Genomic DNA, 57,671 nt, shown 5'->3' with positions numbered 1-57,671 from the left:
GCCAAAGCAATTATGCGTTTGTTTCAGCACAAGGCGGGTTGGCGATGCTTGTTTCCTCTAATATTGGCATGATTCGTGCTTTGATTTTCTTCATGAGATTGATTGCATCGTCACTTGTTTCTTTCTTACTAGCCCGATCGGTCTATTGGATAACTTCATCGCTTAGTGTAGCCTACCAACCATCGAGCTTCATCATTCCATTTTTTCCGGAGCTCGGTATTTTTAGTGTAAAAATATCCAAAAATTATTCTGTATTTCAGTTGCAATAGAATTACCGTATAGATGAGCTATATGGATGAGTTTGACGCAGGAATATTTGGAATACAAACTTAATAGGAGTAAGAACTATGATAAATTCTTCTTTGAAGCGGGCTGTTGCCGTGGCAATACTGGCGGGCGCCAGCGTCGGAGCTAACGCTGCGACCGATCTTGGCACATTGCCCGCCACCCCGCCCACGGGGTTTGCCGGCACCGTATTAGGAGGCGGGACGAGCTTTAGCGAGATCTTCACGTTTACCCTTTCGGAACCTAACATCGGTTCGAGTTACTTAGTGCAAAATGTCCCAACGACTGTCTCTCCAGCAGTAACCTTCGACGGCATTCTTTCCGCGATATCCCTTTTCTCGGCTGGGGCTAACGGAGTTGTTGGGGGGGGCGATGATACGCTTCTGGCATCAAGCGTGAATCCGGGGGGTGACTCTCTCAGCCTCGACTATGGCCAATCTCTATCCGGCGCGTCATATATCACCGTCAGCGGGATATCGAATGGTTCAGCGGGTGCCATCTTTGCCGGCCAAGTCGCCACAGTAGTTCCAGAACCCGAAACTTATGCCATGTTGCTGGCTGGTTTGGGGCTGATGGGTGCGGTTGTTCGGCGCCGGGGTACAAGCAAAACTTCCTAGTGGATCCAAGGGTGTTCTGCCCTGTTCAGGATTCATCATCACGGCCTCCGCTGGAGGCCGTTTCTTATTGAATCCGGGGTCCCGCGAAGCGGGAATCGGCTAGCGGGATGCTCGGGATGATGTCACATCCCTATGTAACTCCACATCCCGCTGCTGGGGTCAGGCCTTTCTGCGAACAAGGGTGCTTCACCCCATGGTCGCACTGTCCTGCTTCATCGCGCCTTGCCCTGTCCTCACGAAACCGCACCGCATCCTGCCTACGGCTGCAGTTTATTTTGCTTGAACTGGACACGCGCCTTCGCGATATTGGATTCCTTGCATACAGACGTGCCACCACTCCTTTGTTTGCTTACATTTTGTAACTTAACCCTAGGTACTTTCACGCTGATGCTGGGGTTTTGATGTCCTACGGGCAGGCAATGAGTAGAAGTCGGTTATTTCCGCTTTCGGGCAAACACGCATTTCCGCACCGTCGAACCGGTCCGAGAAGGTATGCAAGAATACGAGAATCTCAGAGAAGAGCTTTCGGAGGTGGATTCTTGATGTTTAACAGGAAATTTACTTACGATTCCCTGGTAGGCGCGATTGGACTCGAACCAACGACCCCCACCATGTCAAGGTGGTGCTCTAACCAGCTGAGCTACGCGCCTGGGAGGAACAGATTTTATCTGAAACAAGACAAGGGTTCAAACTATAATGCCAAGTTCTGGCAATGATGCGTATACAAGGCCATAAAGTGTTATACGAGCTTATGGAAAAAGTCAGGTTATCCAAACTCATGTCCCAACAAGGACTCTGCTCGCGCCGAGAAGCGGATAGCTACATCGAACGCGGATGGGTATTTGTGGACGGCGAGCGTGTCACTGAACTGGGCACGAAGATTTATCCCGTTCAGAAAATAAAGCTTAACCATGCAGCGCAAGCGCAACAATTGGGTCAAGTTACCATATTGCTGAATAAGCCTATCGGTTACGTTTCGGGGCAGCCGGAGCCGGGTTACCAGCCTGCCGTTAGTCTGATAAGCCGGGGATCCCGTTTTCACGGCGATCAAGCACCGCAACATTTCAGTCCAATGCATTTGAAAGGCTTGGCTCCGGCGGGCCGGCTGGATATTGATTCGTCGGGATTGCTGGTATTTACGCAGGACGGCCGCATTGCCAGGCAATTGATTGGCGAGGAATCAGGCGTTGACAAGGAATACCTGGTACGCGTGCAAGGAATGCTTTCGAAACATGCATTGAATCTGTTAAATCATGGCCTGAGCCTGGATGGCGAAGAATTAAAACATGCCGAGGTGAGCTGGCAGAATCAAGATCAATTACGCTTTATTTTACGCGAAGGCAAGAAACGCCAAATCCGTCGAATGTGCGAACTGGTAGGATTAAAAGTAACCGGGTTGAAGCGTATCCGCATTGGTAAGATAAGATTGGGTGATCTGCCGGTTGGAGCGTGGCGCTATTTGAAGCATGGCGAAGTATTTTAACTCGAGCAGGTCGTGGTATTTTTACCTCATGAGAGAATACTTAGGTACCATCTCTTACTGTGGGCTGTGTACGGTAGAATTAACGTAGTTCACTCCGTTCAGTATACGGATTACGGGAATAGAGGGTCCTAAATCCGGTAGCGGCTTTACCTGGAAAGGGACCGTCAATTAATAATAATATTGTTATAAATCAATATACTGAGCTATTAAATGAACGGTCAAACACGGATTTAGGATGATACTAGTCACGGGTGGCGCCGGATTCATCGGCACAAATTTTGTACTGGATTGGCTAGAGCAGTCTGACGAACCGATCATCAATCTCGATATACTGAACTATGCGGGTAATCTGGAGAATCTAGGCATACTGGCGGCGGATGAGCGACATACCTTTGTGCGGGGTGATATCGGGGATTCCGTATTGCTTAACAGCATACTGGAGCGCCATCAACCCCGTGCCATCATCAATTTCGCGGCGGAGAGCCATGTGGACCGCTCTATTCATGGTCCGGAGGACTTTATCCAGACCAATATCGTGGGCACCTTCCGGTTGCTGGAGGCTGGCAGAGCCTACTGGAACGGACTGAACGAAAAAGCAAAACAGGATTTTCGTTTTCTCCATGTTTCGACTGATGAAGTTTACGGCTCCTTGGCCAAAGACGAGCCGGCGTTTAATGAAACCCATCGTTACGAGCCCAATAGTCCCTATTCTGCAAGCAAGGCTGCCAGCGATCATCTGGTGCGCGCCTACCATCATACTTACGGCTTGCCTGTGTTGACCAGTAATTGTTCCAACAATTATGGACCGTATCAATTTCCGGAGAAACTCATTCCATTGATAATCGTCAACGCTCTCGCGGGCAAGCCATTGCCTGTGTATGGCGATGGCCAGCAGATCCGCGACTGGCTTTATGTGAAAGACCATTGCAGTGCGCTACGCCGCATGCTGGAAGCAGGCATTCCTGGTGAGACATACAACATAGGTGGCTGGAACGAGAAACCCAATATCGACATCGTGCATACCGTTTGCGCATTGCTGGATGCATTAAGACCCCTAACTATTGGGCCTTACCGCAGTTTAATCGCCTTTGTTACCGATCGCCCCGGCCATGATCGGCGCTACGCAATCGACGCAGGCAAGATTGAGCGTGAACTGGGCTGGAAACCTGTTGAAACTTTTGAAACCGGTATTCGTAAGACCGTCCAGTGGTACCTGGATAACCCGGCCTGGATCGGAAATGTGCAATCCGGCAGCTACCGGACATGGATTGACAAGAATTACGAGCGACGCGCTTGATGAAAATCCTGTTGTTCGGCAAAGATGGCCAGGTCGGCTGGGAGCTGCAGCGCAGCTTGGCCCCTTTGGGTGAATTGGTGGCGCTGGATTTTAATAGTCGGGAATTGTGCGGCGATTTCACGCAGCTTGATGGCATTGCCGAAACGGTTCGAACAATCGCTCCGAATGTAATCGTGAATGCCGCTGCGCATACTGCCGTGGACAAGGCCGAGAGCGAGCCGGAGCGAGTCCGCATCATCAATGCCTTGGCTCCCGCCACGCTCGCCTGTGAGGGCCATAAGTTGGGCGCGTGGCTGATCCATTACTCTACCGATTACGTTTTTGATGGCAGCGGAAGTAAGCCTTGGGTGGAGACCGATTCTACGGGACCCTTAAATGTCTATGGTTCCACCAAGCTGGAAGGCGAGGCGGCCATACTGGCCTCTGGCTGCAATCATCTGATCTTTCGTACCAGTTGGGTGTTTGCCGCACGGGGCGGCAACTTCGCGAAAACCATGTTGCACCTTGCCCGGGAACGTGAGCGCCTCACCGTTATCGATGATCAGATTGGTGCACCCACGGGTGGAGATCTACTCGCGGATGTCACTGCTCACGCTATCCGTAAAGCATTGCGCGAACAAAGCGTGTCCGGTCTCTATCATCTGGTTGCGGCGGGAGAGACCTCGTGGTACGGTTATGCCCGTTTCGTATTGAACCTGGCTCATCAAGCGGGAGTCAAACTCAAAGTTGCGCCAGAAAGTATTCAACCCATACCCGCCAGCGCATTTCCCTCGCCCGCCCCGAGACCCGCAAACTCACGGTTGGATACCAGAAAATTGCAGAGTACGTTCGATTTGAGTTTGCCTTTGTGGCAAACCGGCGTGGCACGTATGCTTACGGAAATTCTTGAGAATCAATCATGACCCAGCGTAAAGGCATTATTCTCGCCGGTGGCTCCGGCACACGGCTGTATCCGGTGACGAAGGCGGTTTCCAAGCAGCTGTTGCCCATCTACGATAAGCCGATGATCTATTATCCCCTGAGCACGCTCATGCTGGCGGGTATTTGCGACATCCTGATCATCTCCACTCCGCAAGATACGCCACGTTTTGAACAACTCCTGGGAGACGGGAGCGATTGGGGATTGAACTTGCACTATGCCGTGCAACCCAGCCCGGACGGATTGGCTCATGCCTTCACCATTGGCAGAAATTTTGTTGGGAATAGTCCCAGCGCGCTAGTTCTGGGCGATAACATTTTCTATGGCCACGATTTGCATGTGCAACTCAAACGCGCCATCTCAAGACCGGAAGGCGCAACCATATTTGCCTACCATGTACAAGACCCCGAGCGTTATGGCGTAGTCGCTTTTGATAGTCATCATCGAGTGACGTCGCTGGAAGAGAAGCCTTCTCAACCCCAAAGCAATTATGCCGTTACCGGACTGTATTTTTATGATAATCAGGTTACCGATATTGTAGCTAACCTCAGGCCTTCCGCGCGTGGTGAACTGGAAATAACCGATGTTAACCGTATCTATCTGGAGCGCGGCCAACTCAACGTTGAAATTATGGGCCGGGGTTATGCATGGCTGGATACGGGTACCCATGAAAGCCTGATAGAAGCAAGCAATTTCATTGAAACCATCGAACACAGGCAAGGTCTTAAGGTGGCCTGCCCGGAAGAGATCGCCTACCGTCAAGGTTTCATCAGCGCCGCGCAGCTTGAGAAACTTGCGCGACCACTGGCCAAAAATGGCTACGGTCAATATTTATTACGCTTATTGAAGGAGCGGGTAGTGGTATGAAAGCGGTTTCCACCTCCATTCCTGACGTCCTGATTATTGAGCCGAAAGTCTTTGGCGATAGCCGGGGTTTTTTCTTTGAAAGCTTCAATCTGAAGACTTTCAGTCAGGCCACCGGACTTGACGTGAATTTTGTGCAAGACAATCACAGCCGCTCGGTCAGGGGTGCGCTGCGTGGTTTGCACTACCAGATCCGGCAACCTCAGGGAAAGCTGGTGCGGGTAGTGCGCGGTGCGGTATTTGATGTCGCGGTAGATATCCGCAAATCTTCGCCAAGCTTTGGGCAATGGGTCGGAGTAGAATTAACCGAAGATAATTATCGTCAGGTATGGGTGCCGCCGGGATTTGCCCATGGTTTTTATGTACTTAGCGATAGCGCGGATTTCTTGTACAAAACGACGGACTACTATGTTCCTGATTTTGAGCGCAGCCTTGCATGGGACGACCCCGAGCTCGCCATCGCTTGGCCAATCGATAATGAGCACCTGGTCATTTCGGCCAAAGATAAGCAGGGAGCAAGTCTCGCCGATGCCGACCTATTTGCATAGGTTGCGCCCATTGGTTTCACCAAGCTTGTCACGATGAATCGGGCGCGGACGGATGTGGGTTATGTATCGTTTGAATCGGTGCTGGTAAACTAAATGGCAATAAATCAGATATTAGCCGCGCATAAGCTTGATGCAATCCACCATGAGCGATCCGAAATGAGGGCCTGGGTATGATAGAAACAACAAATGGCCGGGAATTCCCATTGCGGGAGGCACATGAGCTTGTCCGCGATTTGATGACGCCCAATCCCTGGATTTACTGGGGGGATTTTCTCTTTCATATCTCTCTGGGCTGGATTTCCTTTATAGCCGCCGTGTCGATGCCGCCGTTTTCCACCTGGCAGATCGTCGTTGCGATTATCGCCACATTTGCTTTTTATCGCGCGGCTATTTTTGTTCACGAACTGGCCCATTTGAAGAAGGGCACATTCGGCTTGTTTCGCTTGGTATGGAATACCATTTGCGGCATACCGTTGCTGGTCCCCTCTTTTACCTATGACGGTGTTCATAACGATCATCATAAGCGCGACGTCTACGGAACCAGTAAGGATGGTGAGTATATTCCCTTCGCTACCCAGAAGCCCGTGGCAATGGTCGGCTATGTCATGTTGTCGTTTATTTTGCCTTTTTTCTTCATTGTCCGTTTTCTCATCCTTACGCCTTTGTCTTATGTGATTCCCCCGCTGCGTAAGTTTATTTGGGAGCGGGCTTCCTCGCTTACCATCGATATGAGCTATAAACGTGCACAAAATGCCATCCGTAACGATACGCATTGGCGGCTGCAGGAGTTTGCCGCTTTTGTATTTGTAACAACGGCCTTTATCTGCATTGCGTTGGGTGTGCTGACCTATAAGGCTCTGGTTCTCTGGTACGTAATCGCAATGTTTATTTTCTTTGTGAATGCATTACGCACGCTTAGTGCCCATGCCTATCGTAACCCGGGTGATCATCAGATGGAATTTACCGAGCAATTTCTCGACTCCATCAATGTTCCGGGCAATTTATTCATTACCGCCTTATGGGCTCCTGTCGGCTTGCGCTATCATGCTACGCATCATCTTTTCATGAGCCTGCCCTATCATAATCTTGGCAAGGCGCAGAGGCGGCTGGTAAATGGTTTGAGTGACAATACCCTATACCTGAAGACCATGCGTACAGGCATGTGGGATGCGCTGCGGCGTATCTGGGGCGAAGCTTCGGCAGCAACCTCAGGGCGCGAGGTATCGTCTATATCCGGCGCTACATTGAACGATACCGTCGGTAGACGATAAAATGCGTGATAAAACGCATCCGTGAAAATCCGGAATCCAAGCCATTTTAACGGCCCGGGCTAAGGCTAAACCAGTCATGGAACGCTTATCTTATTGGGCCTTGTATACCCCTGACACGCGAAGCGATACGGGAGATCGAGGCTCAACTTTCTCCACGGTTGATTTTTACTACCCGCCTGCTATATCTGCTTCAGCAACGTTTTTACCTCTTCGATATGACGAAAGCTTTTCCCGGTAGCGAGCAATTGTTCAAGCTCCCTGCGGGCTTTAGCTTTGTCGCCGGCTTTAACCAATCCGAGCGCAAAGTGATAACGGATTTCAACGATATCCGGTGCCAGGGAAGTTGCTTTCTGCAAGAGCGGCAGCCCCCGCGTAACATTGCCTTGCTCCACTAATATCCATCCCAGGGTATCCAGGACTGCTGGGCTATCCGGAGCCAGCTTATAGGCCTTTTCGGCATATTCCAGGGACAGCGGATCTTTTTCCTGCTGGTAAGCTGTCGCAAGGTTGTTCAATGCCGGCACATAGTCGGGATTTTTCCGTAGGATGATTTGATATTGCTCTATGGCGGGTTTCATCTGCCCGTCCGCGAGGTAGACCCCGGCAAGATACATACGGGCCGATCCATCATCAGGCCGCTCCTTCATCCATTGGTGCAGTCGGACGTTTGCTTCCTTGCTTTTTCCGGCTTGGCTAAGCGATGCATGCAATTTGATCATTAATGATGGGTCTTTATTGAGCGCCAATGCGTGCTCATAAGCCTTCGCAGCGGCTGAGGGGTTTTTCTGTTGCATCTGCAGATCCCCTTCCGCGATGTAACCTCCCGGTGATTTTGCGTGCTGTTTTTGAATCTCCCGGGAAATTGCGATGGCCCTTTCATTATTTCCTTTGCGCGACTCGATCATGACCTGCGCCAGTCGTGCATCCAGATAATCCGGCTTTAGCGCCAGCGCTTTTCTGAGGGCGTCGGATGCGGCAGACCAGTTTTCTGCCGCGATGTGAAGGGAAGCGATACGGAACTGCGCGAGAGGAGATTCCGGCGTCATGGCAGCAAGTTTATTATAGCTTTCCAGGGCGGCTGCTTTATCGTCGTTGGCAAATTGAGCCTGTGCCAGTAAATCCAGCACCTCCGCGTTGCCCGTGTGCGTAGCTTGCAGTTTCTTCAGAAGATTCAGGGCTTTCTGTTTTTCTCCGATGCGTAGATAGTGAGTTGCCAGAACCATGGCGGGCTGGAGCGCGTTCGGATTTTCCTGGCTCGCTCGTTCCAGCCATGTGGTCGCTTCCTTATTCTGTCCCTGATTGAGAGCAAGGCCGGATAGCGCCGTCATGGCCTGAATGTTCTTTTTGTCTTTTTGGAGAATGGCCTCGAAGCGCTTTTTGGCGGCATCCGGTTTTTTGTCCTGTAGATCAAGCTGGGCGAGATTTGCCACCGCGGGAAAGTAGGTCGGCTGGATGGAAAGGGCCTTTTCAAAACTTGCCCGTGCGTTAGGCGTATCTTTTTTGCTGAGGTAGATACCTCCTTTCAGATTTTGAATAAAGGGATTGTCTGGGTGTTCCTTTTCAAGGGTTCTCGCCACAGCCAGCGCCTTGTCGAACTCTTTGAGGCGAAGATGAGTCATGACCAACAAAATGCCTGCGTGAGCGGACTTGGGGTCCAGTTTTGTCGCCTTCTCCAACTCGGCTACGGCGCGGGAGCTATCCCCCTCTCCCAGCCGGCTCATGCTTAGTGCGGTATGGAGCATCGCGCTTTCCGGCGCGATACGACTGGCCTTTTCATAATATTCCGTTGCCTTGGCAAAATCCTTGGCCTGCATATAGGACTCGCCCGCGAGGGCAAATAATTGAGGATCTTCCTGCACATTTTTGAGTGCGGGAGCCAGCAAGGCGATCGCGCGCTGTGGCTGGCGGTTTTTCAGTAAAACTGAAACCATTAATTTGCGTGCATAGAGATTCCCCGGATCTCTGTCCAAATAGAATTTCAAATGTTGCTCTGCCTGTGGCAACGATCCCAGTTCAAGCTGAACAGCTCCTGCAAGCAGGACGCTAGGCAAGTGTTCCGGCGATTTGCTGAGTACCTGTTGCAAGGATTCCAACGCGGCTGTGTGTTTTTTCTGAGTAAAATCCAGCAGCGCTTGCGTATAAAAGACAATCAGGTTGCCGGGCGTCACCTTGCGTGCCGCGTCGATATCCGCCTTGGCTGCTTCAAATTTTCCGGTATTAATCTCTATGAAGGCTTTATTGATTAATGCAGAGGAATTATTGGGCCTTAACTTCACAACCCGATCATAGGCCGCAAGAGCTGGATCATTTTTTCCTTGGACGCGTAACAGGTCGCCCCTGAAAAGCCATGCCTCGGCATCGTCCGGATTCCGGGTTACGGCTTGTTCGGCAAAGCGCATTGCCGCCTCCATATCCTTTTCCGAGATCGAATATCTCGCCATTCCGATTAACGCATCCGGAAAGTCCGGCTTGTTCTCAAGCGCCTGCTCGAATAGCTCCTTGGCTTCCTTTGTTTTACCTAATGCCAGGAAAGCGTTTCCTCGCAATGTCGAAATTTCAGCAGAATTCTTGTTGTCGGAAAGTTGGTTCGTTTCATCCAGAACCTTTTGGAATTGGCCCAGATTTAGCAACGTTTTACCCAGATCGGGTAATACCTTTGTGGGGCTCATTCCCAGGGCCAGAGCTCTGCGGAGTTCCTTTTCGGCTGATTGCAATTCACCGGTTTTGTTGTAAATCGCGCCCAGGAGATAACGGGCTTCGGCATCATCCGGATTTTTCTGCAATACATTTTTAAGCTGGATAATGGCAGCCTTGTCATCCCCCTTTTGCTGATACTGTTTCGCATCGGACATTAGCTTCTGGGCATCCTCGGTTTTGCCACAGCCAACAATGCCTGCCCCAATCAGTGCAATCGAGGTCACAAGCGTCAATAAGTTTTTGGTTGCGGTCGCGACGCTTAGGTTACGCATAAATCTTCCCTTTTCCGTTAGCGATTGTAACTATATTAAACCCAGATAATCCATCAGGCCCTGCAAATCTGCGCGAATGCGGGAGTCAGCTTGCGGCCATTTTACTCCCTGCCCGGCGCCCACAGACCAAGCGATGGATTTCTTCCATCGGCAAAACTGTCTCGCAGCCTGCCTGCCATTATCTTGCGTTCTAATGAATTGTCCAGGTTGAACGCGGATTCAAGAACCGGATGCCTATCTCGGAAGTGTAGTGGCCGGCTGTCGAAAATCATGCGTGTATGCCTTGATCATTCATGGATGAAGTGATGAGAAGATTTCATCTACGGTAAAAATCGTGGTGATGCCCGCCTGTGTTATTTATAGCATGTGAACAGCTGCCGCGCAGCAGCTTTGTCTTTTGATTGGCGTTATCAGGGAAAATGCGCGTTTATCTGTCATCTTATCACCATCGTTACCCGGTATGATATGCTCGTGCATGCAGAATTGAATTGGCCTTTAGTACAGGTTACTTTATGAGAGTTCAGGGCGATAATGTATGACGTAGCGATTATTATGTTGCCATGAACAATAATGGAGGGGAGATACAATTATGAGTGTAGTAGCTGTGGTGGGATTGGGTTATGTGGGATTGCCCCTGGCGGTTGAATTCGGCAAGAAGCGGCGGACGATTGGTTACGATCTCTCCACCAGCAAAGTCGAGAGTTACAAACGTTGCATAGACCCCACCGGCGAAGTCGCGGTTGATGACTTTCAGGCCGCAAGTCAACTTTCTGTCACCACGGACCCTTCAGAGCTGGCGCAGGCCGATTATATCGTGGTGGCGGTGCCGACCCCTGTGGATCTTGCCCATCAGCCCGATTTTGCGTCGCTCGCCGGCGCCAGTCAGACCGTAGGCAAATATATGAAGCGGGGAGCGATCGTTATCTATGAGTCCACGGTTTATCCCGGGGCGACGGAGGAGGTTTGTATTCCGGTGCTGGAGAAACATTCCGGCATGAAATGGAAAAATGATTTTCACGTCGGCTTTTCTCCGGAACGCATCAATCCCGGTGACAAACAGCATACGCTGACCACTATCTTGAAGGTCGTGTCTGGAGATGACGACGACACGCTGGGGAAAATTGCTGCGCTTTATGAAAGCGTGATTTCCGCCGGCGTCTACCGCGCATCCAGCATCAAGGTCGCGGAAGCGGCGAAGGTGATCGAGAACACGCAACGTGACCTGAATATCGCATTGATGAATGAGCTTGCCATCATTTTCGATAAGCTGGATATTGACACGCTGGAAGTTCTCCAGGCTGCCGGCACCAAATGGAATTTTCTCCCATTTCGTCCCGGCTTGGTAGGTGGGCATTGCATTGGCGTAGACCCTTATTATCTTACCCACAAGGCGGAGATGATCGGCTATATACCCCAGGTTATCCTGGCTGGGCGCCGTATTAATGACAGCATGGCAAAATTCGTCGCGGAACAAACCATAAAACAGATCATCAAGGCTGACATCAACGTCCGGGGTGCGCGAGTGAATGTTCTCGGACTATCTTTCAAGGAAAACTGCCCCGACCTGAGGAACTCCAAAGTTGCCGATTTGATTCATGAGCTTAAATCCTACGGAGTTGAGATCCACGTTCATGATCCCGTTGCGGATCCTGAAGAAGCTCGTCATGAATATGGTTTGGAACTTGAATCATGGGAAAGTCTTCCCTGCGCGGATGCGATAATCGTGGCGGTTTCGCATCGGGAATTTACCGGCAGGCCCTTGACCGATTTTCAATCCAAAATTACCGATAAAGGGTGCTTTATTGACGTTAAGTCCCAGCTCGATCAAACAGCGCTACACGCGGCCGGTTTTAACGTCTGGCGTCTTTGAAAAAGCCGGCCGGCAGAATATGACAAGCTATCAAAATGTCCTGCGGCATCTGGAAGATCATCAATATCGTTGGCTGGTTACGGGCGTTGCGGGCTTTATCGGCTCTAATCTGCTGGAAACCTTGCTTAAGTTGAACCAGAAAGTGGTGGGGTTGGATAATTTCTCGACTGGCTATCCGCATAACCTTGAGCAAATAAAAGCGCTGATTGGAGAAGAGTCCTGGCGGAATTTCAGTTTGATTGAGGGGGATATTCGCCAGCTGGAAGTTTGCAGGGACGCATGCAAGGGTGTGGATTACGTATTGCATGAAGCAGCTCTTGGATCCGTGCCGCGTTCCATTCAGGACCCTATCCGTACAAACGAAAGCAATATTTCGGGTTTCCTGAATTTGCTGGTGGCGTCGCGCGACGCCTCTGTAAAGTGTTTTGTCTACGCAGCATCCAGTTCCACCTACGGCGATCACCCTGATTTGCCTAAAATTGAATCGGTGATTGGCCGGCCGCTCTCTCCTTACGCTGTGACCAAGTATGTTAACGAACTTTATGCCGAGGTATTTGCGCGTTGTTATGGCATGAAATCCATCGGGTTACGTTATTTTAATGTCTTTGGTCCAAGACAGGACCCGAATGGTGCTTACGCGGCAGTGATTCCTCAATGGATCGCTGCACTCATCAGAAACAAGACGCTATATATCAATGGGGACGGTGAAACCAGCCGGGATTTCTGTTTTATCGAAAATGTTATTCAAGCCAATCTTCTGGCGGCACTGACCGAGAATCCCGAGGCGGTCAATCAAATCTACAACGTGGCAATTAATGAACGTACCAGCCTCAATCAACTTTATGAAATGATGCGCGTGTTGCTTCTGGAAAAATTCCCCCACCTCCAGCATCATAAGCCGGAATACGTGGATTTTCGCAAGGGAGATGTACGGCATTCACAGGCCGATATTTCCAAGGCTGCCAGGCTGCTGGGTTTTGCGCCGACCCATCGGATCGATGAAGGGCTCAAGCAAGCGCTGGATTGGTATATCGCTCATCTTGCATCCGAGAAGAACGGCGATGCAAATAAGTAACATTAGGGGGGCTGCGGTCCTGGCGAAGCAGGGCATGCTAGCTCAGACTAATCCTCCCATTTCCCCGCTTCCATCAACTTGTTTTTAAGGCCGGGCAGAGGAAAGCCAAGTTCGTAGGCTTTCTTTGCATAAGTTCTTGCCTGCCCATAATCTTTTTTCTGTGCGTAGAGCAGACCGAGATTGTAGTTAATGGTCGGGTCTTCCGGTTGAAGGTTAACGGCTACATTGAGTTGATCGATGGCTTTATCCGGTTGCCCAAGTTTCAGCAGATAATTGCTGTATACCGCTCGAACTGCGGTGTCGTTGGGCTTGAAGCGGATAGCGCGGTCAAAATAGCACTCAACGGAATACTTTGCTCCCACCGGTTTTACGGTCTTGTCTCTGAGGGCGAGTTTTACAAGCGCTGCCAATGCCCGATGATGGTTGGGAAAAGCCCTGAGCGTATAGTCCAGTTCCCCCCCGACATGCCCGGAATTTCCCCTCACCAGATTCTCGATGTTAGGGGTAAAGTGGTATTGTTCAACGATGGCCAGGTTCTTCTGCCGGTCATTGGAATCAGTGTAATCATAAGGTCCATAAGCGTTTTCCAATTCTCCGCAATGAGGCGCCGCCTGCAGATTTAGGGAAATTGCGGAGATCATTAATGCCGTTAGGCAGGATACTAGTTTCATAAAAGGCTCCTTCCAGGTAAATAGTCCGATCCGGATAATTGGCAACGATTCACGGTCAGGCGCGCTGAGCCACGTCATCAAGAAGGGCGCTCAATTCCTTTGTTCTTGATCTGCGCGAAGCTGCTAGTGCATTTTCCATCGATGCGATGGGGGCCTTATTTCCTTTGATCAATGCCAGAAAACGTGGCAGTTCCCGCATGATATCATTCTTGGAATCCAGGGGCGCTATCGTGTCGATTCCCACGCTGATTAATGCCGCGGCGGTATTCCCGGCTGGGTCCGTCAAGGCCAGAATGGGTCGGCGGGCACGCAGATACTCATACAGTTTTGCGGGGATCTGATTATTACAATTGGATGCCTGAAGAATCAGCAGACCGTCCGCAGCCAGCATTTCGGATAAGGCCTCCCGATAGGAAATGGGGGGCGCAAGCGAGACAATATCGCCAATCTTGTATCGATCTATCAGTTGAAGAAGGTAGCTATCGTGAGCGGTGGCTCGCAGGATGACGTGAAGATCCGTGTGAGAAATCAATCCTTGCCCGGCGAGGACCGCCAAGGCTTCGAAGAATTGTGTAGGGTCACGTTCAGAAGGATAAATAATCCCGCTATGTAACAGTACCAGCCGGGTATTTTTTTTTTGTTCCTTTATCAGATTTGCCTCAGCCGCGGTAAAATTTTCCTCATCGTATCCATTCTCGATGAGATGGAAGCGCGAAGCGGGCGTTTGTGGAAATCTTTTTTTATAATCGTCAACCGCACCGGGCGTAGTGAGAATCGCTTTGGTGCAGTAATTGACCGATTCTCTCTCGATCCACTGAAACGTCTGGCGAGTGAGTCGATCGGGTGGATAGTCTATATCGGTCATTGGATCCCTGAAATCCGCAACCCAGGGCAGCCCGGTCAATCGAGACAGACTGAGACCGATCAAATGCGCGGTCGCGATTGGGTAAGTTGACCAGATGACATCGGGCCGATATTTCCGGATCAGATACAAGCCCATGGGCACGGCTCCAAGCGACCAGGAGATCCAGCGGTCCGGCAAAGCCAGCAGAGCCGGGTACCGCCCCATGAACGACAAGTGCCTGGACGTATCCAGACCAAATGCCCGATATACCGCTACCCGCTCCCCGACTTCACCGGCCTGATCGTCGCCGATGCTGGAATAGGTCCGGGGATGGGCAGTCAGTACGATGGGTTCCCAGTCAAATTCGGGTAGATACCTGGAGAATTTCAGGGTTCGCAGGATGCCGCTACTTCCGCGCATCGGAGGAAAATGGAATGCGATCATCAGGACTCTTTTCACCACGATTGAATCCATTCCCTTGTCCAGGCCGCGACCTGATCACGCCATTCGCGCCGCGAGAAGGTATGGGTGGCCTCAGGTAAATCCACCCGGGACACGCGTGGGGAAGCCAGCAATTTTTGCCACGAGGGTGAATCGTTGACCATGCCCAGAAACTCCTGAGCAGTGAGGTCATTGCCGCTGGTTATCAGAAGTAGTTTTCCTTCGAAACGGCTGAGTCCGGTGAACATCCGCTCCGGCAGGGGAGCGCGATCGCAAGATTTGATCCCTTCGGTGTTCGTGATTGCCACAGCGCTTTTTTTTCTTTTCAAGACTGTGCCGGCCGTTTTCAGGAACGATTGACCCGCCTCCGAATAATTGAAGCGTCCCTGCAATATCTTGCTCCATAAGCGCGGCTCAAATAGCCGGGCGATATAATAATGTTTCAGATAGGCCTTGGCAGCCCCCTCGTCTGTTCGTGCCCACGGGTTGAGCAGTACCAGTCCTGTTACGCGTTTATCCTGAGGAGCGTAGAAAAGCGCGGCCGACGCGGCATCACATAATCCCCAGATCACCAGTTCGTTAAGAGATGGAACTTCCTTGAGAAAACTATCGATCGCGCAACGCAGATCATCGTCCAGGTCTTCGAACGTCCGCACATCCCCTTCGCTATCGCCCATTCCCCGATAATCAAAACGCAAGACGGGCACACCTTGAGCGGCAAGGTGGCGGGCAAGCAAGGTGAATTGGCGGTGGCTTCCAACCCGATATTGTGGTCCGCCCACCACGATCAGCACACCTCTGGAAACTGAGGACTCGGGCAAGCTCAAAATGCCGTATAACCAATTGCCGTTACACGGAAAAGTAAGCGTACGTTCCTCGAAGTTCATGGAGCGCCATCAGCAAAAACGTTTGTCGTAGCCGATACCAGTTCAGCGCATTCCGAAATTTCCTGAGTAGCCCAGAATGGCGGGCACGGCACAAGGTGCACATGCAAATCGACCCCATCCTCTTTCCAAGCACTTACCACTTTGGCTCCGGCGGGCGCCATGGGACGCTCCGGCTCGGCCACGATCTCGAACCAGTGAATGGGATTTCGCGTTACAATGAGTTCAGCTGCTTTCAGCGAATCAATAGCGGCGGCCAAATCCGGTGCAAGCTCATAACCAGCCACCTCAAGAATTTCCCCCTTCTCAAGGGTAGCGCGCATCGCATGCGTTCCGGATGCTTTCTGGCTACCTTCGCTGCCTGAGAGCATTTCGTTGGCCAGCCGCAGACGCAGAAACTGGGTAAGAAACAATTCTCCGCTAATTACCGGTTGCCACAGAATGATCTTGTCAACCGCGTTTTCAGGATTCCTGGCAAAGTCCAATGCCAGTAGCGCACCCAAACGCAGACCCCAAAGGCTGACCGGGCCAGTCGCCTTACTTTCCAACCAGTTTCTTGCAGCAACCAAATCCTGTTTCCAAATATTCCAGCGAGCCTCCACGAATTCGCCGCTGCTATCGCCGCAGCCAAAAAGATCGATCTGCAATACGCCAAATCCGATCGCGGCAAAGGCCCTTGCCTGCATCGCCGCCATGCGGCGGGATTTGTTCATCTCTTCGCCAAAAGGATGAACATAGATTAATACGCCGCGGCATTCCCTGTCGGGATGAGGGCCGTGGTAAAGACAGAACCGTTCTCCGGCACCGGTTTTCAGAAAGAAAGACTCGGCGGGGAGAGTGTCGGGTAATCCATTCATTCAGCCAGTTTCTGCTCGACGAAGCGGGTCAGGCTGCCAAGGGTCTCGAAAGTGCTCGCGCTGATCTCATCATCGTCCACGGTAATGCCAAAGTGCTCTTCCAAAGCTGTGATCACATTCACAACCGCCATTGAATCCAATTCGGGGAGATTTCCCAGCAAGATTGAATCCTCATTGAGGGAGTCTTTTCGCTCACCGAGACTCAATACATCGGACAGAATGTTTTTTACTTCTTCAAGGTACTGCATTGCTTACTCCATAGTTGGTTTGTCGTGTTCGGTGGATAGGGTTCTTCCGAGCCCCTGTGTATTCAAGCAGAATTGCGGAAAGGATTCTGGATTTAAAGACAGATGAAAATAAGGGGGTATGGAGGCGAAGGTAACCTGCCACCGGCCTGCACAAAAAAAAATGGCATTACCCAGCGATACCGTTCCAAGGCGCGCATGGGCGCCGAGGGAGCCGGCGTTGAAGGCAGAAATGCGGCTGCATGACCATAGAATATCATTCCCGGTCAGAAAGCGGTTTGCCTCATCCCACAGGCGCGGAAAAGTCAGTCCCAAACGGAAGTCCGGCACCACATACACATCGAAATCCCACGCAGCTTGATTTAGGGGCAGCGGGGTAAAGCGAGCCCGCACTTCATCCTCCTGGTAGCTTCCCAGTAATAGCCACAGGAAGCCGATAAATTGACCGTCCTTAAATGCCACCAGGCATTTCGCGCCCTGCTCGAATCTTGCTTGAATCGCTGCTGCGGGCCTGGGGAATTGCCGGGTAATTTCATCATGTGGCTGAATCAATCGAATTTCTATCTTTCTGCCCCTCCCGGGCGGAAGCAGGCTTACTTTTGCCACGGGCTGCGCGATCAAATTATATTTGTATAGTCGCAGACTTCCCTTTGAGATAATGGCCAGAAGTCTGTTAAGCACGAAAAGGCCGGTATTGAACCAGCCCCATTGCTCCAACATTTGGTTGAATGCGTTCTTTCGTGCCGTTATTGATGCCATTACACTCGCAACGATTGATTAGCCCGAATATCCATCATAGGTGGCCATTGAGCTCAGTGATTTTAATTTGCCATGTCTGGCTGTTGAACAGGTTGTAAGCTGGGTGCGAGGGTCAGGCAAGGACACTTTCAACCCAGATAATTCATTAGGGCGCAACCTGACAATCAGCACTCGCGTAGGCTCGCAGAGTCGACTAATGGATTATCTGGGTTCAATTGACTTTGGAACTTTTCCCATGTCCCGGTAAATTCTGCCATTGTGGTATGGGAACAACGGTATTTTTTCCGGAAACACCTGCAATTATTCTGCTGGAAATTGGATTTTGCTCTGTTCCGATTTTGGTGCACGCGGTATATTAGCAAAGCTTATTAATAGAATAGTACTATAAGACATATGAAGTATTAAGTAAAAGTGAAAGTAGCCTCATTTTACAGCGCTTTTTCTTGTATGCTTCCGTCTGGGCGCTTCCACTTTCAGGGATGAAGACATGTATAAATTGGGTATATCAAGTGAATATGAAATCCTGGTGTCCAGTTATCCCAAGAGTATGATTCAGCCGGTAAGTCGAACATTTGGCAAGCTCCTCGTCGTCAGCGCATTCTCCATATTTGTGGCGCAAGCCCATGCCGCCACCAGCTTCGAGCGTTTGTCGTCATTGCTTGCGGCGACCCCAGAGGGCGGTTGGGTCAAGGCAAGTACCAACTTTTTTTCGGATGCGTGGCCGACAGGTGCCGACGCCGTCCAGGCGAACAGCAATAAATTTCCTGGGGCAGTTGTAAGGGCATGGAGTTCCTTTGCCTGGGATTCGGCTGAAGGAAACTTGATGCTCTGGGGTGGCGGCCATGCGAACTACGTAGGCAACGAAATGTATGTATGGGATGGGGCGACAGGAGGTTGGGGACGAGGTTCCCTGCCAAGCAAGATTGATTCGAATGGATTTATCATCGGGGGCACTGCGCCGCAATCTGCGCATACCTATGACAACAATATTTATCTCCCCGTCAACGACATGTTCCTTACATTCGGAGGAGCCGCGGCACCCGGCGGCGGGAATTTCCAGAAGACGGACGGTACGAACGTGAGCCGTGCCGGGCCTTATTTGTGGGACCCGAGTAAGGCTGATCCGAACAAAGTCGGGGGCACTACCGGTTCTGGCTGGAACACTGATAATATCGCGCAAGGCGGCGACATGTGGATCGACCGGCACGGGCGTTGGACTGGTACCGAAGCCCCGGCCTATATTCATGGAACTACCGCCTACCGCACCGAAAATGGCAAGGACGTTGTTTATCTCACCGCTGACGCGAATGCATCAGGGTTTCCGTTTCTTTACCGTTATACCGTGGGGGATGTCAGAAACGGTGGCGAGGATTCGTGGGAGAGAATCCGCGCTTCGCGTAACACGGGCGGGTACCAAAGTGCCGGAACGATTGATACCGAACATAACCTTTATATCAAAACAGCTTTTGTCACGGGAAGCTATACATCCGAATTGACGATATGGGATCTGGACAACCCAGATCCGGCCGACCCTCAAGGAAAACTCGACATCGGAGTCAATCTCGTCAATCAGGATGGCAGCGACTTTGTAATGACGGGAAATTATGGTATTGATTATGATTCGGCCAATAATACGATTGTCCTGTGGGATGGCGGAGATGGCGGGGGAACGGTCTGGGTGGCAAATGTCCTCACCGATGCAGCCGGAAATATCGGCGAAAATACTACCTGGACTGTCACCAGAATAGAAAGCTCAACCGTGGATCATCCTCATGGAAACTTTGGTTCCGGCGTGCTGGGCAAGTGGCACTATGATGAAACGCTAGGTGCATTTATCGCTTTGGACGAACTTTCCTCTCAAGGAGGAGGGGCTTGGGATGCGGCGGTATGGCTGTATAAGCCAATGGTTGCCGCGGTTCCGGAACCGCAAACATATGCAATGTGGCTGGCAGGGCTCGGTCTTCTCGGCTGGGCTGCTCGTGGACGTAGTTTGCGTGGCCGCGTGCGGAGAAGATAAGACATTATCTGCGGCACGAGTCTGAACGGGGTAGATATTTACCCGCAAAATGGGTTCCAATCCGCCCGCATTTGCTATGCCTCATCCCGGCCTTTCTCTCCGTCATCGACAATTTTTCTACGTATCGATTAGTTGCATGGCCCCTCCGGCCGAGAGGATAACATCAGCCAATGGTCGAGTTCCCCATTTCCCAGGCCGCCTCGCTTATTCGCGGCATCAGCGCTCAATTTGCGCGCGAATATCCCGGGGTCATGGAAAGCCTTTTTTCCGAGCGTCTCACCGCTGAGCTTGTTGCAACCTGCACTTATGGCGGATACAGCGATCTTCCAGGGGCCTTTCGCGCCGCATGCGCTGAGATAGAGCGGAAGTCCGGTTTGGCCGGAATGGCGCTTTACCATAAGCTGGTACTCGCCACATTGATTGCCGATTTTGGCTGGCGTGCGCAAAAAGGGCTTCCGCTCTCCGTGGCATCGCAATATGAAGTGGAATTTCGACGTATTCTTGAACAATTCGACACGAATCCGCATGAATTCTATACCCAGGAAAATGATCTATTCAACAAGGATCTTGCGATTTGCCGTGGTAAGTTGATTCCCTGCGGAGCAGAACTTGTGGACGAATTTTCGGGAGTTCCTCGCAGCACCGCGTTTCGCGACGGCATCAATCAACTACTCGGAGTACTGTGGTTTTTTACTGCGCGCAGCGGGGGTTTCCGCCCATTTTATGAAATGCACATGGATCCCCGCTCCCGCCGGCAATTTACTCCCGAAGGCTGGGATCGTTGCTACCTGAGAGTTGCCGACCTGCTGGAGATGAATCCCCAAATCAAAGGTTTATTTGGTAGCAGCTGGTGGTATGACCCCCGAGTGGAGGAGATTACTCCCAATCTCGGTTTTCTTCGTCACCGGCCTCTGCAAAACGGAGCTTGTATTTTTCGTATGGGAAGCGACGGGGCGGCTATCGGCAACGCCACCGGTCATTCGCGCCGGCGCAGGGAACAGTATGAAAAAGGGGAATATATGCCGACAAACTACCTGATGGTCTGGGCTCGCGAGGATTTGCTTCGCTGGGCGAAACAAGCGCGCGCAGAAGGTCTTCAAGCCTGAATATATGTCACTTCGCCAAACGGTACTGACCGTCGTCAAAGCGCTGGGTGGTTTCGGCCTGGCGCGGATATTGACCGCGCGAGGGTTGCGCATCATTTGTTATCACGGCATATCGCTTCATGACGAGCATAGTTTTCACCCGAAGTTGTTCATGCATGAAGATACCTTTCTCCAACGCATGGCATATCTAAAGCGGCATAACTATCCGGTTCTTTCGCTTAGTGAAGCCTTGACGCTGATGGATCAGCAAAGCCTTCCCCCTCACGCGCTGGTCATCACATTCGACGACGGCTGGCTTGGGATCGGCACGAAGGCAGTACCTGCCCTGCGGAAGCAGGGATTTCCGTCAACCGTATATGTAACCACGAGCGATGTGGTGACTGGGATGCCTGTATTCAACGTGGCTCTCCGTTATTTAATCTGGAAAGGGCGAGGAAAAGCCCTGGACATGCAGGATTTCGGGCTGGATGCGGAAACCATCCCCTTGAACTCGCCAGAAGAGAGGGAGCGTGCGGCACGCAGCATCGGCGAGGCGAGCGAGGGGAGAACCGGCCCGGAGAGGCAAGCTTTGCTGACGAAGCTTGCGAAGACACTCGAAGTGGATTGGAACCCGGATGGGGAGAATCCCCTTTTTCGCCTGATGACCATGGAACAGCTGGCACAGCTTCCCTCGCAGGGCATGGGCCTGCAACTCCACACGCACCGCCACCGTCTGCCAATCGGTGATCCTGAAGGTGTCGAAAGAGAGATCGTAGATAATCGTGCGGTGCTTGAACGCATCGCCCGTGGGCCACTCCAGCATTTTTGCTATCCGAGTGGCGAATTCCATCCCTCACAATTTCCCTGGCTGAGAGCGCTGGGAATTGAAAGCGCTACCACCTGTCTTTCCGGATTCAATTACCCGGATACGGAACGTCTCGAGTTACGGCGTTTTCTGGATGGCGAAAATATCGCCCAGGTGGAATTCGAGGCGGAGGTTTCCGGTTTCCTCGAGCTTATGCGGAAGTTTCGTTGGGCTATGGGACGCAGGTAAGGCATGCTAACGACTGGACTGCGGCGTTATGTTATATTGATGAAGTAACCCTTGTTTATGATGTTATTCCGCCGATCGGAAGACTGCAATCAGCAGTATTATCGATTTGTGCCACATTTGATCAGTTGAGCCGGTTTTTCGATGTTACCCAAGTCCAGGCGTAAGGGCTGGTGAATCTTTACCAAGGCCACGCAAGGCCATACAATCGTCCGGGTTCAAATCCCCGCCGGGAATTTTGGGATACTTTGGGGACCCGCTCTATATCAATCACCCTTAACTGCCGCGTTCTGATCTTAATCCACAACCTGATAAATTGACTCTTATGGCGCAGATCCCATGGCGAATCTGAAAGTAGTGATGATTTTGCCGACGTATAACGAGCGAGATAACATCGGTAGCATCATCGATGCGTTACAAGCGCAGTTTCAACATATGCCGCATGACATGCACATTCTTGTGGTGGATGACAGTTCTCCGGATGGCACCGCGGATGTCGTGCGACAGAAAAAGGCGGGTGGTTCAAATGCCAATGTGCATTTGCTGATGGGACAGAAAGCAGGGCTTGGCGCCGCCTACATCCGTGGCATGATCCACGCCATGGATGAGCTTCATGCCGATGCTGTGTTCGAGATGGATGCTGACTTCTCGCACAAACCGGAAGATGTCCCACGCTTGATGGCCGCTCTTGACGAGGGAGCCGATTTTGTAATCGGCAGCCGCTATGTGAAAGGTGGATCGATCCCTAAGGAATGGGGATTGCTGCGTCGCATGAATTCCCTCGGAGGAAATATCGTCGGGCGTTACGTGGCGGGCATCTACAAAATTCGTGATTGCACGGCGGGGTTCCGGGCCATCAAAACATCCTTGTTAAGGAAAATCATATTCGAGGATCTCCGTGTCCAGGGTTACGCCTTTCAGGTAGCGTTGCTCCACAAGGCTGTGTCCCTGGGTGCGATCGTCAAAGAAATTCCGGTGGATTTCATTGACCGAACCGAAGGGGAGTCCAAGCTTGGAATCTCGGACATTATCGAGTTTATCCTGAATGCTTGGTGGATCCGGTTGCATAGCTCAAAAACATTCATCAAGTTCGCCATCGTGGGATTGTCCGGCGTCATTGTGAATCTTGGGGTATTCACGCTGCTCCTTCAGATGAACGTTAATAAGTATCTTGCTTCACCCATCTCGATCGAGGCCTCAATCATTACGAATTTCCTGTTGAATAATTACTGGACCTTTCGCTGGCGGCAATCCCAAGACCGCATACGTATAAAGGGTCTGAAATTCAATATGGTATCTCTCGTATCGCTGGTGGTGAGCTATTCCACGTTCGTGTTGCTATCGATGCTGTTTCCGGCGACACCCCCAGAGATTCACCAGCTTGTGGGCATTGCCCCTGCGATGTTCATCAATTATTTCCTGAATTCCTATTGGACATTCAAGCATGCCCCGGACCCCAAAGATTAGCCATACGCAGGGGCGTGGGGTGACGGCGGCTTCTTCGTTCCGGATACTCGACTCGCATTATTTCATACCGGTTTGCTTTCTGCTTTTCGTTGCATTGCGTGCAGCACCGATTTTTTTCCTGCCCGTGGAAATGGATTCGGATTCGAGCTGGTTTCTTGGCCGGGGCCTGGGTATCGCAAGAGGCGAGGGCTACTCGGAAGATGGCTACCCCACCGCATATTGGCCCGTCGGTTACCCCGGATTTCTGGGTGTTCTTTTTTATCTCTTCGGTCAAGATCAGTTCGTTGGACAGATGGCCAATTTACTGATGGCGGCGGGTACTTTTTTTTTACAACTGGAGCTGACCCGTCGAATTTTCCGTAGCGAAGCCGCTGCACGCCTGGGCGTCCTCCTGCTCACAATATATCCGAACAATATCGCCTATACTTCCTTCTTGTTAACGGAGATTTACTTTACGTTTTTGCTGCTGCTTGCCGTATACCTCTATATTGCCCGGCGTGGATGGGTCTGGGTTCTCATTTCGGGCCTGACCTTTGGGCTGGCCGCGTTGACCAAGCCGCAAATTGTATTTCTGCCCGGCCTTTTAGTGCTCTTCCGCCTCCTTGGGCCCAAAAGTGAAACTCATCTGCATGAGGATATTGTGAAGGGCCTTGTCATTTACCTGATCATGGCTGCGGTACTCGTGCCCTGGGCGATACGAAATACCCAGGTCTTTGGTGAAGTCGTACTTATCTCGACCAATGGCGGGGCAACGCTTCTGACTGGAAATAATCCCAGCGCGGACGGGAGTTATGTGGAGAATGATCCGCTGGTGGTTCAGCGCAATTTTTCCGTGCAGGATCAGGTAGGTGCGGACCGACGGGCAAAAGAGTTGGCACTTGCATGGATCAGGGAGAACCCCGGCAGGTTTGCCGAACTTGTTCCATTGAAGATATGGCATCTCTGGGCTAAAAACGGGGAAGCCGAATGGGCCTACCAGGCGGGCTATCAGCACTACCAGCAGTATCAGCCAATTTTTCGTTCAGTCAGATGGATAAATCAGATTTTTTACGGGTTGTTGCTTGCTGGTTCTGTCGCCGCGCTGGTATTTCTTGCAAAAAAAGGCCATAGCGTAGCCTGGCCCTGGGTACTCTTCGGATATTGCATGATGATTTATCTGACGCTGATATCGGTGGTTTTTTCCGGCCAGGCGAGATTCCATTTTCCCGCCATGCCATGGGTCATCATGTATGCAGCCTGGGCGGCCGTGATGTTGAGAGAATCCCTTTCCAGAGGGTTGTCAGGTCAATTTGAATCACAGAATCGCCATGCATAGAACGGTGGTAAATGGTCTTGACTGATCAAACCGGCGGCCGCTGGCGAACTGACTAATAATGCGAATTCTTCATATACTCGATCATTCCCTTCCGTTGCATAGCGGCTATACTTTTCGCACCTTGTCGATTCTCAAGGAGCAGGGTGCGCTGGGATGGGAAACCTTTCACCTGACAGGGCCGAAACAGGGAAATGGTGACGCACTTGAAGAAGACGTCGATGGATGGCATTTTTATCGCACCCCGCCCGCGATGGGTCTGACGTCCAGGCTGCCGGTTTTGAACCAGACCGCCGTCATTGATCGTCTGACTCAGCGGTTGAGTGAAGTCGCCGAAATCGTCAAACCGGATATTCTGCACGCCCATTCTCCTGTCCTTAATGCCATACCCGCGTTGCGAGTGGGCCGGCGCATGGGCATTCCGGTCGTTTATGAAATCAGGGCATTCTGGGAAGACGCCGCAGTGGACCATGGCACCAGCAGCGAATGGGGCATTCGATACCGCCTTACCAGGGGATTGGAGAGTTACGCATTGCGACATGTCGATGCGGTCACCACTATCTGCGAAGGGCTGCGGAGCGACATCCTCGGGCGGGGTATCGCGCCGGAAAAAGTCACTGTCATACCGAATGCCGTGAATATCGAAAATTTTGGAGTCAACGCGTCGTCCGATCCGCAACTCGCTAAAGACCTCGGTCTCGAGGGTAAGCTGCTGCTGGGTTTTATTGGTTCCTTCTATGCTTATGAAGGCTTGGGCGTCCTGCTGCGAGCACTTCCTGAGATGCTTTCCAATAATCCGGACATTCGCGTGCTGCTGGTTGGCGGCGGTCCCCAGGAACAGGAATTAAAGACGCTCACCATGCAACTGGGCCTGGAAGACAAGGTAGTGTTTACCGGCCGCGTTCCTCATGATCAGGTGCAGCGTTATTACAATCTGATCAATATACTTGTCTACCCGCGGCTTCGGATGCGGCTCACCGATCTTGTCACACCGCTCAAGCCGCTCGAAGCCATGGCGCAAGGCCGTCTTGTTGTGGCCTCGGATGTCGGTGGCCACCTGGAGCTTATCGAGGACGGTAAAACCGGTGTCCTTTTCGAGGCGGGTGCTCCTCATGCCTTGGCGGCCAAGGTCTTGAATCTTCTTGCCAGACCGGATCTCTGGCCCGAGCTTCGGACAGCGGCTCGCAATTTTGTGGAAACCCAGCGGACCTGGCGGGGCAGCGTTGGCCGCTATCAAAACGTTTACGGTCCGCTTATTCGCAAGGGCATTCCAGAGTGATGGCATCGGGTATGCGTATCGGACTGATTGGACCCTTGCCCCCGCCTTCCGGAGGAATGGCAAATCAAACGCTGCAATTGGCCAGGTTATTGCGTGCCGAGGGTGCTACCGTGGAACTGATTCAGGTTAACCGTCCTTATCGTCCACATTGGATTGGCGGCCTCAAGGGGATCAGGGCCGCGTTCCGGCTTGTACCCTACCTGGCTCATCTTTGGCAATCCGCAGCCAATGTGCGGATATTTCATGTAATGGCAAACTCAGGGTGGTCATGGCACCTCTTTGCCGCTCCCGCAATCTGGGTAGCCAGGATCAGGGGGATACCGGTTATTGTTAATTACCGAGGAGGTGAAGCGGATGCTTTCTTTGATAAATCCTTTGCTTGGATCAGACCCAGCCTGCGCCGGACGGATGCAATTATTGTCCCTTCAGGTTTTCTCGAAAGGGTATTTGGAAAGCGCGGTTTCCCCACCCGCATCGTACCCAACATTATCGACCTCAGCCGTTTTTCGGCTGAGACCGGGGTGGCGGCTCCGTTGAGGACAAGTATGCCGCATATCATCGTTACCCGAAATCTGGAGCCAATCTACGACAACGCCACGGTGCTGCGTGCCTTCAGTATTGTCAGACAAGCATTTCCCGCGGCGACACTCACCATTGCGGGCACCGGGCCGGAGCGGCAGGCACTTCAGAAACTCGCGGCCGGACTCGGCATGGCGGATGCGGTTACTTTTACGGGCCGGGTGGACAATGAAGGCATGGCTGATCTTTACCGTAGCGCCGATATCATGGTCAATCCCAGCCTTGCCGATAATATGCCTATTTCAGTATTGGAAGCATTGGCCAGCGGTGTCCCGGTTGTCAGCACGGATGTGGGAGGCGTGCCTTATCTGGTGGAGCATGGAAAAACCGCTTTGCTGGTGCCTGTAAAGGATCCGGCGGCCATGGCCGATGCCATTCTTGCGCTACTCAACGAACCAGCCAGAGCCAGGCAAATCAGCGAGGCGGGTAGGGCGTCGGTACAGCAGTATACGTGGCCGAAAGTACGTGACCGATTGCTGGCGGTTTACGAACAGGTACTGGCAGAAACCGGCAAGCCGTTAGCGGATGGTAAAGGCTGATTGACTCCCATGGACCTATACACATCACTGATCTCGGGACTGCTTTTCCCCCTCCAAGAGCATTTCAAGAAACATGGCAGCGTAGCAGCGCGCCAACAGATGGAAGTCTCCCAGTGGTGGGAAGACGAACGCCTGAAAGCGCTGCAGCTTTCCAGGCTGCGCCGGCTGCTTACGCACGTCGAAGCACACGTACCTTACTATCGCGAGCGCTTCGCGGAGATGGGCTTCAAAGCGCGAGATATTCATTCGCTGTCCGATCTTGCTCGCCTGCCTCTTCTCGATAAAACGACCATTCGCCACAATGTCGAGGCGCTCAAGTCGGAGAATGCCCGGCATCTGGCGCGCTTCAATACCGGTGGTTCCAGCGGTGATCCGCTGATCTTTTACATCGGCAAGGAACGGGTAAGTCACGACGTCGCGGCGAAATGGCGCGCCACCCGCTGGTGGGGAGTGGATATAGGCGACCCGGAGATCGTGGTGTGGGGCTCACCTATCGAACTCGGCGCGCAGGATGGCGTGCGTGCCTTGCGCGACCGGCTGCTCAGAACAAAACTGCTTCCCGCCTTCGAGATGTCGACGCAGAAACTGGATCAATTCCTGGATGAAATCCGGAACGTGCGGCCAAGAATGTTGTTTGGTTATCCCTCCGCGCTATCTCATATCGCCCGCCATGCCGAGGCAAGGGAGCAACGTATGGATGACCTGGGCATCCGCGTTGCGTTTGTGACATCGGAACGGCTCTACGATGAGCAGCGCCAGCAGATCAGCAAAACATTTGGCTGTCCGGTGGCAAATGGCTATGGCGGCCGCGATGCAGGTTTCATTGCACATGAATGTCCCCATGGCGGCATGCACATCACCGCCGAGGACATTATCGTCGAGATCCTGGATCAGCAGGGTGCAGCGTTACCTTATGGCGAGGCGGGGGAGATAGTCGTGACTCACCTTGCCACGCGGGACTTCCCTTTCATTCGCTATCGTACCGGCGACATTGGTGTGCTGGATAATAAACCCTGCTCTTGCGGGCGGGGACTCCCTTTACTCAAGGAAATCCAGGGCCGCAGTACCGATTTTCTGGTGGCTCAGGATGGTACTGTCATGCACGGCCTGGCCTTGATCTATATTCTGCGCGATTTGCCGCAGATTCTGGCCTTCAAGATCATTCAGGAGAGCCGGGATCTTATCCGGGTACTGGTGGTTGTCGAGGGTGGGATGAATCGGGAACTCGTCTCAAAAATCGAGCTAGGGTTCAAAGCTCGACTAGGGCAAGAGGTGGAAATAGCTATCGAGGAGGTACCGGCAATCCCAGCGGAGAAGTCCGGAAAGTTCCGTTATGTAGTGAGCAGGGTTAAGCCTGATTAACCGAGGAAAGTAAGTATATTTCAAGCTATCAGCGTTCCATAAGTGCGCGACCCCGCTTGTGAATTTTCAATGAATGCTGCCAATGAATGCTGCAACAGAGCCCCAACTATGACATTTAAAGCAATTGCTGCAAGTTTTCTGGTTTCGATGGTTCGAAATTATGTGCGCATCCATCGACAGATTTTACCTCGACAGCAAAGAGAAATTCTGGTGGCCCCGCCGGCATCCGCAGGCAGCCTGGGGGATCAGGCGCTGCTGCAAGGGCTCCACGACGGTTTAAGCCGCGAGTGGAATTGCCATTTACGTCAAGTATTGCTGCCTAACTATGAAGTTATTCCGCTGCAAAACGAGGGGTCATCCAAAATCGATGTCCATGGCGGGACCCTTTCCGATTTACGGCTGCTCCTGGCGCTCCGCAACGCCCGGTTATTCTGTGTGCTTGGCGCAGACGTGATTGATGGCCGCTACGATGAGGGGCAAGCGCTCTATTATCTGCACGCGCTCGATCTAGCCGCCTCCGCTGGCGTACCCTCCAGACTGTTTGGATTCAGCTTCTCGGAAGAGCCGAATCCACGGGTCGTGGATCGGTTCAAATCTCTTGCAGCCGAGATTGTCTGCTGCGCGCGTGATCCCGTGTCGCACAGACGCTTCACTGGTTTCACCGGCCGCGAAGCGAGGCAGGTTGCCGACCTGGCTTTCCAAGTCGCGGCGAAGGCCGTGAGCGCGAGCGCATTGCGTGCATTGGAATGGATTCGGCATGAAAAACAAGGCGGGGCACGGGTGATCGCGCTCAATGGAAATATCCTGACTAACCCCTCCGATCCGGATCGCATCAAAATTGCTTATGTGGAACTGATCGATGAGCTAGCTGCCAAGGATGGCTCGCTGCGTTTTGTGCTCGTCCCTCACGACTTTCGCGGCAAGGAATCGGATCAACTCTGCCATTCAAGGATATTTGCGGAACTTGGCGATATGGCAAGAAATCGAACTTTTCTGTTGGAGCCCCCACTGCATGCTTGGGATGCCAAGGCCATCGCAGCTGCCAGCGACCTTGTTGTCACAGGACGCATGCATTTCGCCATCGCAGCGCTCGGAAGTGGTGTGCCGGCAATCGGCATCGGCTACATGGGCAAGTTTGAGGGATTATTAGGCTACTTTGATCTGAAATCCTTGTTGATCACCCCCCAATCTGCCTATAATGATCTGATGCTGCCCGTCAAGGTTCTGGAAGCTTTGCCGCTGCTTTCGACCTATCGGGAGCAGATTGCCCGGCATATCGGGGTGGTAAAGAACCTTTCCAAAGAAAATTTCTCCGGGCTATAAATCCAGAATTCGTTTTGCCAGCGCGTGCTGTATCTGTTTACGCTCATATACGGCGCCAACCCGCTCCCTGCCGGACCTGGCGAGATCGAAACGCATACCCTGATTCTCAAGCAGAGCGACACAGATACCCGCAAAATCCTCCGGCTCGTCGGCAAGCTCAAGATCGCGCCCCCGCATCAATTCAAGGCCTTCAGCGCCTAGCGTGGTGGATACGACGGCGCGACCGAACGAAAGCGCTTCGAGTATCTTGACTCTCGTGCCGCCACCAAATCGAATCGGCGCCACCACCAGATCCGCTTCATCGTAGTAGGGTTCTACCGAATCCACCCCCCCCGTTACCACAATCGAGGCATCTTCGGCGAGTGCGAGCACTTTCGCACTGGGTCGGCGCCCCACTATAGTCAGCCTGATGTCACGGCGATAACGCTTACGGATGTGCGGATAAATTTCTCTGCAAAAATACAGAATGGCGTCCTCATTGGGCGAGTAGGACATGGTGCCAAGAAATAGCAGTTTCGCAACCGTACCGATGGGTCGCAAGGGCAGGGCAGGCATACGCGTAAAGGAGTTGGGAACGATTACGACCGTGGCGCGGCCACCGCGGGATACGAGGCGTTGCCGATCCACTTCGGAGCATACGCTGATCATGTCTGCCTTGCGCTGGATTCTTGATTCGAGGATCGATGCTTCGATGCCTGCGATGCGGACGATCAGGGCGCTTTCAAACCCCAGTATCCTTTTTGCGAAAGGCAGTTCCCGTCGGATCGAAAGGGATTCGATGTCGTCGAAATCAACGAATAAACGGCTATGCTGCCAGATTGAGGTTTTGGGAAAATGCTCGAATACGTCATAGGAAGCTATCCGAAAGCAGAATACGATATCGATGTGCATATTCCGCAGCCGTTCGCAAAGGCTGGTCATATCCTTCGTATCGAGCTGGAAAGAGGAGCTGTGCACATTCACGGCACGGTTCAGCGCGGTGAGTCCCGTTACCCTTCTCTTAGCCATTTTGCCGCTTGGCCGAAGCTTTATAAAGGTTACGCTGCTACACAGCGGCTGAATCTCCTCTACGCTGGCCCGCGCCACCTGGTCCGGCGTCATGGCTAGCGCAAGATCAACGTCCGCCACGGTGGCAAGCGCTTCAAGGTGCGACCAGGCCCGTACTTCAATCCCGATCCCGCCGGACTTCGGGGTGACGGGAGAGATAAAAAGAATGCGCTTTCGACTGCGTTCCTTGATGTTCACTTCCCCCTCAGTCAGTTGTATTGCTAATGATCGAATCAGGCTTTCCATATTGCAGTAAATGTTATTTTTCCGGTTTCCGGTTTCCGGTTACCGTACTGGGCTGGATTTTGGGGTATTACTCATACGTTTCGACCCGTCAAGATTCTTTATTTCTGGAAAGTACCGGGAGCAAGCGGAGAATCTCATTGCCTAAGGGATGGCGCACAATAAAGATACCCAGGAGCAGGCCGGCGGCAGCCAGAATTCCAGAAAATGCCAGAAAAAACAAGGCCGGCAAATCGACTTGACCGTAGTGGGCCAGGATGCGCAACAATGCGGGGCCTGCAGCCGCGAACGGTATGAGTAGATAACTGCTTCTGACATGCGTCCAGAAAAGAGACAGTTTCACGCCAAAATGGCGATGCAGCGCGCGCATATAGGCAGCTGCCTCGATTACACGGGCCAGCATCAGCGAATACACAACATATTCGAGCGGCAGCCAGATCGAAAGAGAAAGGAGCAGGAGAAAAAAGAATTGGGTGATCAGCTGGCAGCGCATGGCGGTGCCAACATGACCGCCGGCGATCAACGAAGATGAAGCGAGCATGATCGGCGTTCGAATGATGTCGAATGCGCACAGAACGACGGCAAGGTCAGCAGATTTTTGCCATTGGCTGCCGAACAGGAACAGGATCAAGACATCCGCCAGGAGAGCCATTACAACGATGAGCGGCGCCATGACACCCACTATAAGCGCCATGGATCGATAGTACAGCGTAGCGGCGTCGTGCCCTTCCCGGATGCCTTTGGCGAAGGCGGGGAAATAAACCTGCCGGATTGCCGCATACGATTTCCAGAGAATCATATGGTTCAGGCTTGCTGCCCTGCTATAGAATGCGACCGCATCAAAGCCTAACGTCCGGCCGAATATAAGGTCAGGTCCGCTGGCTCCCAGTTCACCGACAAAGGAAGTGACGCTGGACTTCGAACCAAAACCCAGCACCTCACGAAGGCCTTTCCTGGTCGGGGGTAGCAGGGCAAACTCTGGACGCATAAGCGATAGGATGATCACATTCGAAATATTGCCGGCGATCGACCCCCAGGCCATGCTCAGGTAGCTCTCGCCGGCCCATGCGGTAAGGATCGTCACGATAACCTGCACACAGGTACTGGCGAGACCCACAATGGCTACTTTCCCAAACTGCATTTCGCGCTTTAATATCGCGAGAATATGTGACCCGAAGGGAAGCAGGAGAAAGTTGATTGCGAGCAAGGCCAGCACCTGAGCGATACCCTCGTGCGCATAGAAAGCCGCGATGAGGTGTCTGACAGCGAAGAGCAGTGCGGCGATGCTCCACGATATCATCAGCATGATCGTGAAGACGGCGCGGAGATGTGCTTTGCTGATTTCGCGTAATTGAACGAGATATTGCCCGGCCCCGAAATCCCGGAGTATATGTGCGAAACCTACGATCGAAACCGCAACGGAAAATACTCCGATCTCGTCCGGCGCAAGGAGGCGGGAAACAACGACTACGCTGAGCAGCGAAAGAAGGAATACGGCCACCTCGGTTAGCGTACTGATACCAAGGGATCGGCGAACACTCATGTGAAAGTTGATTCTTTTAGACGGAAGAAGATGGAGGATGAGACGGGATCAATAACGCGGCTCTGCCTGAGATGTCATGGGTAGACGCGCGCGGGAGATGTTCAATGCATCTTGTGAAGTCCTCGGAGCGAGTAATAGGTGGCCCGAAACAAGTTCTTTATATCTGATAAAGGATGCAGTTTTGTGAGTAGGGCCGGGCAGTCCGCCGCAAACTGCTTCAGCCCATCGATATAAGCTCCGATGCCCAGCAGCGATAAGTTGTAACGCCATATGCTCAAATACTGCGTCACCAGCTGCTCCACTGTTTCCCGCTGCTCGCGCGTCAACGTGATGCCTCTCTCGCCAACGAGTAGTTGCAGACGTGCCTTGATGGATTGGCGTGCGATAAATTCGGTGTCGCCGGGGCGGGTGAGATTGGTTTCGTGCCGATGATGGCGGGCAAGATCGTCAAGCTGAAAATGGAAAGTGCCTTGTTGGCTGAGGCGGAGCCAGAACAACCAATCTTCGCTGGAGCGGATATTCTCGGGCATGCCGCCCGCGCGCAACGCAGCGTCACGCCGGAAGCAGGTAGCGCTGGTGGGAATGATACTGGCTTTAAGGAGCTTTGATTTGGCGTCAGAAAATTGGTAAAGAACAGGATTTTCCTTTTGCAATTGAATTGCGTCGCGGTTCAAGTCGAGATGGGGTGCGAGCAAGCCATGTTCCTGTATTTCGCCCGGCGTGATAACGGTCGCATCGGCAAAGCTTACCACTGCATCGGGAAACGCATCGAGCGATGAAACCAGTCTGGCTAGGGTAGTTGGCACATGCTCATCGTCCGAATCCAGAAAAGCAATATATTCGGTGCGGGCAAGTTCGATGCCCTTGTTGCGCGCAACCGCGGGTCCGCCATTCTTCGGAAGTTTCACAACGCGAACAGGGAAAGTATGATGTTTGCCCCAGGCAGTGGCGACTTCGACAGTATCATCCGTTGAAGCATCATCAACCACGATGATCTCTTTTGCCGTTCTGAGTTGATTGCGAACGCTCTCCAGCGCGCGGGTGATGAGCTTGGACCGATTATATGCGGCGATGACGACCGTTACCTCAAGAGGCGCGTCGAGATCATTTCTCATTAATTAGATCCTTCTCGTGAGATCATGCTGTACGGTGTCCATTGGTTCGGTCGTTACGCTGCAATGCTTGATCAAGAATCCGGTATGATTGGCCCAGACTGGGTTTCGAGCCGCCCACCATAATCTGATAACACGCTCACAAACCTCATGGAGACGGATTCTGGATTATTGGTACACCCTGTTCATCGTTAAACCGCGGTTAGTATAGAATCTCATCGGCTCTTTCTGGGATAAAAATAAGCTGGAGAAAGTAGTTCTGTTCCGGCTTTCCAATTATCAGGCATTCCCCAATAATACTATCGAAAGAATACCATGCTAATCTTAATGCTTGCTTTACATGGCGCATCAGTCCGGATTCCGGTGGCTGGGCGGAACGCCGTGTACGATATATGAAAAAGGTTGAAGGAGTCCAAGAAGAGGAACAAATCCAACAGCCGTGCTGTTGCATGAGAGCCAAAATCTGACGTTGTCTTGACCGATAAATTCTTTGATAATGGACATCTTATCCTTAATAGTCCTATGCTTATAAGATTAAAGAATGATATCCATCGCTAAAAACGGTAATCGCTAGAGTAGTCCGGACGAGAATTATTCATGAGAGACATACTTGTCACCCTTATCGTATTCGGTTTGCTCCCATATGTATTCAAGAGACCGTACATTGGGGTATTGATGTGGGTGTGGATCAGCGTTATGAACCCTCATACGCAGGGCTGGGGGTTTGCCTCCACTTTTCCGTTTGCCGCGATTATCGCGGGCTCTACGCTACTGAGCCTTGTTTTCACCAAAGATGCTAAAGCCTTGCCGCTGACCCCGGTCACCGGAATTTTTATCGCTTTCGTGCTCTGGATGAATGTAACGACGATCTTTGCGCTATATCCGGACGATGCCTATATTCAGTGGAACAAGGTGATCAAAATCATGTTGATGACTTTTGTTACCCTGATGCTGATCAAGACAAAACAACACGTGCAGCTTCTCATTTGGGTCATCGTTGCATCGCTTGGCTATTATGGCGTCAAAGGTGGAATCTTTACCATTAAAAGCGGCGGGGGAGATTTAGTCTGGGGGCCGGAGGGTACGTTTATTGGCGGAAACAATGAAATAGCGCTCGCGCTCATCATGACTATCCCCCTGATGCACTATCTGCAAATCGTTTCACCGAATAAATGGGTGCGCCGCGGTATGACGGCCGCCATGGTGCTTTGCGCGGTTGCCGCCCTCGGAAGTTATTCACGCGGTGCCCTGCTGGCAATTGCGGCCATGGGCGGGTTTCTTTGGCTGAAAAGCCGGAAAAAGGCCGGCCTAGGCATGCTGGCTGTCGTGGCCATTCCTCCTCTGCTTGCCTTCATGCCAGATGAATGGTCAAAAAGAATGGATACCATTAATACGTACGAAGAGGACGAATCGGTCCAGGGACGCTTCAATGCCTGGTGGATGGCCTACAATCTGGCCAAAGACCGGCCATTGACCGGCGGCGGCTTCGAGGTCACGATGCCGGAGCTTTTTTTCCGCTACGCACCCAACCCTTATGATATTCACGCGGCTCACAGTATATATTTTCAGGTCCTGGGTGAGCATGGATTTATTGGTTTAGCGCTCTACCTTTTGCTTGGTTTTGCGACCTGGCGAACAGGTTCATGGATTATCCGCAATACCGCCAAACGAGATGATTACCTGTGGGCTTACAGTCTGGCGAGCATGATCCAGGTGAGCCTGATAGGTTTTGCCGTAGGGGCGGCATTCCTCAGTCTGGTCTATTTTGACGTGCCTTATTATCTGATGGCGGCGATGGTGGTCACCCGTGTTCTGGTGGAAAAGGATCTGAAGGAGAAGGCCGCGCTGGCCATCATTGAAAAACGTACCGGCGCCCAACGTCAATTTGGAAACCTGAGCCCATCCCAATCACAACGAATTGCCGGGGACTCTGGGTAGCGCATGCATATCGAATTGGGTCATTTCATGGCATGTCCGGCAGTTGCGCGTCTGGATAGTGCGTATGGCGGCGGGTGAATCCGGTTACGTGGGAATGCTGGCCAACCCCATGCCGTCCTGGACCTTATTGCCGAGCCGTGCGTTCCTGAATCTGTTTTCTCCCGGCGGATCGCGTGGCCGGTTGACGATACTTATCTATCACCGAGTACTGCCTCAACTCGACGCGCTCTTTCCAGGAGAAAGCGACGCGGAAAATTTCGATCATCAAATGGGGCAGCTTGCAGGCTGCTTCAAAATAATGTCTCTCCTTGATGCGGTACGGGGCTTGCGTGAAGGAAAGCTGCCGCCTCGCGCAGCTTGCATCACATTTGACGACGGTTATGCGGATAACGCGGAAATTGCCCTGCCCATCTTGAAAAAACACGATATTCCCGCCACATTCTTTGTGTCGACCGGTTTCCTTGACGGCGGGCGGATGTGGAACGACACGGTAATTGAATTAATCCGCGGTGCACCCGGAGATACACTCGATCTCGCCAAAATAGGCTTGGGACAATTCGAGATCGGGACACTCCCGCAACGGCGGCAAGCTATCAATAACGTGCTGGATGCGCTCAAGTATCTGCCGCTTGAATCAAGGCAATCGCGGGTAGAAGAGATGTGCATTCTCATTCCCGTCATTCCATCAAACAATCTCATGATGACGTCTGATCAAGTCAGGCTTCTGCATAGTGCGGGAATGGAGATCGGCGGGCATACCGTCAATCATCCTATCCTGTCGCGTCTGCAGAATGATGCGGCCTGCGCCGAAATCGCTCATGGCAAAGAGATACTGGAGGGTATAATTCATGCTCCCGTAAGGCTTTTTGCATATCCGAACGGAAAACCGGGGCGAGACTATGCAACGGACCATGTGAGAATGGTCAGGAAAATTGGTTTTGATGCGGCAGTTTCCACCGCTCATGGTGCAGCCAGAATAGGTAGCGACTTATATCAGTTGCCGCGATTTACACCATGGGATCGGGAGTCAATGCGCTTCATGTTTCGCATGGCGCAAAACATGCTCAAACCCGTTGATACAGTTTAGGCCCGGCAGGCTGCTAACTCAGCAATCATACGGCACAATAGATTTTCTTACGATTTACTATGTTGGATTATGGAACGAGCGATTACAGGGTTTGAAGTTGATGGTGAAGGCGATCCAATAGCCATTCTTACCTGCGGCCATCCGCAACATGTGCGGCATAATCCGCCATTTATCAACCGCCCATGGGTAATCGATAAAGAGGGTCGCGACAGCATGTTAGGCAAGATGCTCAACTGTGTTCGATGTGAAAAATTTGAGCTGCCAGATGATTTTATTGCTTACAAACGTACACCCGAATTTACCGAAGAATCGGTACCGGCCGCGTTGAGGAAGGATCACTCGACGAAGACCGGTGTCTGGGCGAAAATTAATGTGCTGGAAGGTAAGTTACGTTACCGCGTACCGGCCTTTGGGACGGAAACTGAACTGTCTCCGGATAAGATGGGAATTGTCGTGCCGGAAGTCCTGCATAATGTGGAGCCTTTGGGCCCCGTTCGTTTCTTTGTCGAGTTCTACCGGGCGCCGGATAAAGATGGGCAATGATCCGAATCCATCCAACCCGCAACATGGACTATTTAGTCTGAATTAATGCAGATGAGATAAATGGGTGCTCCTTGCCGGTAGGGGCTTTATACGCTTCCACATAGCGCAAGGATTTTCACCCTGCCCTTGGCAATAACGTGCAAACGGACATCAGCCAGTGTTCCCTGAAGATTGGATTTTTCAGGCTACTGGATTTTTTCTGCGACGGGTTATCGCTCCTATCAGGGTAAGGCCAGCCAGCATCATGGCGTAGGTTTCGGATTCCGGGACAACGGATGTGGCAATAGCAACTGCAGAACCTGGCCTTAGACTCGAGTCGACAATTTGGGTGTAACCGTCGATTGGCAGAAAAGTTGCATGAAAAGAATTATCCCAGTCCGAGAGTCCCTGGGAAGTAAGTCCGGAATTGAAGGCGTAGCCTGCCTGCAAGGGATTAATGACCGGGCTCTGGTCCGCGCCAGCGTAATTCACATGTCCGGCAAGTTCATCACGCAGGAAGGAATTTGCATTTGTCCACCAAAAAGATCCTGGGTGCTCGCCATCCAGGAAAGAGACAATTCCAAGGCCATTGCCACTTCCCGCCCAGTTGATCGCATTTACCGAATGCCCCACAGCACCATCCCAACAACTGGGCGCGGTCAACGCGGGAGCGCATTTCCCGCCGCCGTCGGGAGCGCTCGGGTCATCAGGAATATTTCCTGTGTCGCCACGCAGCGCATGAAAGTCGGAATCAGCGGCGGTGATGAAGGTTCGATCACCCCGGGCAGCTTCTATTGCCACTTTATTATCCAGGATGCCACCGTAATCCGGTATGGCCAGCGGCCCGTTTGGGGTCGCTCCGGTCCGGAAAGATTCCCCGCTTTCGACTACCAACACGTTATAAGCGGAAAAATCGGGAGCTGCGCTATTGGCATCCCAGTAGGTCAGATTCCAGGTTGACCCATCACTTTGAGGGAGCGTATGCACGACACTGGCCAATTGTGAAAATTTCTGCCGATACTCCGAGGCCGGATCAGCATAGGTGTACCATAACACATTGATTGAACTCGCTTGTGCCGCTGACATCAGACTCAAGCTTGCAAGGAGCGCTCCCCATGATACCGAGAGATTCATGATTCTCATTGCCACCTCCGTCAAATAGCCTGAATAAGCAATGCCGCGAATTTAAATCGAAGCAATAATTATACCTTTTTATAATTATTTTATAATCATCATGTTACATACCGGTACCGCTTGATGAGCCTATGGGTGTAAAAATTTTCGACATTCTCGCCATGGCTTTCAGCGTTTCGAGGCTTGAAAGAAGGTAAGCATTGCCAGAACTTTGTTATTTTGCTCGCGGTGTTTCCTTCCAATTTTTTCCCGTGCTCACCATAAAACGCTATAAAAACGGCTGTTTCAAAGACAGATTGCTGCGGAATAGCCTCTGCCCGAGACCCGCGGCAGTCGCATCGATTTCCCGCGTAGCATGATGCTTTTAATGACTTTCGTCGCCATTCCCGGATAGGCCGGGAAGACTTTCCATTGACTGGCGCGCGCAAGCAGATTAAAATCCGCGTGTTTTGAAATTCAGTCAGTGCCGAATAGCGGAATCTTGCTGGTTCGGCTGGCCCAAAAGATGAACCCCGAAAGGGTGCGCCGGCTGGGGAAATAAAAATTCAGATCTTGTGAAAAAAATTTCAACCCGCCCAGCGTCACGCCAAGCCGCTGTTTTCTGACAGACACCACATATGCCTTGGATACGAAACAAGCCGGTGCGCATTGTCATGCGTTGGCAAATGATCGTCACCGTGGCAATGGTGCTGACCCTTGGTCTGCTATGGGGATTTCATGGCGCGGCTTCCGCGCTATTGGGCGGTGTGATCAGTATAATTTCCGCCGCTGCTTTTGCGGCGGTGATCTCGCACTACCAGGGAGCCACCGCGGGGGGTGTCCTGATAACTGCGCTGAAAGCAGAGGCGATAAAGATCATTACCATGATCATATTGCTCTGGTTGGTTCTGACACTTTACGAAGATGTGGTCGCGGTCGGTTTTATCGGAACGTTCGCGGTCACGGTGCTGATTTTTGGCATGGCGCTGTTTGTAACGGATGAAACAAGCGCTGCCGGGATTAAATAGTTTGAATAGGCAATAAAAATGGCATCAGGCACAGAGCTTACTCCAACGTCTTACATGTCGCATCACCTCACCAACCTGACCAGTTCATTGGGCGAGGGCGCATTCTGGACATTGCATGTGGATACACTGGCAATGTCGATACTGCTGGGCGTTATCAGCTTCGGTTTCCTGTGGTGGGTGGTGCGTGGCGCGACTTCCGGGGTGCCCGGCAAGCGTCAGGCATTTGTCGAGCTGGCTATTGAATTCATTGATGAGCAAGTCAAAAGCACCTTTCATGGTGACCGTCACAAGTTTGTCGCGCCCACGGCTCTTACGGTGTTTGTCTGGGTGCTCATGATGAACGCGATGGATCTCTTGCCCATCGATATCATGGCTGCGGTTTACGAGGTGCTGGGTTTGCATAACTGGCGCAGTGTGCCGACCACCGACATCAACACCACGTTTGCGCTGGCGCTGTCGGTATGGTTGCTGATGATTTTCTTCAATATAAAAGTAAAAGGACTGGGTGGGTGGATACATGAGCTGGTGTGTACCCCATTCGGCAAGAATCCCATCCTGTGGCCGGTCAATATTCTGTTCAATGTGGTCGAGTATGTTTCCAAGCCGCTTTCCCACTCCCTGCGTCTTTACGGAAACATCTACGCCGGCGAGATCATTTTTCTGCTGATCGGCATGTGGGCCGCCACCGGTTTGGCCGGGACCCTGTTCGGTACCCTGCTGGGGGCGGGATGGGCTATTTTCCATATTTTAATCATTACGCTGCAGGCGTTCATTTTCATGATGCTGACGGTGGTTTATCTTTCCATGGCGCACGAGTCGCACTGATTTAACCCCCCACTCACCATCACAAAACCATTATTTATCACTACGACGAGAGGAAAACGAGATGGACAATTTGCAATACTTGGCGATGATTCAGGCCTACACGGGCATTGGTATCGGCCTGATGATCGGTCTCGGCGCCGCAGGCGCCTGTATTGGCATCGGTATCATGTGCAGCAGCTTCCTTGAGGGCGCCGCCCGCCAGCCGGAAATGATCCCGACGCTGCAAGGCAAAGTGTTCCTGTTACTCGGATTGATCGACGCATCCTTCATTATCGGCGTGGGTCTGGCGATGCTCTTTGCATTCGGGAATCCGCTGCTGGCTGTCATCAAGTAACAATGCCCGCTACCGGTACCATAATCAGAGACTAGCCATGAATATCAACTTCACGCTTTTTTCTCAGGCGATGGCGTTCGCCATATTTATCTGGTTCACGGTCAAGTTTGTGTGGCCACCGTTGATGCGCGCAATCGAAAACCGGCAGAAAACCATTGCCGACGGTCTGGCGGCAGGCGAGCGCGGCAAGCAGGAGCTGGAGCTGGCAAGTCATCGTTCCGCCGATGTGGTGAGAGAAGCCAAGCAGCGGGCAGCTGACATCGTTGCTCAGGCTGAAAAACGCGCGGCCGAGATTGTCGAGGAAGCGAAGAACGTCGCAAGGGACGAAGGCAGTCGTATTCTCGTCGGTGCAAAGGCGGAGGTCGAGCAGGAAGTCTTCCGTGCCAGGGAGACATTACGGCAGCATGTGGCCGATCTGGCTTTGGCGGGTGCTGCGAAAATCCTGCACCGCGAAGTGGACGCCAAAACGCATGCTGATCTGCTTGCTTCCATTAAAACGGAGCTCTAGGCGATGGCTGAAGCCCGCACGATCGCACGACCTTACGCGGAGGCTGTCTTCAGGCTGGCCAAGGCCACCGATGCGCTTCCCGCCTGGTCCGACATGCTGCAGCTGGCTGCCGCCATCGCTGCGGACGACGGTATACGTGCGCTTATCGGCAATCCAAAAGTTCCGGCCAGGCGACTGGGCGAGCTGCTTCTCGGCGTGGGCGGCGATAAATTCAATGAAGCAGGTCGCAATTTCATAGTGCTGCTGGCGGAAAATGGCCGGATTGAAATATTGCCCGAGGTGAGCGAGCTGTTCGAACAGCTGAAGACCCAGCACGAAGGTGTGTTGGGGGCGAAAATTGCTTCCGCATTTGCTATGAGTGATGAGCAATTGAAAGATCTGGTGGCCAGCCTCGAAATCAAGTTCAAGCGCAAAATAGAAGCCACGGTAAGTATCGATCCCGAATTGATAGGCGGGGTGAAAGTTGAAATCGGCGACGAAGTGCTGGATGCCTCCGTGCGCGGTAAACTGGAAGCCATGGCTGTCGCACTTAAAAGCTAGGAGTTATTTGAAATGCAGTTAAATCCATCCGAAATCAGTGAACTGATTAAAAGCAGAATCGAGGGACTCGCCGTCTCCGCGGAAGTCCGTACGCAGGGCACCATTGTGTCGGTAACCGACGGTATCGTGCGTATCCATGGCCTTTCCGACGTGATGCAGGGCGAGATGCTGGAGTTTCCCGGCAATACTTTCGGTCTCGCGCTTAATCTCGAGCGCGACTCCGTGGGCGCGGTCATCATGGGTTCGTACGAGCACATTACCGAAGGCGATATCGTCAAGTGCACAGGCCGCATCCTTGAAGTGCCGGTGGGCGAAGAACTGATAGGCCGGGTCGTCAACGCGTTGGGACAGCCGATTGACGGCAAGGGACCGATCGCCGCGCAACACTCCGAGCCGATCGAAAAAATTGCTCCCGGCGTGATATGGCGTCAATCCGTTAACCAGCCGGTGCAGACCGGGCTCAAGTCCATTGACGCCATGGTTCCCATCGGGCGCGGCCAGCGTGAGTTGATCATCGGCGACCGCCAGACAGGCAAGACTGCCGTGGCGGTAGATGCGATCATCAACCAGAAGGGCGAGAATATGACGTGCATCTACGTCGCGATCGGGCAGAAAGCCTCATCCATCGCCAACGTAGTGCGCAAGCTGGAAGAGCATGGCGCGATGGAATATACGATCGTGGTGGCGGCAACGGCATCGGAATCGGCTGCAATGCAGTTCATTGCGCCTTATTCCGGCTGTACCATGGGTGAATATTTCCGTGACTCGGGCAGGGATGCACTGATCATTTATGATGACCTGACCAAGCAGGCATGGGCCTACCGGCAGATCTCGCTTCTGCTGCGGCGTCCCCCGGGGCGGGAAGCTTATCCCGGCGACGTATTCTATTTGCACTCACGCTTGCTTGAGCGGGCCGCGCGGGTCAGCGCGGCATACGTGGAGAAGGCCACCAATGGCGCCGTTAAAGGCAAAACAGGTTCGCTTACCGCCCTGCCCGTGATTGAAACGCAGGCGGGCGACGTAACCGCTTTCGTTCCTACCAATGTCATTTCAATCACCGACGGCCAGATTTTTCTGGAAACCGATTTATTCAATGCCGGTATCCGTCCCGCGATCAATGCGGGGGTTTCGGTGTCGCGCGTGGGTGGCGCGGCGCAGACGAAGGTGATCAAGAAGCTGGGCGGCGGCGTTCGTCTCGCATTGGCGCAATATCGTGAACTTGCCGCGTTTGCGCAGTTCGCCTCGGATCTTGATGAAGCGACCCGCAAACAGCTGGAACGCGGCAAAATGGTGACTGAGCTGATGAAGCAGGCGCAATACTCCACCTTGAGCGTGTCCGAAATGGCTATTACCCTGTTCGCCGTTAACAAGGGGTATCTGGACGATGTGGAGGTGAAGCGCGCCCTGGCGTTCGAGTCAGCGCTGAAGGGCTACATACGCAGCAAGTATAACGCCATCATGGACAAGATAGAGACCACCAAGGATCTCGACGCAGCCACCGAGAAAGAACTCGATGCCGCAATTCAGGAATTCAAGAAGAACGGAACCTATTAACCGATGGCTGGCAGTCGAGAAATACGCAACAAGATCAAAAGCGTAAAAAATACGCAGAAGATCACGCGCGCCATGGAAATGGTGGCGGCCTCCAAAATGCGCAAGGCGCAGGAACGCATGAAAAAAGCGCGCCCCTATGGCGAGAAGATTCGCAACGTCGCCGCGCACATGAGCCGTGCCTATACCGAGTATCGTCATCCATTTCTGGTGGAGCGTGATACCGTAAAACGGATCGGCATTGTCGTGGTCACATCCGATAAAGGCCTTTGCGGCGGACTCAACACGAATGTGTTGCGCATGGCAGTCAGCAAAATGAAAACGTGGGAAGCGGAAGGCGAGCAGATCGAGGCGTGCTGTATCGGCAATAAGGGTTTTGGATTTATGAACCGCCTCGGCGCCAGCGTGATTTCCCATGTCGTGAGCCTGGGGGATACGCCGGATCTGGAGAAACTGATCGGAGCGGTGAAAGTCTTGCTGGATGGCTACACTCAGGACCGTTTCGATCGAGTGTACATTTTTTACACGCGCTTCATCAATACCATGAAACAGGAACCGGTGATGGAGCAATTGCTCCCACTTTCTGACGAGCGCCTGAAATCCGGGGACGGGCCCACCGGACAACGCGGCGTATGGGATTATATTTACGAGCCCGAAGCCAAGCCGGTTATTGATGACATCATGGTGCGGTATGTCGAGGCACTGATTTATCAGGCGTTGACGGAGAATATGGCATCGGAGCAATCAGCCCGCATGGTGGCGATGAAAGCGGCGTCGGATAATGCCGGCAACGTGATCAATGAATTGACGCTGATTTACAATAAGTCGCGCCAGGCTGCCATCACCAAGGAATTGTCGGAAATCGTCGGCGGCGCAGCGGCGGTTTAAATATTTTGATTTAGCATTTAGGGAACATCATGAGCCAGGGAAAAATTGTTCAGTGTATCGGCGCCGTGGTTGACGTCGAGTTTTCGCGGGAAGAGATGCCGAAGGTGTATGACGCGCTGGTGCTGGAGGGTACCGAGCTGACGCTCGAAGTGCAGCAGCAATTGGGTGACGGCATTGTGCGCACGATTGCGCTTGGGTCTTCAGATGGGCTGCGCCGCGGCATGATGGTCACCAACACCGGCGACCAGATTCTGGTTCCGGTCGGGACCAAGACGCTGGGCCGGATCATGGACGTTCTCGGTAAGCCGATTGACGAAATGGGACCCATCGGCGAGGAAAAGAGAATGTCGATACACCGGAAAGCGCCGGCGTTTGACGAGCTTTCCGCCTCCACCGAATTACTGGAAACGGGTATCAAGGTTATCGATCTCGTCTGCCCCTTTGCCAAAGGCGGCAAGGTAGGGCTGTTTGGCGGCGCGGGCGTGGGCAAGACCGTTAACATGATGGAATTGATTCGCAATATCGCCATTGAGCACAGTGGTTTTTCGGTATTTGCGGGTGTGGGCGAACGGACTCGCGAAGGCAACGACTTCTACCACGAAATGAAAGATTCCAGCGTGCTGGACAAGGTGGCGCTGGTGTACGGGCAAATGAATGAGCCACCCGGTAACCGGTTGCGCGTGGCGCTGACAGGCCTGACCATGGCGGAATTTTTCCGTGACGAAGGCCGCGACGTGCTGCTGTTTGTCGATAATATCTACCGCTTTACCCTGGCGGGTACCGAGGTATCGGCATTACTGGGCCGGATGCCGTCCGCAGTGGGTTACCAGCCGACGCTGGCCGAGGAAATGGGCCGTCTGCAGGAGCGTATCACCTCGACCAAGTCGGGTTCCATTACGTCGATTCAGGCGGTCTATGTGCCAGCGGACGATTTGACCGACCCATCGCCCGCGACTACTTTCGGTCACTTGGATGCAACCGTAGTGTTATCGCGCGACATCGCCTCGCTGGGGATATATCCGGCGGTGGACCCGCTCGATTCCACCTCACGCCAGCTTGATCCGCTGGTGGTTGGTGAAGAGCATTACAATACCGCGCGTGACGTGCAGCAGACGCTGCAGCGCTACAAAGAGTTGCGTGACATCATCGCCATTCTGGGGATGGACGAGCTTTCTCCCGAAGATAAGCTGGCTGTGGCGAGAGCGCGCAAGATTCAGCGTTTCCTGTCGCAACCCTTTAATGTGGCGGAAGTCTTCACCGGTTCGCCGGGCAAATATGTGTCGCTGAAGGAAACCATTAAAGGCTTCAAGGGTATCGTTGCCGGAGATTATGATCACTTGCCGGAACAGGCTTTCTATATGGTCGGCGGGATAGACGAAGCGGTCGAGAAAGCCAAAACCCTGCAATAGAGAAGTTGATTTCATAAACCCTGGCTTCTTAAATCAAGTAAGCCAATCAATTGGTAATGGAAAGAAAGATGGGTGTATTCCACGTCGATATTGTCAGTGCGGAGGAGTCGATCTACTCCGGCCCTGCCGAGTTCCTGGTGGCTCCGGCGGAAGCGGGGGAAGTGGGTATTTACCCGCAACATACGCCCATGCTGACCCGAATCAAGCCCGGATCGGTACGCATCAAGGCGCCGCTGAAGGAAGAAGAGCTTGTATACGTTTCTGGCGGCATGCTGGAAATACAGCCAGACGTCGTAACCATTCTTGCCGACACTGCGGTGCGCGGCGCGAATCTCGACGAGGCGAAAGCCATGGAAGCCAAGAAGCGCGCAGAAGATGCCATGAGGGATCGTTCTTCTTCCATGGATTATGCGCGAGCCCAGGCCGAACTGAGTGAGGCTATCGCACAATTAGCAGCCATCCAGAAGCTGAGAAAACGCGGGCATTGATCTAATGTGTGCGGATGCAAAGGCGGCGATAGCCGCCTTTTTTATTCGTGGAATAAACCCCGGATGTTGGGAAAAGCTGGCTGCTGTCATGGCATTGAAACAGAATTCGTGTAAATTGGATGATCGCCAAAACGTGGTTGTGATCGGAGTCTTCCCATGCGGTATATCCACGTGAAAAGTGGTGCGGAGTGGAATGCATTCACGTAAAAGACGCCAGTACTTGGATTTTGAGCGCACAATGTGTTAAATTAACGTCATCTTTTCCGGGACCGAAACGTTTGTAGTTTGTCCACTGAGAAAATACGATGAGCTCGTCATTCCGGGCTTGACTCGGAATCCGGCTCAAATCAACATAATGCGGTTTGTATCCCATTGGATGCCGGCTTTCAGCGGGATGATTTTTATACTGTTTGCTCGCTGGATCAATAGCATCATCCCTGGTCTGCTTATCGTCTGCGGCCTATACGCAAAAGAGTAACGCCTGCTGCTTGCAGCAGGGATTCCTGACCGTTCTTCATTAAATGTCCAAGCTAAATATCGTCATTCTTGCTGCCGGACTCGGCAAGCGCATGCACTCGGCACTGCCTAAGGTTTTACATCCGCTGGCTGGAAAGCCCTTGCTCGGACATGTGCTCGATACTGCCCGCGCATTATCGCCGCAGAGCATTTGCGTGGTCTATGGGCATGGCGGCGAAGCTGTGCCCAAAGCGATCGGTGATGAGAGCCTTATCTGGGTGCAACAGTCGCCGCAGCTGGGTACTGGCCATGCGCTGATGCAAGCGCTGCCGCATCTGGACAATACCGGCATGACGCTCGTGCTGTATGGCGATGTGCCGCTGACCAGCATCGAAACCCTGAAGGGACTGATTGCAATGGCGGGGGAGAAAAATCTGGCCCTGCTGACGGTTGAGCTGGCTGACCCTGCGGGCTACGGCAGAATCGTGCGGGATGAAGGGCACGCCATCGCCGCCATCGTCGAAGAGAAGGATGCAAGCAGCTCCCAGCGGCAGATCCGCGAGATCAATACCGGCATCATGGTGATTCCAAATCGATATCTGCACGGCTGGCTGCACAAGCTGGAAAACAACAATGCGCAAAAAGAGTATTACCTCACCGATATCGTAGCAATGGCAGTCAAGGATGGCGTGAAGGTGGAAGCGGCCCAGCCAGCCCATGCCTGGGAAACGATTGGCGTCAACAGTAAGACGCAACTGGCGGCGCTGGAGCGTATCCACCAGAATGAGTGTGCAAAAAAGCTGCTGGATCAGGGGGTAACCCTGGCCGATATGGCTCGTATTGATATCCGCGGTCAACTTATCTGCGGCCGGGACGTTGAAATAGATATCAACTGCATTTTCGAGGGTCATGTACAGTTGGACGACGGCGTGAAAGTGGGCGCTCACAGCATATTAAAGAATGTAAAAGTCGCTGCGGGAGCGGCGATTGCCCCCTTCAGCCTGATCGAATCCGCCGAAATCGGAAAGAATTGCCGCATTGGTCCCTATGCCCGTATCCGTCCCGGAACCAAGCTCGCCAGCGAAGTGCATATCGGCAATTTCGTCGAAGTCAAAAATAGCTCCGTCGCGGCCGGCAGCAAGGCGAATCATCTAAGCTACATCGGCGACTCCGTGGTGGGCAAGAATGTCAACATCGGCGCCGGAACGATTACCTGCAACTACGACGGTGCCAATAAGTACCAGACCATCATCGAGGACGACGTTTTTGTCGGTTCCGACACGCAGCTGGTGGCGCCGGTGAGAGTGGCGCAAGGCTCGACCATTGGCGCGGGTTCGACCATTACCAAGGATACGCCGGCGGAAACATTGACCCTGTCACGCGCCAGACAAATGAGCATCGATGGATGGAAGCGGCCGGTTAAGAAACCGAAGGGCGAGAAATGAAATATGAAGTGGCAAGCTTTCTCACCCTTGTAAGTCCCCCGAACGAAACAGAGAGGAAATCGATCAATGTGCGGAATAGTCGGTGCGGTAGCCAGAAATAACATTGTCCCGGCCCTGCTGGAAGGCTTGCGCCGTCTCGAATACCGGGGTTACGATTCCGCCGGGCTTGCGCTGATGAACGGCGGATTGCATCGATTGCGTACCACTGGGCGGGTTGCCGAACTGAGCAAGCTTGCGGACGAACAGGATTTTCACGGCGAGATTGGTATTGCGCACACCCGTTGGGCGACGCACGGCGCACCGTCCGAGCGCAACGCCCACCCGCATTTTTCCGGTGAAATTTCAAAAGTAGCGGTCGTGCACAATGGCATCATCGAGAATCATGAACCCCTGCGCCAACGATTGCAGGCTGCGGGATTTCAATTCACTTCCGACACCGACACGGAAGTTATCGCCCACCTCATCACGTACAACCTGAGGGAGACCTCCGATCTTTTCGAAGCAGTATGCCGTTCGGTGGGCGAATTGCAAGGCGCCTACGCCATCGCCGTGATGGAAGAAGCGCATCCTGAGCGTATCGTCGTTTCCCGCAATGGTGCGCCGCTGTTATTGGGATTGAGCGAATCCGGCAACTATGCCGCCTCCGACGCTTCCGCCTTGTTGCAGGTGACGAAGCACATGATTTATCTGGAGGAAGGCGACGTGGCCGAACTGCGCCGCGACAGCTACCGGATCGTCAGCCTTCATGACGGTGCACGCAAGGAAGTAATCCGCCCTATCCATGAAAGCGAACTGACCAACGAGGCGGTGGATATGGGTCCGTACGCCCATTTCATGCAGAAGGAAATATTCGAGCAGCCGGGCGTGGTGGCGAATACGCTGGAAATGGTGCTCAACGCTCAATCCATTTCCCCGAGGCTATTTGGCAGCGAGGCGGAAGATATCTTCAAAACCACCGATAGCATACTGATACTCGCCTGCGGAACCAGCTACCACGCGGGCCTGGTGGCGCGCTACTGGCTGGAAACCTTAGCCGGTCTGACCTGCAATGTCGAGATTGCCAGCGAATACCGCTACCGTGAACCGGTCGCCAGCCCCAGTGCGCTGGTAGTGGGGATTTCCCAGTCGGGAGAGACAGCGGATACGCTGGCCGCGCTCAGCTACGCCCGTTCACTGGGGCATCGCCACAGTCTCGCCATCTGCAACGTGGCGGAAAGCGCCCTTGTGCGGCAGGCCGATCTGCGCTTTCTCACTCGCGCCGGGCCGGAGATCGGCGTCGCCTCCACCAAGGCATTCACCACCCAATTGGCGGCGCTGATGCTGCTCGCAATGACGTTGGCGAAATTGCGCGGCAAGCTTTCCGGCGAGGGCGAGCGCGAGATCATCGCCGCGCTGCGGCACCTGCCGGTGGCCTTGCAGCTTGCACTGCAAGTGGAGCCGCAGGTCAAGGTCTGGGCCGAGGGCTTCGCCCAAAAACGTCACGCCTTGTTTCTCGGGCGCGGTGTGCATTATCCCATTGCCATGGAAGGCGCGCTCAAGCTCAAGGAGATTTCCTACATCCACGCCGAAGCCTACGCCGCCGGAGAATTGAAGCACGGCCCGCTCGCGCTGGTGGACAAGGACATGCCGGTAGTAGCGATTGCACCTAACGATGCGTTGCTGGAAAAACTCAAATCCAATCTACAGGAAGTCCGTGCGCGCGGCGGCGAACTCTACGTTTTCGCCGATGCCGATTCCCACATCCAGGAGAGCGAAGGCGTGCATATCATTCGCCTGGCGGAACATGCCGGGTCGCTCAGTCCCATTCTTCATACCATTCCGCTGCAATTGCTGGCCTATCATGTTGCGCTGCAAAAAGGCACCGATGTGGATAAACCGCGGAATCTGGCAAAGTCGGTGACCGTAGAGTAACGAAGGCTTAATCTGATGAAGTGCCGAGGCTAGAAATAGGGCCTGAGATCAGAAAAAAACAGGCTAGGCCAGAGGAGGAGAGTTCCTGCCGCAGGAGGCGCTCATATGTCGCCAAAATGCTTACTAAGTTGTTTGCAGGTCAACCGCAGGCCTTTGCCGACCAATACGGCCAGACTTTGGTAGAAGACTGGTATGTGGATACAAATCTAAACCCAAACAGATGCCGGCCACTCTATCTTGACGTATTGTTTTTTACGCGAATCAGATTTTTCTAATTAAGAGACGGGTCATAATGTATTCCTGGCGCTCTTTTTAAAATGAAGTTGGCATTGAAGCACTCAGGCACGGTTCCGGTGAATGTATCAAATTCCGCATTGACTTTTCCTTTCAGGCTGACGGGTATGTAACCATCGGGCTGCTCTACCCATGCCCCGCTGCCCAGGATCAGGGAATGGTCGATATAATAAGAACCCGTGACCATGAAACGGCCGGCCGGCGTATTGGGATTCGATGACGTTGGATAGAACGAAAAATTACCTTCGACTGTTCCATTTTTGTGGCCGGTGAGTGTCAAGGTGGCCGCAACTTCCCCCTGAAAGCATTCATAGGTTCCAACCCATCTGCCGGAAACACGCTTTGCATTTCCCAGCATCGTCGAAAGATCCGAAGCTTCGTTTATGCATGATGACATAAGCATAATCATTCCCAGGACCGGCTTTACGTAGCCGCACAACCTATTCCGATCATCAATCCGCATTTTTATCTTTCTGTAGAGGTGAGGACACGATTCGCGCTTTAAAACACGCGATAAGAATGTAATGATAATGCATATACTAAGTCATTACTTGAAATAGGTACCTTGTTCATGTCAAAAGCCGCTGTTTTCCAATGAAGCTGGAACCTGAGTTGCATGCCAAGTTCATGGAAGAAGCAGAGGCTGCTCATCGGCCTGTATCTCAGGTGCTGCGCGAGTTTGTGCAACGTCAGCGTGAAGTGCGGGAGCATGACAAGTTTCTTCACTGCGAAGTTGAGTTTGTCCGGTTATCAATGGTACCGGCCAAGGGCAATCGAATGATGAAATTGAGCTGGATCGCCGCACGACGCGCTAATGCAACGAAAGGTGTGTAAGGATCATCTGGACACCGGGGGCACAGTAAGATCGCGCGAACATATGGGATCACATTGCGCCCGATAATCTGTCTGTCGCCGCCCGCATGGATGAGCTTTTCAGCGGTGCGGCGGCTAAACTGGCCGAGCATCCCAAGCTGGGCCGATCTGGGACATTTCCGCCCCATTATCGAGCGCGACGCCATGTGCCAGTGAAGGCCGATGGCGTCAAGGTATGATAGCCGATGCTATTCGTGGTTACACCGCCAGTTCGGCAAGACGCTGCTTGGCCTGGACCAGCGCGGTTTCCTTGACCGTCTCTCCCATGTTGAGTCCTTCGGCATAGATGAACTCGACATCGGTAATCCCCAGAAAAGCAAGAAAATCGCGCACGTAGCCAGTTTGGCTATCCAGCGGCGTACCTGCATAGAGTCCGCCCCGCGCGGCAAAGATGTAAGCCTTTTTGCCGGTTAGCAACCCTTCGGGTCCGTTTGCGGTATAGCGGAAGGTCACACCGGCGCGGGCAATTTGATCAAAGTAGGCCTTCAGCGTCGAGGGGATGCCGAAATTGTACATAGGCAGACCAAAAACGATAACTTGCGCGTGCTGAATCTCTGCGATCAGCGCATTCGATTCGTCGACAAAGGCCTGTTGTTCGGGGGTCCGCATGTCGGGTTTCGCGAAGAAGGCCAGAACCCGCTGAGCGTCCAGATGAGGTAACGGGTTATCGGCGAGATCGCGAACCACTATATGCGTATCCGGTTCACTTGCCCGCAATGCTGCGACAAACTGATCTGCGAGTTGACTGGATTGGCCGCCGGAAGAAAAGATACTTGAATTTATTTGCAGGGCTCTCATGGTATTGCTCCTTGAATTAGGTAATGCTATTTAACTTCTTATCAATCAAATAAAAAAGTACAATAATGTGGCATTAATTATCTATTTATTGGATAGGTTGTGTGGTGGCGGCTCAGATTATTGATCCTGGTTGCTGGAGGTTGCGCCCACGCGACGGAGAAACGCTTGAAAATCAACGATGACCGTGTCGGACGTCTTATCGACGCGGCTCAGTTGCGCTGAGTAGCCCAGATAGCTATAGGAGAGGTAGGGGTAGGCATGGATCGCCTTGATAATATCGGTCTCCGATGCGGCAAGCGCCGGGATGGAAAAGACTGCGGCGAGGATCAAAATGGCAAAGCGTTTCATGATGTTTTCCTCCTTTTATGTGGGAAGTAATATTTAACTCCTTATAAATTGGATAAAAAAGTACAATAATCTGGTGATATTTATCTATTTATTAGATGGATTGTAGATGGCGGTTCATATTACTCTGGAACAATGGCGGTCATTGATTGCGGTGGTGGACGCCGGCGGTTACGCCCAGGCAGCTGAAATGCTGTTTAAAAGCCAGTCCGCCGTTACTTATGCGGTACAAAAAATAGAATCCATGCTGGGCGTAAAAGCGTTTGAGATTCAGGGACGCAAGGCGATTCTCACGCCCACAGGTCAAATGCTCTACCGGCGTGCGTTGGCGCTAATGGATGAGGCAGTGGATCTGGAACGGGCCGCTCACAAATTGTCGGCTGGCTGGGAAGCGGTCATACACATCGCGGCTGAAATCCTCTTTCCCTCGCGCTTGTTATTGACGTGTCTGGAGCATTTCGGCCAGGAGAGTCCCCGTACGCGGGTCGAATTGCTCGAATCGGTGATTGGCGGCGCTTCCGATGCCTTGCTCAAGGGGGAGACGGATCTGGCGATTTCGCCGCAGCTGCCGCCCGGATTCCTGGGTGATCTATTAATGCGGATACGATTGACTGCAGTGGCGCATGCGGATCATCCCCTGCATCATCACGGCAGGGAATTGACGTATCGGGATCTGCGGGCGCATCGCCATCTGGTAGTACGGGACTCCGGTATCAAGCGGGATCGGCGCGCGGTGAGCGTTGAGGTGGATCAGCGTTGGACGGTGGGCCAGATCGCCACGTCGATCCAGGCGGTCTCCATGGGATACGGCTTTGCCTGGCTGCCAGAGGACCATATTCGCGAGGAGCTGAGGACAGGCATACTCCGGCCCCTTCCATTGCGGGAAGGGGGAACGCGGGAGGTGCCGCTCTACCTGGTTCTAGCCAATCCGGACTTTGCCGGCCCTGGCGTAAGGCATCTGGCGGAGATCATCCGGAAATCGGTGGAAGAGGAATGTGCATCCAAAGAATCATCCTCATGATATTCCCACCGTGGAGGCGAAGACGAATGCCAGCGCGACTATCCCAAACGATATGCGCCGTCCGATCCACGACCCAGGTACCGCCGATGCCGATTCCCACATTCAGGAAAGCGAAGCAACTGCTATCAAGAAACGCGAATTTCAGCTACCGAACAATTGCATTGATATATTGATTTGTTGAGTGTACTGTTAATAAAAGATGAAGATTGAAATCTCTATCCTTTTAATAACCTGCTAAAGCGGCGGCACATTGAGTCGCTGTCAGCCACTCATAATCATAAGGAAACGATGATGAACAAAACAATGTCAGCGTTTGTAACAGGAGCCGTATTCCTAGTTTCCACCTGCGTCTTGGCTGAAGGGGGGCATGGAGGAGGGCATGGCGGGGATTATGGGGGAGGACAGATGGGGAATCATGGTGGAGCGCAGCTGGGGGGGTATGGGGAAGCGCAAAGTCAGAGTCAAGGCAGGCAGGACGATGCTCATCGGGCTGAACGGTCTCGAGAGAGGGGGATGCCCGGATTAAATCGGGCTGATGACGCAGCCGGTCAGCATGGCAGTGAGGGACGTGCCAATGCCCGTGCTAATCAATTCAAGAATTAAAAATATTTCTCTCGAAAAGGAGTCATCAAGCTATCACAATAATTGTCACAGCAGATGCTCCATAAGAGGCTGGCGTCTCAACTTTGGCCGTTATTCATACCGCAGCGCCTCTACCGGCTTCAACGCCGCCGCCTTTTTCGCGGGATAAAACCCGAAAAATATCCCCACTGCTGAGGCAAAAGCAAACGCCAGGGCGACCATGCCGAACGTGATCACCACCACCATATCCGTGGCCCGGCTCACGGCCCAGGCACCGCCGATGCCGATGGCGACTCCGATAAGCCCGCCCATGATGCAGATGACCAGCGCCTCCAGCAGAAATTGAGTGAGGATGGCGCGGCGGTTGGCGCCGATGGCCATGCGGATGCCGATTTCGCGGGTACGCTCGGTTACCGATACCAGCATGATATTCATGATGCCGATGCCGCCCACCAGCAATGATATGGAGGCAATGGAGCCCAGCATGATGGACATGACCTTGGCCGCGCCCGTTGCGACGGCGGCGAGGGCGGCCATGTTACGCACGGTGAAATCGTTTTCCGTCCCCTCGGCAAGGCGATGGCGCTGGCGTAGCAACTGGTTGATTTCGGTTTCGGCTTCATCCATCACTTCGTCCGAGCGGCCTTGCACCATTAGAAACCGTATCGTTCCGGGAAACTGGTTGCCGAATATCTGACTCTGTCCGGTGGTAATGGGGATAAACGCGGCATCGTCCTGGTCGCGCCCGTCCAGGCTTTGACCTTTGGGTGCGAGGACGCCCGCGACCACGAAAGGACTGTTTTTGATGCGGATAGTCTTGCCCGTTGGATCCTCGTCGCCAAAAAGATTCCGGGCGGTTATTTGACCTAGAATGACCACCCGTGTGGCGGAACGCAGATCAACCTCGGTAAATAACGCACCGCTTTCTGCAGGCCAGTCGCGCACATTGAAATAATCCGGCGTAACGCCCGTAACCGAGGTACTCCAGTTATTCGCGCCATAATTGAGTTGCGCCGTACCGGTGATGAGCGGCGCCGTCGCCTTGATCGAAGGCAGATGGGCGATGGCTAGCGCATCGCCCATCGTCAGGGTTTGCACGCTGCCTGCGGCGGACCGCAGTGCGCCTGAAGAGGTGGCGCCGGGTACGACGATGAAAAGATTGCTGCCCATCGAGCTGATGGCCTGATTCACCGTGGTTTGCGCGCCTTGACCCACCGCGAGCATCAATACGACCGCTGCCACACCTATGATCATGCCGAGCATGGTCAGGCCGGTGCGCAGGCGGTTGAGCCGTAGCGCTCGCAGTGCTTCGCCGATGATTGCGAGTAGGCTCATGTGGGTACCCTGCCATCATGCACAACGCGTCCATCCTGCAGGCGAACCAATCGCCGGGTGCAGGCGGCAATGTCGTCTTCGTGCGTGACAAGTACAATCGTAATGCCCTGCTCGCGGTTGAGTTGCTCAAAAATCGCCATGATTTCTCGGCTGGTCTGGGTGTCGAGATTGCCGGTGGGTTCATCCGCAAGGATGAGCTGCGGGTTGTTGACCAGCGCGCGGCTGATGGCCACACGCTGCTGCTGTCCACCGGAAAGCTGGTTGGGCTGATACGCCGCAAAGTTTCCCAACCCGGTCTGACGCAAGAGTTCCAGCGCGCGCTTGCGGCTTTCCGAACGGGTCGCGCCAGCATAGAGCAGCGGGGTGGCGACGTTATCCAACGCCGTCATGCGTTTAAGCAGGTTGAAACCCTGAAATACAAAACCGATGTTGCGATTACGCACGCGCGCGAGTTCATCGTCCGAAAGCGACGCGATATCCCGTCCATCGAGCCAATAATGGCCGCTGGTAGGCGTATCCAGACAGCCAAGTATATTCATCAGCGTGGATTTGCCCGACCCGGAATGTCCCATGATGGCGACGAACTCTCCTCGCTCGATCGTCAGGTTCACGTCAAAAAGTACCTGGCTATTGACCGTTCCCCCCCCTTTGACACCGCTATCCAGGCTGTAAGTCTTGCTAAGATTCTCGACCTTGAGCAGCGGGTCACCGGAAACATGGCGTTGCGGAATCATCAGAACATTCTGAATTTGAGTTTACTGGCGGATTTGTCCTTGTCGGCGGTTTCGCGAATGATCAGTTTATCGCCTTGCTTGATTGCATCTTCCATGACTTCGGTAAAACTGTTATCGGCAACGCCGGTTTTGATGTTGACGGGGACGGCTTTGCCTTCTTCCAGCCGGTAAACCATTTGCTTGCCCGGTTGCCTGGCGGTCGCCGTCCCGGAATCCGAGTCGTTCTCGGCTGGCTTATAGCGCAAAGCCGCATTGGGAACCCGCAGGACATCTTTTTTCTGATTGACGGTGAAGTGGACGTTGGCGGTCATGCCGGGGAGCAATACCCCTTCGTCATTGGCCACCGCTACCACCACATTGTATGACACCACATTTTGCTGAATGGTGGGGTTGAGGCGCACCTGTTTTACCGTGCCGGTGAACTCTCGCTCCTGAAAGGCATCGACGGTAAAGTTGACCACTTGGCCAAGATGCAGCTGGCCGATGTCCGCCTCTGCCACACTGGTGTCGATCTGCATCTGGCGCAGATCCTTGGCAATTTGGAATAGGGTGGGTGTCTGAAAGCTTGCCGCCACCGTCTGGCCGATATCCACGTTACGCGCGATGACTACGCCGGAAATGGGCGAGCGGATCACGCTGTAGTTGAGATTGGTACGATCGCGCGCAAGCTGCGCCTCGCTTACCGCAAGCTGGGCGCGGGCGCCTTCGAGTGTTTGTTCGACCGCTTCCAGCGCATCGGGAGAAATAAAGCCCTGTTCCACCAGGGCGCGGTTACGGGCCATTTTGTTGTTGGCCAGCTTCAATGCGGTGCGGGCGTTTACCACATTGGCTTCCGACTGATGCAACTGGGCCTGGAATAGCGAGGGATCAAGCTCAACCAGTATCTGCCCCTCCTCTACCGCATCGTTGAAGTCCGCATAGAGCTTGTATACCGTGCCCGAGACCTGGGTGCCGACATTGACCAGCACAACGGGGTTGAGGGTGCCGTTAGCGGAAATATTTTGTACGATGTCGCCGCGGTCGACAACCTGGGTTTTGTAGCGTTCCTGCCTGGAGTCGGGTTTCGTTTGCCAGTACCAAAAGCCAATCAAGACTGATAGCAATGCCACGATGAGTATGAGCAACCTGCTGCGGGGGATAAATGCCATGCGTATCTCGGGAATGTCCGCTACCAGGGTGGGAAAAAATGAAAGCCGAATGTTACCCGAGTGCGCGGCATTTAGAAATCATCCGGATAATCTATTGGGACGCCGGCCCTCGGGTGGCCCGAAAAGCCGCGTAATGGATTACCTGCGATCGTGCCGCAAAACGAGAATGGATTGGCCCGTACTTATTTCTCCTTTTTTTTCGCTTCGGCCAGTGTGCGCAATTCCTTGAGGCGCGCCTCCACGCTGGATTTCTGGTAGAAATCGCCATCGTCACCTTTCAACGCGATCTGCAGCTGTTCGATGGCGGCATCGACCTTGCCTTGGCGCGTATAGATTTCCGCCTGCGCGCGGTGCTGCATCATCATATCCCCGAGCGCGCCGTAGCTTTGTGCCTGCAGCTGGTAAAGGCGTATGTCGTTGGGCGTATATTGCAATTGCCGGTTAACAAACGTTAGCGCCGCATCAGCGCCAGTATTGCGAAGCAGTGCATCAGCATAGTCATAGATTAATGCCCGGTGCTGTGGATATATTCGTAGCGCGGCTTCATAAATATCGAACGCTTCCGCGGTTTGGCCCATGGCAAGTTTAACGCGTGCCGCGAGGGTTTCGATCATGGCGCTTGGCCGCGGTGTTTTACGCG

General features: G+C 53.0%; 53 protein-coding genes and 1 tRNA gene (1 of these 54 cut by a window edge). 35 read left to right on the top strand and 19 right to left on the bottom strand.

Going from position 1 to position 57,671, the window contains the following annotated elements:
* The first annotated feature begins 347 nt into the window (after window positions 1-347).
* The gene (locus SQ11_RS07120) at window positions 348-902 is read left to right on the top strand and encodes an FxDxF family PEP-CTERM protein (RefSeq protein WP_041513437.1); all 555 of its coding nucleotides are present in this window, start codon (window positions 348-350) and stop codon (window positions 900-902) included.
* 573 nt (window positions 903-1,475) lie between these two features.
* Here the strand turns inward: SQ11_RS07120 and SQ11_RS07115 are convergent.
* Window positions 1,476-1,552, bottom strand: a tRNA-Val gene (locus SQ11_RS07115).
* 101 nt (window positions 1,553-1,653) lie between these two features.
* Here SQ11_RS07115 and SQ11_RS07110 point away from each other — a divergent pair.
* The 6 genes from SQ11_RS07110 to SQ11_RS07085 all read left to right on the top strand — a co-directional run bounded on the left by SQ11_RS07110 (window position 1,654) and on the right by SQ11_RS07085 (window position 7,284).
* Window positions 1,654-2,385, top strand: coding sequence for a pseudouridine synthase (locus SQ11_RS07110; protein ID WP_041513491.1), 732 nt, complete (start codon window positions 1,654-1,656; stop codon window positions 2,383-2,385).
* Window positions 2,386-2,620: 235 nt separating this feature from the next.
* Complete coding sequence (gene rfbB / locus SQ11_RS07105) at window positions 2,621-3,682, top strand: dTDP-glucose 4,6-dehydratase (protein WP_041513436.1); 1,062 nt, start codon at window positions 2,621-2,623, stop codon at window positions 3,680-3,682.
* Entirely contained in the window at window positions 3,682-4,584 is a 903-nt protein-coding gene (gene rfbD, locus SQ11_RS07100) for a dTDP-4-dehydrorhamnose reductase (protein ID WP_041513435.1), read from the top strand. The genes rfbB and rfbD overlap by 1 nt, the downstream gene beginning before the upstream one ends.
* Window positions 4,581-5,468, top strand: coding sequence for a glucose-1-phosphate thymidylyltransferase RfbA (gene rfbA / locus SQ11_RS07095; RefSeq protein ID WP_041513434.1), 888 nt, complete (start codon window positions 4,581-4,583; stop codon window positions 5,466-5,468). Before rfbD ends, rfbA begins: the two co-directional genes overlap by 4 nt.
* Window positions 5,465-6,013 (top strand): dTDP-4-dehydrorhamnose 3,5-epimerase, encoded by a 549-nt coding sequence (rfbC, locus tag SQ11_RS07090; RefSeq protein WP_041513433.1) that lies wholly within the window; start codon window positions 5,465-5,467, stop codon window positions 6,011-6,013. Before rfbA ends, rfbC begins: the two co-directional genes overlap by 4 nt.
* A 170-nt stretch (window positions 6,014-6,183) precedes the next feature.
* Window positions 6,184-7,284: a fatty acid desaturase gene (locus SQ11_RS07085; protein ID WP_041513432.1), complete on the top strand. Its 1,101-nt coding sequence runs from the start codon at window positions 6,184-6,186 to the stop codon at window positions 7,282-7,284.
* Window positions 7,285-7,463: 179 nt separating this feature from the next.
* On the opposite strand, the gene prsT is transcribed toward SQ11_RS07085, so the two are convergent.
* Window positions 7,464-10,253: an XrtA/PEP-CTERM system TPR-repeat protein PrsT gene (prsT, locus tag SQ11_RS07080; protein WP_052494041.1), complete on the bottom strand. Its 2,790-nt coding sequence runs from the start codon at window positions 10,251-10,253 to the stop codon at window positions 7,464-7,466.
* A 589-nt stretch (window positions 10,254-10,842) separates the two neighbouring features.
* Between prsT and SQ11_RS07075 the strand changes: the two genes are divergently transcribed.
* Entirely contained in the window at window positions 10,843-12,123 is a 1,281-nt protein-coding gene (locus tag SQ11_RS07075; RefSeq protein WP_041513431.1) for a nucleotide sugar dehydrogenase, read from the top strand.
* 19 nt (window positions 12,124-12,142) lie between these two features.
* Complete coding sequence (locus SQ11_RS07070; RefSeq protein ID WP_041513430.1) at window positions 12,143-13,198, top strand: NAD-dependent epimerase/dehydratase family protein; 1,056 nt, start codon at window positions 12,143-12,145, stop codon at window positions 13,196-13,198.
* 47 nt (window positions 13,199-13,245) lie between these two features.
* Here the strand turns inward: SQ11_RS07070 and SQ11_RS07065 are convergent, their stop codons facing one another.
* From SQ11_RS07065 to SQ11_RS07040, 6 genes are read right to left on the bottom strand one after another with little or no spacing between them, the layout of a single operon-like run.
* Complete coding sequence (locus SQ11_RS07065) at window positions 13,246-13,869, bottom strand: tetratricopeptide repeat protein (RefSeq protein ID WP_041513489.1); 624 nt, start codon at window positions 13,867-13,869, stop codon at window positions 13,246-13,248.
* 55 nt (window positions 13,870-13,924) lie between these two features.
* The gene (locus SQ11_RS07060) at window positions 13,925-15,175 is read right to left on the bottom strand and encodes a glycosyltransferase (protein WP_084226766.1); all 1,251 of its coding nucleotides are present in this window, start codon (window positions 15,173-15,175) and stop codon (window positions 13,925-13,927) included.
* Window positions 15,169-16,041: a hydrolase 1, exosortase A system-associated gene (locus tag SQ11_RS07055; RefSeq protein ID WP_041513429.1), complete on the bottom strand. Its 873-nt coding sequence runs from the start codon at window positions 16,039-16,041 to the stop codon at window positions 15,169-15,171. The genes SQ11_RS07060 and SQ11_RS07055 overlap by 7 nt, the downstream gene beginning before the upstream one ends.
* Complete coding sequence (locus tag SQ11_RS07050) at window positions 16,038-16,895, bottom strand: hydrolase 2, exosortase A system-associated (RefSeq protein WP_041513428.1); 858 nt, start codon at window positions 16,893-16,895, stop codon at window positions 16,038-16,040. The genes SQ11_RS07055 and SQ11_RS07050 overlap by 4 nt, the downstream gene beginning before the upstream one ends.
* Entirely contained in the window at window positions 16,892-17,143 is a 252-nt protein-coding gene (locus SQ11_RS07045; protein ID WP_041513427.1) for an acyl carrier protein, read from the bottom strand. The genes SQ11_RS07050 and SQ11_RS07045 overlap by 4 nt, the downstream gene beginning before the upstream one ends.
* A gap of 3 nt (window positions 17,144-17,146) precedes the next feature.
* A complete protein-coding gene (locus SQ11_RS07040; protein WP_052494048.1) occupies window positions 17,147-17,860 on the bottom strand; it encodes a GNAT family N-acetyltransferase in 714 nt (237 codons plus the stop codon).
* A 526-nt stretch (window positions 17,861-18,386) separates the two neighbouring features.
* Between SQ11_RS07040 and SQ11_RS07035 the strand changes: the two genes are divergently transcribed.
* The 9 genes from SQ11_RS07035 (at window position 18,387) to SQ11_RS06995 (ending at window position 29,913) form a co-directional block, all read left to right on the top strand.
* Complete coding sequence (locus SQ11_RS07035; protein WP_041513426.1) at window positions 18,387-19,916, top strand: PEP-CTERM sorting domain-containing protein; 1,530 nt, start codon at window positions 18,387-18,389, stop codon at window positions 19,914-19,916.
* 170 nt (window positions 19,917-20,086) lie between these two features.
* Window positions 20,087-21,022, top strand: a complete 936-nt coding sequence (locus SQ11_RS07030; protein WP_052494040.1) for a hypothetical protein — start codon at window positions 20,087-20,089, stop codon at window positions 21,020-21,022.
* Window positions 21,023-21,026: 4 nt separating this feature from the next.
* Window positions 21,027-22,055 (top strand): polysaccharide deacetylase family protein, encoded by a 1,029-nt coding sequence (locus SQ11_RS07025; RefSeq protein ID WP_041513425.1) that lies wholly within the window; start codon window positions 21,027-21,029, stop codon window positions 22,053-22,055.
* Between the two features lie 336 nt (window positions 22,056-22,391).
* A complete protein-coding gene (locus SQ11_RS07020) occupies window positions 22,392-23,519 on the top strand; it encodes a glycosyltransferase family 2 protein (RefSeq protein WP_041513424.1) in 1,128 nt (375 codons plus the stop codon).
* Window positions 23,497-24,834, top strand: a complete 1,338-nt coding sequence (locus tag SQ11_RS07015) for a glycosyltransferase family 39 protein (protein WP_041513423.1) — start codon at window positions 23,497-23,499, stop codon at window positions 24,832-24,834. The genes SQ11_RS07020 and SQ11_RS07015 overlap by 23 nt, the downstream gene beginning before the upstream one ends.
* Window positions 24,835-24,892: 58 nt before the next feature.
* Window positions 24,893-26,110: a TIGR04063 family PEP-CTERM/XrtA system glycosyltransferase gene (locus SQ11_RS07010; RefSeq protein ID WP_041513422.1), complete on the top strand. Its 1,218-nt coding sequence runs from the start codon at window positions 24,893-24,895 to the stop codon at window positions 26,108-26,110.
* 56 nt (window positions 26,111-26,166) lie between these two features.
* The gene (locus tag SQ11_RS07005) at window positions 26,167-27,228 is read left to right on the top strand and encodes a glycosyltransferase family 4 protein (RefSeq protein WP_232297918.1); all 1,062 of its coding nucleotides are present in this window, start codon (window positions 26,167-26,169) and stop codon (window positions 27,226-27,228) included.
* A gap of 9 nt (window positions 27,229-27,237) precedes the next feature.
* Complete coding sequence (locus tag SQ11_RS07000) at window positions 27,238-28,590, top strand: phenylacetate--CoA ligase family protein (protein WP_041513420.1); 1,353 nt, start codon at window positions 27,238-27,240, stop codon at window positions 28,588-28,590.
* Between the two features lie 108 nt (window positions 28,591-28,698).
* Window positions 28,699-29,913 carry a polysaccharide pyruvyl transferase family protein gene (locus SQ11_RS06995; RefSeq protein WP_198140815.1) on the top strand — a complete coding sequence of 405 codons (1,215 nt, stop codon included), beginning with the start codon at window positions 28,699-28,701 and terminating at the stop codon, window positions 29,911-29,913.
* On the opposite strand, the gene SQ11_RS16385 is transcribed toward SQ11_RS06995, so the two are convergent.
* The 3 genes from SQ11_RS16385 to SQ11_RS06980 form a co-directional block, all read right to left on the bottom strand.
* The gene (locus SQ11_RS16385) at window positions 29,908-31,158 is read right to left on the bottom strand and encodes a glycosyltransferase family 4 protein (RefSeq protein WP_198140814.1); all 1,251 of its coding nucleotides are present in this window, start codon (window positions 31,156-31,158) and stop codon (window positions 29,908-29,910) included. The genes SQ11_RS06995 and SQ11_RS16385 overlap by 6 nt on opposite strands.
* A 136-nt stretch (window positions 31,159-31,294) precedes the next feature.
* Window positions 31,295-32,746, bottom strand: coding sequence for an oligosaccharide flippase family protein (locus tag SQ11_RS06985; protein WP_041513418.1), 1,452 nt, complete (start codon window positions 32,744-32,746; stop codon window positions 31,295-31,297).
* Between the two features lie 101 nt (window positions 32,747-32,847).
* Window positions 32,848-33,861 (bottom strand): glycosyltransferase family 2 protein, encoded by a 1,014-nt coding sequence (locus tag SQ11_RS06980; protein ID WP_041513417.1) that lies wholly within the window; start codon window positions 33,859-33,861, stop codon window positions 32,848-32,850.
* Window positions 33,862-34,455: 594 nt separating this feature from the next.
* On the opposite strand from SQ11_RS06980, the gene SQ11_RS06975 reads away from it, so the two are divergent.
* The 3 genes from SQ11_RS06975 (at window position 34,456) to SQ11_RS06965 (ending at window position 37,426) form a co-directional block, all read left to right on the top strand.
* Window positions 34,456-35,796 (top strand): putative O-glycosylation ligase, exosortase A system-associated, encoded by a 1,341-nt coding sequence (locus SQ11_RS06975; protein ID WP_041513416.1) that lies wholly within the window; start codon window positions 34,456-34,458, stop codon window positions 35,794-35,796.
* A gap of 64 nt (window positions 35,797-35,860) precedes the next feature.
* The gene (locus SQ11_RS06970) at window positions 35,861-36,883 is read left to right on the top strand and encodes a polysaccharide deacetylase family protein (RefSeq protein ID WP_084226757.1); all 1,023 of its coding nucleotides are present in this window, start codon (window positions 35,861-35,863) and stop codon (window positions 36,881-36,883) included.
* A 69-nt stretch (window positions 36,884-36,952) separates the two neighbouring features.
* Window positions 36,953-37,426: a DUF3565 domain-containing protein gene (locus tag SQ11_RS06965; protein ID WP_041513415.1), complete on the top strand. Its 474-nt coding sequence runs from the start codon at window positions 36,953-36,955 to the stop codon at window positions 37,424-37,426.
* Window positions 37,427-37,606: 180 nt separating this feature from the next.
* On the opposite strand, the gene SQ11_RS06960 is transcribed toward SQ11_RS06965, so the two are convergent.
* Window positions 37,607-38,548, bottom strand: coding sequence for a PEP-CTERM sorting domain-containing protein (locus SQ11_RS06960; RefSeq protein WP_041513414.1), 942 nt, complete (start codon window positions 38,546-38,548; stop codon window positions 37,607-37,609).
* A 608-nt stretch (window positions 38,549-39,156) separates the two neighbouring features.
* Here SQ11_RS06960 and SQ11_RS06955 point away from each other — a divergent pair.
* From SQ11_RS06955 to glmS, 11 genes are all read left to right on the top strand, one after another.
* A complete protein-coding gene (locus tag SQ11_RS06955; protein ID WP_040853157.1) occupies window positions 39,157-39,546 on the top strand; it encodes an ATP synthase subunit I in 390 nt (129 codons plus the stop codon).
* Window positions 39,547-39,564: 18 nt separating this feature from the next.
* Window positions 39,565-40,371: a F0F1 ATP synthase subunit A gene (atpB, locus tag SQ11_RS06950; RefSeq protein WP_041513413.1), complete on the top strand. Its 807-nt coding sequence runs from the start codon at window positions 39,565-39,567 to the stop codon at window positions 40,369-40,371.
* Window positions 40,372-40,432: 61 nt separating this feature from the next.
* Entirely contained in the window at window positions 40,433-40,705 is a 273-nt protein-coding gene (atpE, locus tag SQ11_RS06945; RefSeq protein WP_004180856.1) for a F0F1 ATP synthase subunit C, read from the top strand.
* Window positions 40,706-40,742: 37 nt separating this feature from the next.
* Window positions 40,743-41,213 (top strand): F0F1 ATP synthase subunit B, encoded by a 471-nt coding sequence (locus SQ11_RS06940; protein ID WP_041513412.1) that lies wholly within the window; start codon window positions 40,743-40,745, stop codon window positions 41,211-41,213.
* 3 nt (window positions 41,214-41,216) lie between these two features.
* Window positions 41,217-41,753, top strand: coding sequence for a F0F1 ATP synthase subunit delta (locus SQ11_RS06935; RefSeq protein WP_041513411.1), 537 nt, complete (start codon window positions 41,217-41,219; stop codon window positions 41,751-41,753).
* A 12-nt stretch (window positions 41,754-41,765) separates the two neighbouring features.
* Window positions 41,766-43,307, top strand: coding sequence for a F0F1 ATP synthase subunit alpha (gene atpA / locus SQ11_RS06930; protein ID WP_041513410.1), 1,542 nt, complete (start codon window positions 41,766-41,768; stop codon window positions 43,305-43,307).
* A 3-nt stretch (window positions 43,308-43,310) separates the two neighbouring features.
* Window positions 43,311-44,192, top strand: coding sequence for a F0F1 ATP synthase subunit gamma (gene atpG, locus SQ11_RS06925; RefSeq protein WP_004180850.1), 882 nt, complete (start codon window positions 43,311-43,313; stop codon window positions 44,190-44,192).
* Window positions 44,193-44,221: 29 nt separating this feature from the next.
* A complete protein-coding gene (gene atpD, locus SQ11_RS06920; RefSeq protein WP_041513409.1) occupies window positions 44,222-45,601 on the top strand; it encodes a F0F1 ATP synthase subunit beta in 1,380 nt (459 codons plus the stop codon).
* A 68-nt stretch (window positions 45,602-45,669) separates the two neighbouring features.
* Window positions 45,670-46,089 carry a F0F1 ATP synthase subunit epsilon gene (locus tag SQ11_RS06915; protein ID WP_041513408.1) on the top strand — a complete coding sequence of 140 codons (420 nt, stop codon included), beginning with the start codon at window positions 45,670-45,672 and terminating at the stop codon, window positions 46,087-46,089.
* 521 nt (window positions 46,090-46,610) lie between these two features.
* A complete protein-coding gene (gene glmU / locus SQ11_RS06910; RefSeq protein WP_041513407.1) occupies window positions 46,611-47,990 on the top strand; it encodes a bifunctional UDP-N-acetylglucosamine diphosphorylase/glucosamine-1-phosphate N-acetyltransferase GlmU in 1,380 nt (459 codons plus the stop codon).
* A 66-nt stretch (window positions 47,991-48,056) separates the two neighbouring features.
* Complete coding sequence (gene glmS / locus SQ11_RS06905) at window positions 48,057-49,901, top strand: glutamine--fructose-6-phosphate transaminase (isomerizing) (protein ID WP_041513406.1); 1,845 nt, start codon at window positions 48,057-48,059, stop codon at window positions 49,899-49,901.
* A gap of 271 nt (window positions 49,902-50,172) precedes the next feature.
* On the opposite strand, the gene SQ11_RS06900 is transcribed toward glmS, so the two are convergent.
* Window positions 50,173-50,553, bottom strand: coding sequence for a hypothetical protein (locus SQ11_RS06900; RefSeq protein ID WP_156972429.1), 381 nt, complete (start codon window positions 50,551-50,553; stop codon window positions 50,173-50,175).
* 236 nt (window positions 50,554-50,789) lie between these two features.
* Here SQ11_RS06900 and SQ11_RS06895 point away from each other — a divergent pair, with 236 nt between their 5' ends.
* A complete protein-coding gene (locus SQ11_RS06895) occupies window positions 50,790-51,029 on the top strand; it encodes a hypothetical protein (RefSeq protein ID WP_041513404.1) in 240 nt (79 codons plus the stop codon).
* A gap of 237 nt (window positions 51,030-51,266) precedes the next feature.
* Here SQ11_RS06895 and SQ11_RS06890 read toward each other — a convergent pair whose 3' ends face one another.
* Together SQ11_RS06890 and SQ11_RS06885 are read right to left on the bottom strand one after the other, a co-directional pair.
* On the bottom strand, window positions 51,267-51,866 hold the full coding sequence (locus SQ11_RS06890; protein WP_041513403.1) for an FMN-dependent NADH-azoreductase: 600 nt from the start codon (window positions 51,864-51,866) through the stop codon (window positions 51,267-51,269).
* 117 nt (window positions 51,867-51,983) lie between these two features.
* Window positions 51,984-52,214, bottom strand: coding sequence for a hypothetical protein (locus SQ11_RS06885; RefSeq protein WP_052494038.1), 231 nt, complete (start codon window positions 52,212-52,214; stop codon window positions 51,984-51,986).
* Between the two features lie 106 nt (window positions 52,215-52,320).
* Between SQ11_RS06885 and SQ11_RS06880 the strand changes: the two genes are divergently transcribed.
* Both SQ11_RS06880 and SQ11_RS17220 read left to right on the top strand, forming a co-directional pair.
* Window positions 52,321-53,232 (top strand): LysR family transcriptional regulator, encoded by a 912-nt coding sequence (locus tag SQ11_RS06880; protein ID WP_041513402.1) that lies wholly within the window; start codon window positions 52,321-52,323, stop codon window positions 53,230-53,232.
* 288 nt (window positions 53,233-53,520) lie between these two features.
* Window positions 53,521-53,835 carry a hypothetical protein gene (locus tag SQ11_RS17220; protein WP_156972428.1) on the top strand — a complete coding sequence of 105 codons (315 nt, stop codon included), beginning with the start codon at window positions 53,521-53,523 and terminating at the stop codon, window positions 53,833-53,835.
* Window positions 53,836-53,925: 90 nt separating this feature from the next.
* Here SQ11_RS17220 and SQ11_RS06870 read toward each other — a convergent pair whose 3' ends face one another.
* The 4 genes from SQ11_RS06870 to SQ11_RS06855 form a co-directional block, all read right to left on the bottom strand.
* Window positions 53,926-55,149 carry an ABC transporter permease gene (locus SQ11_RS06870; protein WP_041513400.1) on the bottom strand — a complete coding sequence of 408 codons (1,224 nt, stop codon included), beginning with the start codon at window positions 55,147-55,149 and terminating at the stop codon, window positions 53,926-53,928.
* Complete coding sequence (locus SQ11_RS06865) at window positions 55,146-55,883, bottom strand: ABC transporter ATP-binding protein (protein WP_041513399.1); 738 nt, start codon at window positions 55,881-55,883, stop codon at window positions 55,146-55,148. The genes SQ11_RS06870 and SQ11_RS06865 overlap by 4 nt, the downstream gene beginning before the upstream one ends.
* Window positions 55,883-57,031 (bottom strand): efflux RND transporter periplasmic adaptor subunit, encoded by a 1,149-nt coding sequence (locus SQ11_RS06860; protein WP_041513398.1) that lies wholly within the window; start codon window positions 57,029-57,031, stop codon window positions 55,883-55,885. The genes SQ11_RS06865 and SQ11_RS06860 overlap by 1 nt, the downstream gene beginning before the upstream one ends.
* A 182-nt stretch (window positions 57,032-57,213) precedes the next feature.
* Window positions 57,214-57,671: the final stretch of a M48 family metalloprotease gene (locus tag SQ11_RS06855; RefSeq protein ID WP_041513397.1), read on the bottom strand. Its footprint extends 1,252 nt past the window's final position; only the last 458 of its 1,710 coding nucleotides appear in the window; its start codon lies off the right edge, out of view; its stop codon occupies window positions 57,214-57,216.

Origin of the sequence: Nitrosospira sp. NpAV, assembly GCF_000832065.1 — a bacterium.
In the GTDB taxonomy this organism is placed as follows: domain Bacteria; phylum Pseudomonadota; class Gammaproteobacteria; order Burkholderiales; family Nitrosomonadaceae; genus Nitrosospira.
This window is presented reverse-complemented; position numbering and strand designations above follow the sequence as displayed.

Coding starts and splice junctions, on each gene's coding strand:
- SQ11_RS07120 (WP_041513437.1), top strand. CDS start 348: ATGATAAATTCTTCTTTGAAGCGGGCTGTTGCCGTGGCAATACTGGCG.
- SQ11_RS07110 (WP_041513491.1), top strand. CDS start 1,654: ATGGAAAAAGTCAGGTTATCCAAACTCATGTCCCAACAAGGACTCTGC.
- rfbB (WP_041513436.1), top strand. CDS start 2,621: ATGATACTAGTCACGGGTGGCGCCGGATTCATCGGCACAAATTTTGTA.
- rfbD (WP_041513435.1), top strand. CDS start 3,682: ATGAAAATCCTGTTGTTCGGCAAAGATGGCCAGGTCGGCTGGGAGCTG.
- rfbA (WP_041513434.1), top strand. CDS start 4,581: ATGACCCAGCGTAAAGGCATTATTCTCGCCGGTGGCTCCGGCACACGG.
- rfbC (WP_041513433.1), top strand. CDS start 5,465: ATGAAAGCGGTTTCCACCTCCATTCCTGACGTCCTGATTATTGAGCCG.
- SQ11_RS07085 (WP_041513432.1), top strand. CDS start 6,184: ATGATAGAAACAACAAATGGCCGGGAATTCCCATTGCGGGAGGCACAT.
- prsT (WP_052494041.1), bottom strand. CDS start 10,253: ATGCGTAACCTAAGCGTCGCGACCGCAACCAAAAACTTATTGACGCTT.
- SQ11_RS07075 (WP_041513431.1), top strand. CDS start 10,843: ATGAGTGTAGTAGCTGTGGTGGGATTGGGTTATGTGGGATTGCCCCTG.
- SQ11_RS07070 (WP_041513430.1), top strand. CDS start 12,143: ATGACAAGCTATCAAAATGTCCTGCGGCATCTGGAAGATCATCAATAT.
- SQ11_RS07065 (WP_041513489.1), bottom strand. CDS start 13,869: ATGAAACTAGTATCCTGCCTAACGGCATTAATGATCTCCGCAATTTCC.
- SQ11_RS07055 (WP_041513429.1), bottom strand. CDS start 16,041: ATGAACTTCGAGGAACGTACGCTTACTTTTCCGTGTAACGGCAATTGG.
- SQ11_RS07050 (WP_041513428.1), bottom strand. CDS start 16,895: ATGAATGGATTACCCGACACTCTCCCCGCCGAGTCTTTCTTTCTGAAA.
- SQ11_RS07045 (WP_041513427.1), bottom strand. CDS start 17,143: ATGCAGTACCTTGAAGAAGTAAAAAACATTCTGTCCGATGTATTGAGT.
- SQ11_RS07040 (WP_052494048.1), bottom strand. CDS start 17,860: ATGTTGGAGCAATGGGGCTGGTTCAATACCGGCCTTTTCGTGCTTAAC.
- SQ11_RS07035 (WP_041513426.1), top strand. CDS start 18,387: ATGTATAAATTGGGTATATCAAGTGAATATGAAATCCTGGTGTCCAGT.
- SQ11_RS07030 (WP_052494040.1), top strand. CDS start 20,087: ATGGTCGAGTTCCCCATTTCCCAGGCCGCCTCGCTTATTCGCGGCATC.
- SQ11_RS07025 (WP_041513425.1), top strand. CDS start 21,027: ATGTCACTTCGCCAAACGGTACTGACCGTCGTCAAAGCGCTGGGTGGT.
- SQ11_RS07020 (WP_041513424.1), top strand. CDS start 22,392: ATGGCGAATCTGAAAGTAGTGATGATTTTGCCGACGTATAACGAGCGA.
- SQ11_RS07015 (WP_041513423.1), top strand. CDS start 23,497: ATGCCCCGGACCCCAAAGATTAGCCATACGCAGGGGCGTGGGGTGACG.
- SQ11_RS07010 (WP_041513422.1), top strand. CDS start 24,893: ATGCGAATTCTTCATATACTCGATCATTCCCTTCCGTTGCATAGCGGC.
- SQ11_RS07005 (WP_232297918.1), top strand. CDS start 26,167: ATGGCAAATCAAACGCTGCAATTGGCCAGGTTATTGCGTGCCGAGGGT.
- SQ11_RS07000 (WP_041513420.1), top strand. CDS start 27,238: ATGGACCTATACACATCACTGATCTCGGGACTGCTTTTCCCCCTCCAA.
- SQ11_RS06995 (WP_198140815.1), top strand. CDS start 28,699: ATGACATTTAAAGCAATTGCTGCAAGTTTTCTGGTTTCGATGGTTCGA.
- SQ11_RS06985 (WP_041513418.1), bottom strand. CDS start 32,746: ATGAGTGTTCGCCGATCCCTTGGTATCAGTACGCTAACCGAGGTGGCC.
- SQ11_RS06980 (WP_041513417.1), bottom strand. CDS start 33,861: ATGAGAAATGATCTCGACGCGCCTCTTGAGGTAACGGTCGTCATCGCC.
- SQ11_RS06975 (WP_041513416.1), top strand. CDS start 34,456: ATGAGAGACATACTTGTCACCCTTATCGTATTCGGTTTGCTCCCATAT.
- SQ11_RS06970 (WP_084226757.1), top strand. CDS start 35,861: ATGGCGGCGGGTGAATCCGGTTACGTGGGAATGCTGGCCAACCCCATG.
- SQ11_RS06965 (WP_041513415.1), top strand. CDS start 36,953: ATGGAACGAGCGATTACAGGGTTTGAAGTTGATGGTGAAGGCGATCCA.
- SQ11_RS06960 (WP_041513414.1), bottom strand. CDS start 38,548: ATGAGAATCATGAATCTCTCGGTATCATGGGGAGCGCTCCTTGCAAGC.
- SQ11_RS06955 (WP_040853157.1), top strand. CDS start 39,157: ATGCCTTGGATACGAAACAAGCCGGTGCGCATTGTCATGCGTTGGCAA.
- atpB (WP_041513413.1), top strand. CDS start 39,565: ATGGCATCAGGCACAGAGCTTACTCCAACGTCTTACATGTCGCATCAC.
- atpE (WP_004180856.1), top strand. CDS start 40,433: ATGGACAATTTGCAATACTTGGCGATGATTCAGGCCTACACGGGCATT.
- SQ11_RS06940 (WP_041513412.1), top strand. CDS start 40,743: ATGAATATCAACTTCACGCTTTTTTCTCAGGCGATGGCGTTCGCCATA.
- SQ11_RS06935 (WP_041513411.1), top strand. CDS start 41,217: ATGGCTGAAGCCCGCACGATCGCACGACCTTACGCGGAGGCTGTCTTC.
- atpA (WP_041513410.1), top strand. CDS start 41,766: ATGCAGTTAAATCCATCCGAAATCAGTGAACTGATTAAAAGCAGAATC.
- atpG (WP_004180850.1), top strand. CDS start 43,311: ATGGCTGGCAGTCGAGAAATACGCAACAAGATCAAAAGCGTAAAAAAT.
- atpD (WP_041513409.1), top strand. CDS start 44,222: ATGAGCCAGGGAAAAATTGTTCAGTGTATCGGCGCCGTGGTTGACGTC.
- SQ11_RS06915 (WP_041513408.1), top strand. CDS start 45,670: ATGGGTGTATTCCACGTCGATATTGTCAGTGCGGAGGAGTCGATCTAC.
- glmU (WP_041513407.1), top strand. CDS start 46,611: ATGTCCAAGCTAAATATCGTCATTCTTGCTGCCGGACTCGGCAAGCGC.
- glmS (WP_041513406.1), top strand. CDS start 48,057: ATGTGCGGAATAGTCGGTGCGGTAGCCAGAAATAACATTGTCCCGGCC.
- SQ11_RS06900 (WP_156972429.1), bottom strand. CDS start 50,553: ATGCTGGGAAATGCAAAGCGTGTTTCCGGCAGATGGGTTGGAACCTAT.
- SQ11_RS06895 (WP_041513404.1), top strand. CDS start 50,790: ATGAAGCTGGAACCTGAGTTGCATGCCAAGTTCATGGAAGAAGCAGAG.
- SQ11_RS06890 (WP_041513403.1), bottom strand. CDS start 51,866: ATGAGAGCCCTGCAAATAAATTCAAGTATCTTTTCTTCCGGCGGCCAA.
- SQ11_RS06885 (WP_052494038.1), bottom strand. CDS start 52,214: ATGAAACGCTTTGCCATTTTGATCCTCGCCGCAGTCTTTTCCATCCCG.
- SQ11_RS06880 (WP_041513402.1), top strand. CDS start 52,321: ATGGCGGTTCATATTACTCTGGAACAATGGCGGTCATTGATTGCGGTG.
- SQ11_RS17220 (WP_156972428.1), top strand. CDS start 53,521: ATGATGAACAAAACAATGTCAGCGTTTGTAACAGGAGCCGTATTCCTA.
- SQ11_RS06870 (WP_041513400.1), bottom strand. CDS start 55,149: ATGAGCCTACTCGCAATCATCGGCGAAGCACTGCGAGCGCTACGGCTC.
- SQ11_RS06865 (WP_041513399.1), bottom strand. CDS start 55,883: ATGATTCCGCAACGCCATGTTTCCGGTGACCCGCTGCTCAAGGTCGAG.
- SQ11_RS06860 (WP_041513398.1), bottom strand. CDS start 57,031: ATGGCATTTATCCCCCGCAGCAGGTTGCTCATACTCATCGTGGCATTG.